This window comes from Flavobacterium frigidimaris (assembly GCF_002217275.1).
Lineage (GTDB): Bacteria > Bacteroidota > Bacteroidia > Flavobacteriales > Flavobacteriaceae > Flavobacterium > Flavobacterium aquidurense.
On record NZ_MUGV01000010.1, the window covers coordinates 1 to 57,671 of the forward strand.

At 35.4% G+C, this 57,671-nt stretch carries 45 protein-coding genes (1 of these 45 running past the window's edge); 17 read left to right on the top strand and 28 right to left on the bottom strand.

Features of this window, described 5'->3' with window-relative positions; genetic code table 11:
- On the top strand, positions 1 to 681 hold a 681-nt coding region (locus B0A65_RS04965), incomplete at its 5' end, for a contractile injection system protein, VgrG/Pvc8 family (RefSeq protein WP_089069609.1).
- 139 nt (positions 682 to 820) lie between these two features.
- Here the strand turns inward: B0A65_RS04965 and B0A65_RS04970 are convergent.
- The 4 genes from B0A65_RS04970 to metN all read right to left on the bottom strand — a co-directional run bounded on the left by B0A65_RS04970 (position 821) and on the right by metN (position 4,462).
- Positions 821 to 1,495 carry a transposase gene (locus B0A65_RS04970; RefSeq protein WP_074658337.1) on the bottom strand — a complete coding sequence of 225 codons (675 nt, stop codon included), beginning with the start codon at positions 1,493 to 1,495 and terminating at the stop codon, positions 821 to 823.
- Positions 1,496 to 1,922: 427 nt separating this feature from the next.
- A complete protein-coding gene (gene metQ / locus B0A65_RS04975; protein WP_074657862.1) occupies positions 1,923 to 2,741 on the bottom strand; it encodes a methionine ABC transporter substrate-binding lipoprotein MetQ in 819 nt (272 codons plus the stop codon).
- Between the two features lie 43 nt (positions 2,742 to 2,784).
- Complete coding sequence (locus B0A65_RS04980; RefSeq protein ID WP_074657861.1) at positions 2,785 to 3,438, bottom strand: methionine ABC transporter permease MetI; 654 nt, start codon at positions 3,436 to 3,438, stop codon at positions 2,785 to 2,787.
- Positions 3,431 to 4,462 carry a methionine ABC transporter ATP-binding protein MetN gene (metN, locus tag B0A65_RS04985; RefSeq protein ID WP_074657859.1) on the bottom strand — a complete coding sequence of 344 codons (1,032 nt, stop codon included), beginning with the start codon at positions 4,460 to 4,462 and terminating at the stop codon, positions 3,431 to 3,433. Before metN ends, B0A65_RS04980 begins: the two co-directional genes overlap by 8 nt.
- Before the next feature lie 742 nt (positions 4,463 to 5,204).
- Between metN and B0A65_RS04995 the strand changes: the two genes are divergently transcribed.
- Both B0A65_RS04995 and B0A65_RS05000 read left to right on the top strand, forming a co-directional pair.
- Positions 5,205 to 5,621 carry an OsmC family protein gene (locus B0A65_RS04995; RefSeq protein WP_026985352.1) on the top strand — a complete coding sequence of 139 codons (417 nt, stop codon included), beginning with the start codon at positions 5,205 to 5,207 and terminating at the stop codon, positions 5,619 to 5,621.
- A gap of 82 nt (positions 5,622 to 5,703) precedes the next feature.
- On the top strand, positions 5,704 to 6,480 hold the full coding sequence (locus B0A65_RS05000; protein WP_074657857.1) for an alpha/beta hydrolase: 777 nt from the start codon (positions 5,704 to 5,706) through the stop codon (positions 6,478 to 6,480).
- A gap of 161 nt (positions 6,481 to 6,641) precedes the next feature.
- On the opposite strand, the gene B0A65_RS05005 is transcribed toward B0A65_RS05000, so the two are convergent.
- From B0A65_RS05005 to B0A65_RS05045, 8 genes are all read right to left on the bottom strand, one after another.
- Positions 6,642 to 7,613: a hydrogen peroxide-inducible genes activator gene (locus B0A65_RS05005; RefSeq protein WP_074657855.1), complete on the bottom strand. Its 972-nt coding sequence runs from the start codon at positions 7,611 to 7,613 to the stop codon at positions 6,642 to 6,644.
- A gap of 789 nt (positions 7,614 to 8,402) precedes the next feature.
- Positions 8,403 to 10,040 carry a GH35 family beta-galactosidase gene (locus B0A65_RS05015; protein WP_449403982.1) on the bottom strand — a complete coding sequence of 546 codons (1,638 nt, stop codon included), beginning with the start codon at positions 10,038 to 10,040 and terminating at the stop codon, positions 8,403 to 8,405.
- 185 nt (positions 10,041 to 10,225) lie between these two features.
- Positions 10,226 to 12,433, bottom strand: coding sequence for an endo-1,4-beta-xylanase (locus B0A65_RS05020; RefSeq protein WP_074657849.1), 2,208 nt, complete (start codon positions 12,431 to 12,433; stop codon positions 10,226 to 10,228).
- A 62-nt stretch (positions 12,434 to 12,495) separates the two neighbouring features.
- On the bottom strand, positions 12,496 to 13,866 hold the full coding sequence (locus B0A65_RS05025) for a glycan-binding surface protein (RefSeq protein ID WP_074658334.1): 1,371 nt from the start codon (positions 13,864 to 13,866) through the stop codon (positions 12,496 to 12,498).
- Between the two features lie 37 nt (positions 13,867 to 13,903).
- On the bottom strand, positions 13,904 to 15,535 hold the full coding sequence (locus tag B0A65_RS05030) for a RagB/SusD family nutrient uptake outer membrane protein (protein WP_074658332.1): 1,632 nt from the start codon (positions 15,533 to 15,535) through the stop codon (positions 13,904 to 13,906).
- A gap of 13 nt (positions 15,536 to 15,548) precedes the next feature.
- Positions 15,549 to 18,713, bottom strand: coding sequence for a SusC/RagA family TonB-linked outer membrane protein (locus B0A65_RS05035; RefSeq protein ID WP_089069610.1), 3,165 nt, complete (start codon positions 18,711 to 18,713; stop codon positions 15,549 to 15,551).
- A gap of 623 nt (positions 18,714 to 19,336) precedes the next feature.
- The gene (locus B0A65_RS05040) at positions 19,337 to 20,374 is read right to left on the bottom strand and encodes a LacI family DNA-binding transcriptional regulator (RefSeq protein ID WP_074657847.1); all 1,038 of its coding nucleotides are present in this window, start codon (positions 20,372 to 20,374) and stop codon (positions 19,337 to 19,339) included.
- Between the two features lie 190 nt (positions 20,375 to 20,564).
- Positions 20,565 to 22,166 carry a Na+/H+ antiporter gene (locus B0A65_RS05045; protein ID WP_074657845.1) on the bottom strand — a complete coding sequence of 534 codons (1,602 nt, stop codon included), beginning with the start codon at positions 22,164 to 22,166 and terminating at the stop codon, positions 20,565 to 20,567.
- A gap of 193 nt (positions 22,167 to 22,359) precedes the next feature.
- Here B0A65_RS05045 and B0A65_RS05050 point away from each other — a divergent pair, with 193 nt between their 5' ends.
- Positions 22,360 to 24,708: a mechanosensitive ion channel family protein gene (locus B0A65_RS05050; protein ID WP_074657843.1), complete on the top strand. Its 2,349-nt coding sequence runs from the start codon at positions 22,360 to 22,362 to the stop codon at positions 24,706 to 24,708.
- Positions 24,709 to 24,780: 72 nt separating this feature from the next.
- Here the strand turns inward: B0A65_RS05050 and B0A65_RS05055 are convergent, their stop codons facing one another.
- From B0A65_RS05055 to B0A65_RS05080, 6 genes are all read right to left on the bottom strand, one after another.
- Positions 24,781 to 25,668, bottom strand: coding sequence for an SDR family oxidoreductase (locus B0A65_RS05055; RefSeq protein WP_074657841.1), 888 nt, complete (start codon positions 25,666 to 25,668; stop codon positions 24,781 to 24,783).
- A gap of 100 nt (positions 25,669 to 25,768) precedes the next feature.
- Positions 25,769 to 26,350 carry a Crp/Fnr family transcriptional regulator gene (locus B0A65_RS05060; RefSeq protein WP_074657839.1) on the bottom strand — a complete coding sequence of 194 codons (582 nt, stop codon included), beginning with the start codon at positions 26,348 to 26,350 and terminating at the stop codon, positions 25,769 to 25,771.
- A 138-nt stretch (positions 26,351 to 26,488) separates the two neighbouring features.
- Positions 26,489 to 26,962, bottom strand: coding sequence for a hypothetical protein (locus B0A65_RS05065; protein WP_083370375.1), 474 nt, complete (start codon positions 26,960 to 26,962; stop codon positions 26,489 to 26,491).
- A gap of 331 nt (positions 26,963 to 27,293) precedes the next feature.
- Entirely contained in the window at positions 27,294 to 28,700 is a 1,407-nt protein-coding gene (locus B0A65_RS05070; protein ID WP_074657835.1) for an efflux transporter outer membrane subunit, read from the bottom strand.
- A 19-nt stretch (positions 28,701 to 28,719) separates the two neighbouring features.
- The gene (locus tag B0A65_RS05075) at positions 28,720 to 31,887 is read right to left on the bottom strand and encodes an efflux RND transporter permease subunit (RefSeq protein WP_074657833.1); all 3,168 of its coding nucleotides are present in this window, start codon (positions 31,885 to 31,887) and stop codon (positions 28,720 to 28,722) included.
- 6 nt (positions 31,888 to 31,893) lie between these two features.
- Positions 31,894 to 33,060: an efflux RND transporter periplasmic adaptor subunit gene (locus B0A65_RS05080; RefSeq protein WP_074657831.1), complete on the bottom strand. Its 1,167-nt coding sequence runs from the start codon at positions 33,058 to 33,060 to the stop codon at positions 31,894 to 31,896.
- Between the two features lie 267 nt (positions 33,061 to 33,327).
- On the opposite strand from B0A65_RS05080, the gene B0A65_RS05085 reads away from it, so the two are divergent.
- The 3 genes from B0A65_RS05085 (at position 33,328) to B0A65_RS05095 (ending at position 35,651) form a co-directional block, all read left to right on the top strand.
- Positions 33,328 to 34,371, top strand: a complete 1,044-nt coding sequence (locus tag B0A65_RS05085; RefSeq protein WP_074658328.1) for a sensor histidine kinase — start codon at positions 33,328 to 33,330, stop codon at positions 34,369 to 34,371.
- Positions 34,371 to 35,102, top strand: a complete 732-nt coding sequence (locus tag B0A65_RS05090; protein ID WP_074657829.1) for a LytR/AlgR family response regulator transcription factor — start codon at positions 34,371 to 34,373, stop codon at positions 35,100 to 35,102. The genes B0A65_RS05085 and B0A65_RS05090 overlap by 1 nt, the downstream gene beginning before the upstream one ends.
- Before the next feature lie 255 nt (positions 35,103 to 35,357).
- On the top strand, positions 35,358 to 35,651 hold the full coding sequence (locus B0A65_RS05095) for a DUF3861 domain-containing protein (RefSeq protein WP_074657827.1): 294 nt from the start codon (positions 35,358 to 35,360) through the stop codon (positions 35,649 to 35,651).
- A gap of 91 nt (positions 35,652 to 35,742) precedes the next feature.
- On the opposite strand, the gene B0A65_RS05100 is transcribed toward B0A65_RS05095, so the two are convergent.
- Together B0A65_RS05100 and B0A65_RS05105 are read right to left on the bottom strand one after the other, a co-directional pair.
- Positions 35,743 to 36,354, bottom strand: a complete 612-nt coding sequence (locus B0A65_RS05100; RefSeq protein WP_074657825.1) for a thioredoxin family protein — start codon at positions 36,352 to 36,354, stop codon at positions 35,743 to 35,745.
- An 11-nt stretch (positions 36,355 to 36,365) separates the two neighbouring features.
- Positions 36,366 to 36,848, bottom strand: a complete 483-nt coding sequence (locus B0A65_RS05105) for a TlpA disulfide reductase family protein (RefSeq protein WP_242670236.1) — start codon at positions 36,846 to 36,848, stop codon at positions 36,366 to 36,368.
- Positions 36,849 to 37,061: 213 nt separating this feature from the next.
- Between B0A65_RS05105 and B0A65_RS05110 the strand changes: the two genes are divergently transcribed.
- The 3 genes from B0A65_RS05110 (at position 37,062) to B0A65_RS05120 (ending at position 39,551) form a co-directional block, all read left to right on the top strand.
- Positions 37,062 to 37,898, top strand: coding sequence for a sulfite exporter TauE/SafE family protein (locus B0A65_RS05110; RefSeq protein ID WP_074657823.1), 837 nt, complete (start codon positions 37,062 to 37,064; stop codon positions 37,896 to 37,898).
- On the top strand, positions 37,885 to 38,292 hold the full coding sequence (locus B0A65_RS05115; protein WP_083370374.1) for a DUF1634 domain-containing protein: 408 nt from the start codon (positions 37,885 to 37,887) through the stop codon (positions 38,290 to 38,292). Before B0A65_RS05110 ends, B0A65_RS05115 begins: the two co-directional genes overlap by 14 nt.
- A 236-nt stretch (positions 38,293 to 38,528) precedes the next feature.
- Positions 38,529 to 39,551, top strand: coding sequence for an LLM class flavin-dependent oxidoreductase (locus B0A65_RS05120; protein ID WP_074657821.1), 1,023 nt, complete (start codon positions 38,529 to 38,531; stop codon positions 39,549 to 39,551).
- Between the two features lie 134 nt (positions 39,552 to 39,685).
- On the opposite strand, the gene B0A65_RS05125 is transcribed toward B0A65_RS05120, so the two are convergent.
- Complete coding sequence (locus B0A65_RS05125) at positions 39,686 to 42,133, bottom strand: TonB-dependent receptor (protein ID WP_074657819.1); 2,448 nt, start codon at positions 42,131 to 42,133, stop codon at positions 39,686 to 39,688.
- A gap of 180 nt (positions 42,134 to 42,313) precedes the next feature.
- Between B0A65_RS05125 and B0A65_RS05135 the strand changes: the two genes are divergently transcribed.
- Complete coding sequence (locus B0A65_RS05135) at positions 42,314 to 43,594, top strand: acetyl-CoA C-acetyltransferase (RefSeq protein WP_074657815.1); 1,281 nt, start codon at positions 42,314 to 42,316, stop codon at positions 43,592 to 43,594.
- A gap of 55 nt (positions 43,595 to 43,649) precedes the next feature.
- On the opposite strand, the gene B0A65_RS05140 is transcribed toward B0A65_RS05135, so the two are convergent.
- Entirely contained in the window at positions 43,650 to 44,261 is a 612-nt protein-coding gene (locus tag B0A65_RS05140) for an FMN-dependent NADH-azoreductase (protein ID WP_074657813.1), read from the bottom strand.
- 108 nt (positions 44,262 to 44,369) lie between these two features.
- On the opposite strand from B0A65_RS05140, the gene B0A65_RS05145 reads away from it, so the two are divergent.
- From B0A65_RS05145 to B0A65_RS05155, 3 genes are all read left to right on the top strand, one after another.
- Positions 44,370 to 44,744 carry a winged helix-turn-helix transcriptional regulator gene (locus B0A65_RS05145; RefSeq protein WP_083370373.1) on the top strand — a complete coding sequence of 125 codons (375 nt, stop codon included), beginning with the start codon at positions 44,370 to 44,372 and terminating at the stop codon, positions 44,742 to 44,744.
- A gap of 175 nt (positions 44,745 to 44,919) precedes the next feature.
- On the top strand, positions 44,920 to 46,830 hold the full coding sequence (locus B0A65_RS05150) for a fumarate reductase/succinate dehydrogenase flavoprotein subunit (protein ID WP_074657811.1): 1,911 nt from the start codon (positions 44,920 to 44,922) through the stop codon (positions 46,828 to 46,830).
- Between the two features lie 96 nt (positions 46,831 to 46,926).
- Positions 46,927 to 47,673, top strand: a complete 747-nt coding sequence (locus tag B0A65_RS05155) for a succinate dehydrogenase/fumarate reductase iron-sulfur subunit (protein WP_074657809.1) — start codon at positions 46,927 to 46,929, stop codon at positions 47,671 to 47,673.
- Positions 47,674 to 47,719: 46 nt separating this feature from the next.
- Here B0A65_RS05155 and B0A65_RS05160 read toward each other — a convergent pair whose 3' ends face one another.
- The 3 genes from B0A65_RS05160 to B0A65_RS05170 all read right to left on the bottom strand — a co-directional run bounded on the left by B0A65_RS05160 (position 47,720) and on the right by B0A65_RS05170 (position 50,599).
- Complete coding sequence (locus B0A65_RS05160; RefSeq protein ID WP_074657807.1) at positions 47,720 to 49,048, bottom strand: S41 family peptidase; 1,329 nt, start codon at positions 49,046 to 49,048, stop codon at positions 47,720 to 47,722.
- A gap of 5 nt (positions 49,049 to 49,053) precedes the next feature.
- Positions 49,054 to 49,491 (bottom strand): MarR family winged helix-turn-helix transcriptional regulator, encoded by a 438-nt coding sequence (locus B0A65_RS05165; RefSeq protein ID WP_083370372.1) that lies wholly within the window; start codon positions 49,489 to 49,491, stop codon positions 49,054 to 49,056.
- Positions 49,492 to 49,849: 358 nt separating this feature from the next.
- Positions 49,850 to 50,599, bottom strand: a complete 750-nt coding sequence (locus tag B0A65_RS05170; RefSeq protein WP_074657805.1) for a 4-hydroxy-tetrahydrodipicolinate reductase — start codon at positions 50,597 to 50,599, stop codon at positions 49,850 to 49,852.
- 410 nt (positions 50,600 to 51,009) lie between these two features.
- Between B0A65_RS05170 and B0A65_RS05175 the strand changes: the two genes are divergently transcribed.
- Complete coding sequence (locus B0A65_RS05175; RefSeq protein WP_074657803.1) at positions 51,010 to 51,444, top strand: DUF1810 domain-containing protein; 435 nt, start codon at positions 51,010 to 51,012, stop codon at positions 51,442 to 51,444.
- Between the two features lie 22 nt (positions 51,445 to 51,466).
- Here B0A65_RS05175 and B0A65_RS05180 read toward each other — a convergent pair whose 3' ends face one another.
- A complete protein-coding gene (locus B0A65_RS05180; protein WP_083370371.1) occupies positions 51,467 to 52,906 on the bottom strand; it encodes a serine hydrolase domain-containing protein in 1,440 nt (479 codons plus the stop codon).
- Between the two features lie 277 nt (positions 52,907 to 53,183).
- Here B0A65_RS05180 and B0A65_RS05185 point away from each other — a divergent pair, with 277 nt between their 5' ends.
- Entirely contained in the window at positions 53,184 to 53,834 is a 651-nt protein-coding gene (locus B0A65_RS05185; protein ID WP_074657799.1) for a VOC family protein, read from the top strand.
- Positions 53,835 to 53,899: 65 nt separating this feature from the next.
- Positions 53,900 to 54,298, top strand: a complete 399-nt coding sequence (locus B0A65_RS05190) for a tautomerase family protein (RefSeq protein WP_074657797.1) — start codon at positions 53,900 to 53,902, stop codon at positions 54,296 to 54,298.
- Positions 54,299 to 54,368: 70 nt separating this feature from the next.
- On the opposite strand, the gene B0A65_RS05195 is transcribed toward B0A65_RS05190, so the two are convergent.
- Both B0A65_RS05195 and B0A65_RS05200 read right to left on the bottom strand, forming a co-directional pair.
- Entirely contained in the window at positions 54,369 to 56,363 is a 1,995-nt protein-coding gene (locus B0A65_RS05195) for a heavy metal translocating P-type ATPase (protein WP_074657795.1), read from the bottom strand.
- 223 nt (positions 56,364 to 56,586) lie between these two features.
- Positions 56,587 to 57,671, bottom strand: the 3' portion of a protein-coding gene (locus tag B0A65_RS05200) for an efflux RND transporter periplasmic adaptor subunit (RefSeq protein WP_083370370.1). Its footprint extends 163 nt past the window's final position; the window shows 1,085 of its 1,248 coding nt (coding positions 164-1,248); the start codon falls outside the window, past its right edge; the stop codon is at positions 56,587 to 56,589.

Below are 57,671 nucleotides of genomic sequence, written 5' to 3' on the forward strand. Positions count from 1 at the left end.
ATGGCTGAGCATCATTATTTTTCTTTTATGTGGCAGTATACCGCCAAAGCCGTAATCGAGCCCGCTGATCAGGCGGCTGCATTAAGCAAGCACATAGGCGCAGAAGTTATTTTCACGTTTAAAGTCAACGGCATTCAATTAATGTCTAAAGGTATCATAAACGGCGTTGAATCGGTTGACCGCCACGGAAGTCCGGCCGGAATATTGGTTTCCGGCATCAGCCACACCATTGTCATTGACGACATGAAAAAATCCAGAATCTTTCTCGAAAAGAACCTGCAGAATATTGCACTGGAAATCTTTTCAGAAGAAAGTTCCGGAGAATTTTATCAGCGCGAAGCCATTTTGCCCACTTTCACAAAACCCTTCAAATACAAACCGCAGTACAACGAAACCAGTTTTGAATTCCTGAAACGATTAGCAACACGTTACGGACAATGGTTTTATTTCGACGGCATGCGCATGCAATTTGGGCAAACCAAAACCAGCAAAATAAAACTCATTAACGGTTCTTCACTTCATCAATTTAAGATTCAGGCGCATTTGGTTTCGCATAAAACTTCTTTCGGCGGATACGATCCCAACAACGCAGTAAACATCAAAAACGCCTCCGAAAAAAGCACCAGCGGAAGTCAGGATCGTTTTGCAAAATCGGTTGGTTTCAATCAGGGATTGATATAGAAACTCAAAAAGAATATGTGTATCTAAAAATACATGTAGCTCAAGAAGAGCAATAAGATTTCACAAACAATTTCTTTAAATAAAATAATTGCCTCATTATTTTTTTTATAAGGCAGGTTCGCATTGATGGCTTTTTTTTTTATTTATAAAATTTATCTTCTCCCCATTTGGAAGGATTATTTTCTATATAAGTCTGAATAGTATCAAATGATTTAGAATTTCTGATAATATGATCATGAAATCTGGAATGCCACTTAAAATCAGCATGAATTTTACGCATTTCAAAACTACACCTTCCTTTATACCATCGAATAATACGTGATATATTTTCATTTAGCATCGGATTTTTATCCCCTGCAATCCCGCCACTGCATATGCGTATTTCATAATCAATTAATCGCGGATCTAGTACAGACGCGATTAATCGCGTCTCTGCGGTTTCATTATCAATTATTTGCGGATCTACATCACTATCATTTAATGGCTGATTTGGATCTGCATTTTCAGGAGGAGACGCGATGAATCGCGTCTCTACGGATACGGATTTATTTATTATTAATATTCCATGCATGTGATTGGGCATGATTACAAAATTTCCTAATTCGACGTATGGAAATTGGTTGGTAATCTCCCGCCATAAATCGTGAGCTAATTTTCCCAATTCATTTAATTGCATTTCGCGTTTATAAACCTCCCCAAAATAATGCTGCATTTTATCCGTACATATTGTGATAAAATAGGCGCCATTTGCACCATAATCCCAATTTTCTAATCTGGCAGATGGAATGCGATATTTATTCTGAAATTTTATCATTTTTTTTATTTTCATTTTCTAAAACAGAAGCAATCGATCATCTCTATATAATCATGATAATCTGCAAAGTACAGACGCGATTTATCGCGTCTCACGTAACGCCAATCAATCTAAATTATATAGATGCCAATTTATCACGTATCCGGAATGTGAATCGATTCAATACTATTAAATTCTTTAAACTAATATAGTATATAATCTTAACGCAATCGAAAAATTTGAAGGAAAATATTTATATTTTTATTCATGCATTTAGAAAAGAAATAAGATAAAAAATAAAGCGCTAACCAATAATTGTAAATTATAAAACAAGGTATTAGAAAGACTAAACATTAGATTTTCTTAGCAATACTAATATCAAAAAAACCGGCATAAAATCCCTTTAGATTTTATGCCGGTTTTTCTGATTCTCATATTTTACCATCAATTACCAGCCCTTCACAGCCCCTCCTTTAAATTCACGAATAGCTGCCTGCTCTACTTCTGCAGATTGGAATGCCTGAAGAAACTGTTTTACTTTTTCTTCATTTTTATTGTCTTCGCGGCTAACCACCAGATTTACGTATGGAGAATCTTTATCTTCTACAAACAAGGCATCACGCGCCGGAACCAAACCTGCCTGAGAAGCAAAAGTGTTATTGATAATAGCAATCGAAACATTTTGATCGTCTAAGGCACGAGGCAATTGAGGCGCTTCTAATTCTAATATTTTAAGATTTTTAGGATTACTTACAATGTCGGTTACTTTTGGTAGTAAACCCACTCCGGCACGCAATTTCAATAAACCGTTTTTTTCTAAAAGCAATAACGAACGACCTCCGTTTGTTGGATCATTTGGAATAATGATAGTGCTTTCGTTTTTCAATTCGGAAAGGCTTTTTATCTTTTTAGAATAAGCCGCAATCGGATACACAAATGTTTTTCCGATAATGGCTAATTTATAACCACGTTGTTTAGACTGCTCATCCAAATAAGGTTTGTGCTGAAAAGCATTGGCATCAATATCGCCCTGACTCAACGCTTCGTTTGGAATTACATAATCATTAAACGAAACCAGTTCCACCTCAAGTCCGTATTTTTCTTTGGCTACTTTTTTAGCCGCCTCTGCCACTTTTAATTCTGGTCCGGAAGCAACGCCCACTTTAATATGGTGCGGATCGTTCTTTTTGTTTTCGCCACAATTGGATAAAACAAGTGATAAGGCTATAATTCCGGCTGTTTTAAAGAAATTTAATTTAGTATTCATCTTTATATTTTTTAATTTTTAATTCTAAATTTTTAATTGACCATTATCTGTGGTCAAATCGTTTTGATAAAGTATCACCGGCAAACTGGATAAGGAACACCAGAATCACCAATAAAGCCAATACCGAATTCATCGTTACCGCATCATAACCAATATAGCCATACTGATAGCCCACCTGTCCTAAACCACCTGCTCCTACTGCTCCACCCATTGCAGAATATCCCACAAGCGTGATTAAAGTAATGGATGCTGCATTGATCAAAGAAGGCAACGCTTCCGGCAATAATACTTTATATACTATTTGAAAAGGGGTTGCACCTAAAGCTCTTGCGGCTTCAATTAATCCAGATGGCAAACCTAAAAGACTATTTTCTACCAATCGTGCAATAAAGGGTGCTGCACCAATACTTAACGGAACCAATGCCGCACTAACACCAATAGAGGTTCCGACAATGGCACGAGTAAACGGAATCATCCAGACAATTAAGATAATAAAGGGAATCGAACGGAAAATATTCACTAAAACAGATAAAACTCTATTTAAAGCGGGTTGTTCTAATATTTGATTTTTTCGGGTAAGGAAAAGCAAGATACCTGTTGGAAGGCCTAGCAGGAAGCCAAAAAAGCCAGACAAAAATGTCATGATGATTGTTTCCCAGGTTCCTTTTAATAATAATTCAATAATGGATTCAGACATAACCTATGATTTCTGTTTTAATATGTTTTGATATAAAATATTCGATTGCAGCTTTGTAGTTTTCGCGTTTACCGGATAACTCGATCAGCATAATTCCAAAATTAACTTCACCAGCCTGATCCATTTGGGCGCTAATAATTTTAAAATTAGTATCAAATAATCGTGAAACTTCTGAAATTACAGGCTCATTTACTGACTTTCCTGTCATTTCAAGTCTTAGTAGCGGATTTAAATTTTCGCCATCTTCCTTCTGTAATCTTTCCAGATAAACGGGAGGAATATCCAAATGCAAAGAAGAAGCTATAAATTCCCTTGTCAGTTCGTGTTTTGGGTCTGCAAAAATTTCACCCACACTTCCCTGCTCTATCAGTTTTCCGTGACTAATTACGGCTACTTCATCACAAATTGATTTTACCACTTCCATCTGGTGTGTAATCAGTAAAATCGTGATGTTAAGTCGGCGATTAATATCTTTCAGTAAGTTCAGAATAGATCTTGTAGTTGCGGGATCCAATGCACTTGTTGCTTCGTCACACAATAAAACTTTTGGATTATTGGCCAATGTTCTGGCAATCGCAACTCTTTGTTTTTGTCCACCCGAAAGACTTGCCGGATAATCATTTGCTTTTTCGGATAAACCAACCAATTGAAGCAATTCTAAAACTCTTTCGTTAATTGTTGCTTTTGGAGTTCCGGCTAATTCCAGTGGAAAAGCAACATTTTCAAAGACTGTTCTCGAAGAAAGTAAATTAAAATGCTGAAAAATCATTCCGATTTGCCTTCTTTCAATAGCAAGCTGAGCGTTTGATAATTGTATCAGGGATTTTCCATCCACAATAATTTCTCCCGAAGTAGGTCTTTCCAGTAAATTAACACATCTGATTAAAGTACTTTTCCCCGCTCCCGAAGTTCCGATTACACCAAAAATTTTCCCTGGCGGAACCTTTAACGAGACATCCGATAGCGCCGAAACAATTCGGTCCTTCTGATGAAAAGTTTTACTAACGTTTTTTAATTCAATCATTCTTTAATTTTAGTTTAAAAACAAAAAAGCCTTTCAAATTACTCATGAAAGGCTTTTCGAAAAAATAGTATTATTTTATATAGAAGCCCATACAATCATTACAGTATCCCAGCACATCATTTTGTTGCTGTTATAATAATTCTTCATATTGTGACTGTTATTTCTCATTGCGGTTGCAAATTTAAAGAGTATTTTTCGATTTAACCCCATAAATCATCAAAACTTTTATTAACCTATCAACATAGTAGATTAATTAAGTTTATTTGTTTATTTGTTTAATCGTTGATTCCTTATTCATTATTCGTTATTCTTTATTCGTTACTTGTTATTGGTTATTCGTTATACGTTACTATAACTTCTTTTTTCTTTATTCTATACTCTATACTCGACATTTTACATTTTACATTCTACATTTTACATTCTACATTTTACATTCTATATTCTACATTCTATATTCTATACTCTATACTCTATACTCTATACTCTATACTCTATACTCTATACTCTATACTCTATACTCTATATTCTATATTCTATATTCTATATTCTAACCCTTTCAGTCCTAAAAATTTTATAAAGCTTCTTTCCTTCTCTAAGAACTCTAAATTCAATCATTATAAATTATTTTAATAACACTCAAAAATTATTAATTTGATTAATAATCATACCCGCCATACATTTGTCTCATCAAAATCAAACAATTGATTTTAAATAATTAAAACAACTTAAAAAAATAGAAATCATGAAATTTACAAGAAGAGCAAACGCAAACTGGAAAGGTACTGGAATGGAAGGAAAAGGAACCATCAGTACACAAAGCACAACTTTGAACGAAGCACAATTATCTTTCAAAACCCGTTTTGAACAAGGAGTTGGAACCAACCCTGAAGAATTAATCGCAGCAGCACATTCAGGCTGTTTTACCATGCAATTAAGCTTTTTATTATCTGAAGCTGGATTTGTACCAGAAGATTTAGATACAGTAGCAAAAGTTACTTTCGAAGATGGAACCATTACTTTAATTCAATTAGAATTGACTGGAAAAGTACCTGGAATCTCTGCAGAAGATTTTCAACTGGCAGCTCAAAAAGCAAAAGAAATCTGTCCAATCTCAAAACTTCTTAATACAGAAATCACATTATCTGTAAAATTAAACTAAATATCAATATCAAAAATCAATATCAAAAATCAATGGCAATTTCAATGTCAAAATCTAAAATCAACAATCTAAAATTTATATTATGAAAACAATTAATCGCTATTTCGCATTCGCAACTTTAATCTTAAGTTTAGTATTTACAACTGTAAATGTTAACGCACAAACTAAAACTGCTGCTCCACAAATTAAAAACGTTGTATTGGTACACGGTGCCTTTGCAGACGGTTCAGGATGGCAGGGATTATACCAAATTTTGACTAAAAAAGGATATAATGTAACGATCGTTCAAAACCCTTTAAGCTCTTTGGCAGACGATGTTGCAGCAACTAATTTAGCTTTAGACAAACAAGACGGACCAACCATTTTGGTAGGACATTCTTGGGGCGGAACTGTAATTACTGAGGCTGGAAATCACCCAAAAGTAGCAGCATTAGTTTACGTAGCGGCTTTACAGCCTGATAACGGAGAAAACTCTATTCAATGGTTGCAAACTGCACCTCCTGCTCCTGAAAATGGTGTTCTGCCTCCAGATGACAAAGGAATCGCTTATTATGACAAAGCTAAATTTCACGCTGGTTTTGCAGGCGACTTAAGCAAAGAACAAGCTGATTTTATGTTTGCTTCTCAAGGTGCTTTCCACGCACAAGGTTTCGGAACGCCTATTACAAAAGCGGCCTGGAGAGATAAACCTTCTTACGGAATTGTAGCAACTGAAGATAAAAGCATCAACCCTGATATTGAGCGTGCCATGTACAAACGTTCTAACACGAAAATCACAGAAATAAAAGGAAGCCATGTGGTTTTTATTTCACAACCAGCAAAAGTAGCTAATGTGATTATTGAGGCATCGAAAAAATAATAATTGTTTCAGCTTTGAGCTAAGTATTTAAACACATAGAAACATAGATTTTTATACTGCAAAAAGGCGTTTCACTTGTTTCAAGACACATAGCTATGTGTTTTCAAGCAAGTGAAACGCCTTTCTCGACAAAGAAAAAACTATGTTTCTATGTGTTTAAATTACATAAACTTACTAATGGCTTTCACAAAATAAGGCGAATCGTTCCAGCGGATTTTTCGATAAGCGAAATCTTTTTTGAGGGATTCTGGAAGGGAATTCCAGATCGCTTCGTTCATTTTTTCCAGGATTAATTTCTTCGAAAAAGAATCGGAAACCACCAGACTGATTTCTCTTACGGGAATAGGTTCTGTGAAAGGTTTAAAAAGTCCGGATGGCGCATCATTTAAAATAGAAAGCTGCGGAATAATAGCAAATCCCAAATGTGCGCGGACCAGGTTTTTTAAAGTTTCTATAGAACTGATATCGTAAGTAAACTGCTCTTTTATTTTATCTGAAGATTTTAAACCGCAGATATCCAATAGTTGTGCATTGTAACAAAACTCATGATGCAGCAATAATAATTCGGTTTTATCTCCGGGCTGCAGTTCATAAAAGTCTTTGTTCGCCATGGGATGGGACTCATTCAAATAGGCCACAAAAGGTTCCTTAAAAACGGGATGTTCAATTAAATTGGGATTTCCTGTTGGAGTAGCCATAATTACCACATCAAGCGCTCCTGTTTCTAAATCCTTCATTAATTGACCGGTATTGGCTTCCCGGATAATGAAATGTACTTTTGGAGTCGCCTCTTTCATCGCCTTAATAAACAACGGAATAAGATACGGTGATAAAGTCGAAATAATTCCGAGCTTGATCTCTCCTTCCAAAAGATTTTTTTCATTGACTACAAAATCCCGAATCTCATCTGCTTCACGAAGAATTTTTTTTGCACGATTGATAATCTCTGTTCCTAATATAGTGGGCGTTAGTGGCACTTTATTTCGATCAAAAATCTTTATTCCGATTTCTTCTTCCAGATTCTTTAACTGAATCGTTAGTCCGGGTTGTGTGACCATACAAACTTCGGCCGCTCTTGCAAAATGGCGTTCTTCGTCTAAGGCTACAATATATTTTAATTGCTGGATCGTCATTGATTATAATTTTATTTTATAAAGATAAGAAAATATCAATTTTAATTATAAAACTGAAAAATTTAACCGCAAAGTCCGCAAAGTTTTTTTAAGTGACGTACGCTATAAAAAAGAAAGTTCGCAAAGCTTTCTGATTATAGCTTTGCGAACTTTGCGTAATGCCTGGCGTACTTTGCGGTTAAACCTCAAAGTTGTTGCATCAAATAAAAAAAATTATAAAAAAAACTTCTTTTTATAAAAAACGCATAATCAATTACTTAAAATATAAATATGGAAATTTTATAACATTTTTTAAAAATTCTGTAAATTTTAACAAAACCAAAATTTCAAATTGTACGTAAGTGTCAATATAGCGGTACTCTGGAATGGCTTAAATTCAAATGAAAAAGTTTTTGGAGCATATTGAGTTTAATGGCCTTCCGGGTTATCGTTTGTTTCGTTAAATTTTATAAAGAGTATTAAGATTGGAAAAATTGGAACTTCAGAGATTAAAAAAAAGTGTACAATATTTGGAAAGCAAACAGCGCGAATTAAAAAAACAACAGGATAATGATACACGCAGTATTGAATCTATTATAAAATATCTAAAAAAAGACATGATCCAGCAGTTTAAACTAATGGACTATGATTCCTTAATCAAACAACAGATTAAAGACACAGACGTTTTTATTATTCATGTAAAATATATCATAGTAAGTAATTTCTCAAATTCAATTTGAGCATAAAATTACTTAATCTAAAAAAGTATTTAAAACTTTAAGCACTTTTAACTATTATTACAATATAGTTTCATTCATAAGTATACAATTGAACTTTTTGAATTTCATAGTCTCCAACGGCAATTCTCACATGTCTTCCCTGATGGGTCTGGTCGCCATTGAAATGACGGAATGTTTTCCATACCTTATTCTCGAAAGTTCCCTGATCGACTTTTAAAATTCCGGCGTTACGTGTTGTATCTTTTACTGGTTTAAAAGTGACCACAATTCCCGAACCGGCAATATAGAATTCATTTGGTGTAAGTTCAATTATAATTGCACTTGTCATAGGCCAGGTTGCTTCTTTGGCATCATCAGACCAATTTAAGGTGTAGTCGTGTTTAAAAGTAAATTCATAATCACCTAACTGAACAATTTGTGACTGGTTTTCTTTATCTAATAAAACACCATCTATTTTGTGTAATCCTTTATTCGCTTCGATAACTGGTGTTAATTGTTGTGCTAAATCATATATTTTTCCGAGAGGCTCTTTTTTGGCATCCTCAACCGATTCAATAGAAAAAGGCGAAAAACCAATAGCTTCGTAATGACCAATCGCATAAAGTCCTTTGAATGGTGCAGTTTTATCGAATTTATGTTCCGGAATAAATAACGGATCGCCCTGACGCGTAAATAAGTCGTTCCAATATTTAAACAACGGATTGTAGAAATCAGGCGATAGAAAGTCAACCGAGTTTCCTGCGGCTTTCCAAGTGTCCATAAGATGTGGCAAAGGGCCAGCGCTTGGATATTCTCCAGGTTTTTTCCCGGCTGCGTTCAAAGCTGCATTTACAAACATCGGAATCGCATAACTATCTTTTCCGGCTTTGGCAACAGCATTGGTAAATTTAGAAAAATACCAGGCCATAAAAATCTCATCGGTTTGAAGACTTTTTCCAAAAACCTGTTCCCAATTTCCTTTTGTTTTAAAACCATTTACTTTCCAGATTTCTAAAAATTCGGGAGCTAATCTTTCTTTATTCTTTTGAAGATAATGTACTAATTCTGCTGGCACTTCATTATTGAAAGCTTCATTTGCCTGTGGACAATAATCTCTTGCGGTTGGCAGCATTCCAATTTCATTTTCAACCTGAATCATGATTACGGTTTGTTCTTTCTGATCAAAATCACGAAGGTGTGCCATTAATTTCTGAAAAGCATTTATATCAGCTTTCAAATTGTTTTCACTAAAAGGCGTCAGTATTTCATGACTTTTATTCTTATCGTTTTTTATTCTCGGATATTTCTTCTGATTTAATTTCACCCAGGCCGGCGCATGACTTGACATACTATTTTTCCAGGATCCAAACCAAAGGAAAACCAATTTTAAATCTTCTTTTCGGGCTCTTAGTATTAAATCATCTACTAATGAAAAATCAAATTTACCTTCTTCCTTTTCAATCAATTCCCAATAAACGGGTGTTAAGACCGTGTTGAGTTTCATGTCTTTTAGTTTGGGCCAAATATTCTCCATACTTTCCATGCTAGTAGCCGAAGAATTGCCTAATTCTCCACCTAAAACCAGAAACGGTTTTTCGTTAACCATCAATTGTGTTTTATTTCCCTTTTTTTGAAGATGAGGTATTTTATTCTGGCTAAAGCCGAATTGAACTATTAATAAAGTCAGCAAAAAAAATCTAATATTTAAGAAATCGAACATATAACTCATTTTAATATTAAAACGTAAACTCTATATTTTTTAACCACAAATTGCACACATTTTCACAAATTACTTTTAGTAGTTCTTGTACTTGTTCAGCTTTAGGAACCGCTCAGATTGTAGCTCAAAAAAAAAAAATCCATACTATGAAACTGGGGGGAGTTTCATAATATGGATTAAGGTAATATGGAAAATTATTTTTTTACTAATTCACCTGAAAAATCTTTACTAACATCTTTTCCGGCAAGACCATCAGCGGTTCCTTTGTAAGCATGTTTACGAACATAATTCGCATCCCAAAGGTTTGGAGATTCATTTGGAAGCCAGTTTTCATGTTCTTTCACACTATCAGAAAGTCCCCAGATCGTTACACCGTATTGTTGTGCCGCAGGAATGTATTTTTTGTACATATCGATTACATACTGGTACATTTCGGCCTGAGAGGCTTGTTGGGCAACAGTTGGTGCATTTGTTCCTAACCTGATATCCAATTCAGAAATTTTAATCAATTTTCCGCTGGCAGCTAATTTTTGGAACATCTGAACGATTTTGTCTTTGTCCGTTGTTAACGAAATGTGCATTTGGGTTCCGATACCATCGACAGTTGCGCCTTTGCTTTCTATGTATTTCACATACTCAATTAAACCATCACATTTGCTTAAACTAGACTCCAGATTATAATCATTGATAAAAAGTTTATCTGTTGAATTTCCGTACTGACGAGCCAGTTTAAACGCGGTTACAGCATAATCTTTTCCAAGATATTGTACCCATGAAAAATAATCCGTTGCAGTATCTCCCTCTGTTCCGTTTCTCATCGTCCCATCTTCTCTCATTGGTTCATTAACCACATCCCATGAAAACACGCTGGTTTTGTAATGTGTCATCATTTTAGAAATCCAATCCTGCATGGCATTACCAATAATAATTGTTTTTTCAGCAGCTGTTTTATCAATAGTTACCGGTGCCGTAGCGCCTCCTCCTGACGCTGAACCATCTGTTACTGTAACATTATCTATATAATATGTTCCGGCTAATAATCCTAAATCTAAGCTTAGCCCCGTTTCTCCTCCTTTGGCTGTAATTTTCCATTCAATTAATTTCCAGGTAGCAGAAGTGGTTTGGTCACCCTGATAATTTGCTAAACTTCCGGGTGTTGTTGAGCATCGCATAGAACCCGGTGCTTCTGAACGAATCATAAATGATGTCGTATAATTTTTACCCGCCGTTAAAGGAGTAGTAAATACTGTTTGTATTTGAGTTTTATATTGAAGGCCCGGATTATCTGTTGCATTAATAACTTTCATAGCTCCACTTCCTTCATAAGCATTTGTTGCAGGTGCAAGACTCAATGCGTTATCCGCTCCATTTGCTTTACTCCAGCCTGTAATCCCTGAATTAAATGTTCCGTTAGCAACTAAATTTACAACTCCCGAAGGAGCATCCAAATCGACAACTGCAATAGTATTAACATCAATTAAATAAGTAACATTTGGTAAATAACCTAAATCCAGATTAAATTGAAAATTGGTACTTCCGGCTTTAAAATCCCCGGGAGCCAGTTTAATTTTAACCTGTTGCCATTGCGATGTTGTTGCAAAAGCCTCCACCCATGATCCACCGGTATTATACCAGTCTTTGTACGGATATTGGTTCGTTAATGTTGATCCAAAAGAAAGACGTCCTTTACCTGCTACATCCGATTTGATATAAAATGAAATTTCATAATTATGCCCTGCAACAATTGCAGTATTTGGAGAAGTCAATTGTAAACTATAAGGCTGTACCGATGTAGCACTTGAGGCCAATTGAATAGCTTGTGAAGTACTGGTTAAACCTGCATTTGCAACAATTGTAATTCCTTTTCCAGGATTATTTCTGGCCCAATTTGCAAATGTTCCGGCTTTTAAACCCGCAACGTCAAGTGTATTGGTTCCGCTTGAACCCGGAATTACAGTTGGCGCAATAATACTGTTTAAGTAACTCGCATTTTGGTTGGAATGCCAAACCAAAGTATGACCGAAAACTTTTAAACCTCCTGCTTTGGTAGCGGTAATAAAATCATCAATTGTTTTAAAATTAATTTCTCCTTTTGAGTTTACCATCGCGCCATGTTTCATCGCATAACCTGGTGTTACTTCATCAAAGTTTTCATTTACTAATTTGCGGTAGGCAGCATCGCTGATGTATAAATCAGCTCCAATTCCGTTTCCTAAAACAAAATTTGTGTAGGTTTTTAAGGGTTCATAACGGCTGATTTTTTCAACCAATTCTAAAGGCAATTCTGCTCCGGTTACAGCGCCGTGCTCCGGATCTTTTTCCCACTCCATTAAATTATCATCGCAGGATGATAAAATCATTAATGAGGAAGCAATTATTGGAATTATATATTTGTATTTCATTTTGTTCTATTTTTTAAATTATATGATTTTTCACTTTTAAATTCCTCTTTTAGAGATTCATATTAATTAGGGAAATCATTATAAGTTGGTGTGTTTAATGAAACGATTCTCCAGTTGTCTGTATACACTTTTACAGAAGTTGCTTTTGAAGGAAACTCTACAGTACTATCAGTTCCGGTAACATCTTTCAATTTAATGTCTGAATTTTCGAAGTAAATACCAAAATTCTGATAGGTTGCAGCTTCGCGAAACGCCAAAACAGTTTCGAATGTATAAGCTTCTTTAGACCAGGCATAGAATTTATTTAAAGGAATGGTAACCGTAACCCAGCCATCTGTTCTTACTGCAGTTGATTTTCCGTCTAAAATCCATGGTACAAAGTTGTAACAAGCTCCTGTCCATTCTCCACCATTAAAATTATTAATCATACACAATTTTAAAAAACCAGAGTCTTGCCAAACTTCCGGAACATACATATCAAACTGAAATGCTACTTTATCTAATGCTGTATTTGCCGGAATGTAAGGTGTTAATTGCGCTCTCCAGTTATCAACGCCATTTCCTGCTGTCCAAACTTCAGTGCAACGGTTTTTTGCCGCATCAAAAGAAGCAATACGGGCCGGACGATGCGGAACATATTTTCCTTGCGAGATAGTACCTGTTCCAATTGCTGTTGATTGTAAATCTTCTGGCTGAATCATACTCGTTGAAGTTCCCCAATAACCGTGAGATCCGCTTCCGTCAAAATTCAATAAAAGACCTTTTTTGAAGTTAAAGTAAGCAGGAGAATAAGCACCTCCGTTTGAACCTTCAACGAATAGTGAACCTCCAATATCTGAAACACCGTTTGGCATTATAACCGTAAAAAACTCTCCCTCAGGATCTGATGTAATTCCCGTTGTTACTGTAACATTTCCAGGAAAAACTACTTTATTTATTTCAGTTAATCCAGAACCGGCAACCGTGATTTTTTCGCCCGGATTTGGCATTGTATTCGAAATACTGCTGATAGTTGGTCTTGATGCACGAATCTGGAATGGAAATACGGTTTCAGTATTGTCATTTACAAAACGGATTGTATTTCTTTCACCCGGATCTGCTTCTATAGTTGGCGTGTCAGCAGATACAGAAAGAATTATTGAATTATCAGAAACAAAAACAACATTAAAATAGGTTGAATAACCGTTGATGTAAACTTTTTTAAGTCCGGTAAATCCGGAACCTTCAATTCTGATGGTTTGTCCCAGTCTTACAAAACTTACTTCTCTGTCCGGTACAGACGAATTAACATCTTCCAGAAATACCTTGCTGACTGCTATTGATTTACTTGCCGAATCGCTATTATCGCAAGAGGTAAACAGCAACGCACAGCACATCATGCCAAGAAATGCAAGGGGTGCCCAATATTTTTTATTTAATATATATTGCTTCATATTGATCAATCTTTTTAAATTATTATTTTTCATACTACTAGAACAAGTCTTTTATTTTTTCCTCTTTAAACTCATAAGGAACCGGGTTTTCTCTCAACAAAGGATTTTGAACCAATTCAGACTCCGGATAAGGCATAAGAAAAATAGTAGCATCAATTACACCTATAGAACGAGTACTGTTACTTTTTGAAGCGTCAATTGTTACTTTGTTGATTGTATTGTCATACAAAATCGGCACTATAGTTCCTCTATTCTGACTTGTTATGTAATTGATAACTTCTTGTTGTTTGTAATACGATCTGCGTACCAAATCATACCAATATTGTCCTTCCATACACAACTCCACTCTTCTTTCATGAATGATATCGGCATACGTTAATGTTGTTTTAGCACCAAGTCCTGCACGCATACGAAGTGTATTTACTGCTGATATAGCCAGACCATCGGCAGTAGAAGCATTATTTCCTAACGCTGCTTCCGCATAATTTAAACAGACTTCACCCAAACGCAGCATATAAGTATTTAAACCTGAGTTCATACGAGACGTTTTAGCATTGTCTTTTGTCGAACCAACAACTCCTTTTTTAACGGTAAGGAAATCATTGGTATGATCAACCGTATAACCTCCATTTGCTTTATTGATTTCAGGATAAACATCATTATCGGCCATCCAGGTCGCTTTACGACGTTTATCTGCAGGCTCATATTCCTGTAAAACATTATAAGAAGCTCTTGTCCAGTAACCCCAACCTGTATCATCTCCAGTAATATCAGAACCTAATGCAAAATAGGCCTGTTGTGTGTTGGTTACACCGTAATCTCCGTTAGGAACCCATTGTAACGCAAACATCGATTCGAGATTGTTGTTGTTGTCTACCTTAAATAAATCTTCATAATTAGCAGCTAATTTATATGGCCCTGAGACAATTACTTTTTCAGCTGCTTTTTTAGCTAAGTCAAGATATTCCTGTTTTCTTGTACCGCTGTTTGGATTATCACTTAAACCAGAAAATGACAAGTACAAACGAGATAACATTCCGTAAGCACTATATTTTGTCAATCTTCCTGCCTGACCTGCTGTTTCCGGAAGATATTTTGCAGCATATTCTAAATCACGAATAGCAAATTCATAAACATCTTTTACCGGATTTTTATTCACAATTGGGTTTTTAACCAATTCTCTCGGATCCGTCGTAATAATTACATCTCCCCAAAGTGAGGCTAAATACCAATACGCTGTACCTCTCATAAAACGGGCTTCTGCGATATATTTATTTTTCACAGTTGCGCTAACTCCACTATCCGAAATACCAATAATCACGTTATTCGATTGCTGTACCACATTGTACAAAGATCCCCAGGCAGAAACCAAAGGTCCTGTTAACCCGGTTTCAGACAAATCAGTAAACGGATAAATATAATCTGAATAAGGCGCATATAAGTTATTGGCACGTCCGTCTCCTAAACCATAATAGAATTTGTCATTAAAATCAAACCAAACTTTATTGTACAATGGTCCTGTTGCGGCCTGAAAATCAGCTTCCGTTTTATAAAAGTTTTCTTTTGTAATCTGATCATTTGGTTCAACATCTAAATGATCACTACAACTAGTCCAAACAAATGGCAATGCGATCATAAGAACAGAGTAAAATATTTTTTTTGTTTTCATAGTTTGCAAAAATTTAGAAATTAACATTTAATCCAAGAGTAGTGATCATTGGCGATGGATAGCGTCCGTTGTCAATACCAGTTAGCAGCGCATCCTGATTAAGAGATCCAACCTCAGGATCGTAACCTTTGTATTTTGTGAATGTTAATACGTTTTGAGCGTTTGAATATACTTTGATGTTAGAAATACCATATTTAGAATACAATGATTTTGGCAAGTTGTAACCAATTGAAATATTCTTAACTCTTACATACGAAGCATCTTCTATAAATCTGTCGCTGAAACGATAGTTAGAAGCCGATGCTGCTGATGAAGCTGCAATTCTTGGCATATAAGGATCTCCGCCAACAATTTGTACGTTGCGATAATCATTTGGTCCTGACGGATCAATTAAGCCCAATTGCGCATATCCTAAAGCTGATGACAATAAATTCGTGTTTTCACGAGGATTTTCTAACCAGCGTCTTTGGTAATTTGCCACATCATTTCCATAAGAACCCGTTAATAAAATACTTACGTCAAATCCTTTAAAAGAAAATGAATTGTTGATTCCGAAAGTAAAATCAGGATTAGGATTACCAATATAATCACGGTCTTTCTCGTTGATTACACCATCATTATTAACATCTTTAAAAATATAATCTCCAATCCAGACCCCATTTTCGCCTATTGCCATTCCTTCTGGTAAAGCGGTTGGTTTTACTGTTCCGGCTGCATCTTTATAATAAAAATCAGTTGCTTTTTCAAAACGACCAATTACTTTATAGCCATAAAACTGACCAATAGCCTGATCTACTGCTGTACGCGTAACGATGGTTACATCAGAACCTTGTTGAAGTGATTTATTTAAGATTCCGGTTTCTGTATTTAGTGCCAATACTTTACTTCTGTTCATAGAGAAAGTAACATTCGTTCTCCAGGTGAAATCTTTTCTGTCCATATTTAAAGTATTCAATGTGAACTCAAGCCCTTTATTTTCAAGAGAACCAATATTTACCCACGGAGCAGAAGTTGATCCTTGCCCAGTTGTCCCTACGTAAGCCGGAAGTGGTAATTGCAATAACAAATTATCTGTTTTTTTGTAATAAACATCGGCAACCAACTCAATTCTGTTATCTAAGAAACTAATGTCGAGACCTAAATTGCTTGAACTTGTTGTTTCCCATTGCAAATCTTTATTAGCTGTATTTGCTGCCAATAACCCTGTTCCCCAATTGGTTGCAGAAGCATTATAAGTTGAGGTATAAGCATAGTTGGGTACATTTTGGCTACCAACTTCTCCCCATCCCAAACGCAATTTCATATTACTGATTACTTTGCTGTCTTTCAGGAAATTTTCATTGGATACTTTCCAGGCCAAAGCCGCTGATGGAAACCATCCCCATTGATTGTCTTTATAAAATTTTGATGAACCATCTCTTCTTATTGTCCCGGTCACGAAATATTTATCATTGAACGAATATTGCACTCTGCTGAAATAAGAACTTATTGAACTTGTATTACTTCCGTTTGAATTTTTAGCTGTTGTAGCGTCTCCGGCATTTAAATCTGTTGCGCCATTCGTCAAATACCCTGATCGGTATCCATAAAGATTTTCCCAGTTTGATTCCTGCATCTCCTGCCCTAATAAGGCAACAACTTTATGATTACCAAACGTTTTATCATAAGTTAAAACATTATTCCAGCTCCAGAATTCACTATTCGATTTTGTTCTTGAACCTTCTCTTACATCATTTACCAATGCGCCAAAAGTATAGGATGGATTAAAGGTATAATTGTTGGCAAAACCGTAATCTAACGAGTAAGTTGTTTTGAATTTAAGGTCTTTTGTAAAACCAATTTCGGCATACGCATTCGCTCTCATTCCGTAATTGATATTATGATTGTCTTTGATAGAAGCCAGACCGATAGGATTGTTTTGAACAAATTCTTTGGTATCCGGACCATCAAATGTACCATCAGCGTTACGAACTGCGACGTTTGGCGTTTGTTTTAGCGCTGTTAAAATTAAAGCATCATCCTGAACTGTTGTAGTCTGATTGGTTTTGCTTAAAGCAAAATTTACTCCCACTTTTAAAAAACTTTTTACCTGAGAATCTACAACTCCTCTAAGATTGAAACGGTCAAATCCAGATCCGATAGCAATACCTTCCTGATCTAAATAACCAATTCCTAAAGCATAGGTTGTATTGTCTGAACCGCCAGAAGCTGATAAATTGTAGCTTTGCATCAAAGCAGTATCAAATAATTCTTTTTGCCAGTCTGTTCCTTCACCCAACAAGTCTGTTCTGATGAAATAATTATCACGTTGCACGATTCCTAAATCAGAACGTGTATTTTTTAGTGTTCCATATTCTTTAAGATTTAATAAATCTAAATGTTTCGGAATTTCCTGCCAACCTACATAACTGTCAAAATTCAGGACCATATCGCCTTTTTTACCACGTTTTGTAGTAATCATGATTACTCCGTTTGCCGCTCTTGATCCATAAATGGCAGTTGCTGATGCATCTTTTAAAATGTCCATCGAAACAATATCAGCCGGATTGATATTCGCAAGCGGATTTGTATTTACAGAACTTGTAGATCCGTCAATAATAACACCGTCGATTACAAAAATGGGTTCGTTTGATCCGTTTAAGGAACTGATACCACGAATACGAATTGAAGAACTGGAACCCGGGGCGCCACTATTCGACTGAATCTGAACACCCGCTGCGCGACCTTGTAAAACCTGATCAATTGTCGTTGCAACTGATTGTTGTACTGCGGCACTGGTTACAGTAGATACAGCTCCGGTTAAATCTGATCTTTTCATTGTGCCGTATCCTACGACAACAACCTCTTTTAAACTATTTAAATCTTCTTCAAGTGTTACGTTAATCTGACTTTGATTATTTAAGGAAACTTCTTTTGATTTATAGCCTATGAAGCTAAAAACCAAAACGGCATTTGGTGTTGCCTGAATAGAATAAGTACCATCAAAATTTGTAGCTGCAGTTGTTTTTGTTCCTTTTACAATAATATTGACTCCTGGTAACGGTCCACTACTATCTGAAACTGTTCCTGATACAGTTGTCTGAGCATTTACCGAAGCAGAAAATACAAACAACAGGATCATGAAACCCAAATTCTTAAAGTATTTTGATTTGCTTTTAGTAATTAAAAAGTTAGTCATAAATGGTTGGTTTAATTAGTTAATGTAAGGTTTAAGTTAGTTTTTTATAAAGGCTTAAAATTTTTCATTTCGCACTGAAAACGAATCCGTATTTCACCTTTATAAAACAAATATATATAAATTACAACAACACACAACCGGTTGTTTAATTTTTTTATTTTAATTTAATTAAAAATCATGTTTAAAAAAATCATATCAGTATTTTTAATCACAAAATATTAAATAATTCATAAAATAGTAATTATAAACAACGAAAACGTTGTAGATAAAAAGAAAGATTGTCTGTTTATTTAAAAAAAACACAAAAATCATCTTGTAAAATAATTTTTCTGCTTTAGTTTCCCTTCAAAAAAGTAAATTCAAATAATTCATACAAATAAGAGTTAAGAGTGCAATGCCAGTTACGATCCTGTTGATTTGAAGAAAAATGGAGATGTTTGAATCACAAGCTTTAAATAAACATCATGTAAAAACAATCGGTTGCCTGTAAAACAAAAAAAAACTCCCTTCAATCGAATTGAAAGGAGTTTTTATTATTAAAAAATCATTGCTGATATTTTTTATCTTTTAAAATAAAGGGTAAGTATTTAATTTAAAACAAGTTAAATCTAAAAACCAATTGATTAGGATTCTTTTCTTTTAGAAGATTCACGCACAAGTACTTCCGTGTTTAAGAAAGCTATTTCCTGTACATCTTCATTTTTAGCCGATTTCAGATTTTTTATAATAATATCTGCAGCCGCTTTTCCCATTTTTTCAGCAGGGTGCGTTATGGTCGATAAATTAGGATCTATAATTTGAGAGATTGGATCATTATTAAAGCCAATAATAGCAATGTCTTCTGGTACTTTTAAACCTCTTCTTTTGGCGGTTTGTACCGCGCTGACCGCAATAATATCTCCTGACGCAAAAACGCCATCAGGAAGTGGTTTTATATCAAACAATTTATTACTTGCCTTTACCCCTTCTTCATAAGTAACAGCTTTCAGATCAATAATCAATTCGTCATCGACAGGTAAATTATGATCTCTTAAGGCTTCGACATACCCTCTTTTTCTTTCGTTGTAAAGGTTTCCAAATTCCGAACCCGCCGTTAAATGTGCAATTCTAAGACAACCCTGCTCTATAAGATGTTTTGTGGCTTTGTAACCTGCAGAATAATTATCAATTACAACCCTGAAAGTATTATAATCTTTTGGAACCCTGTCGACAAAAACCAACGGAATATTATTGTTTGAAAATTGATGAAAATGCGAAGTATCTCTGGTTTCCATAGCAAGCGAGCAAATAACACCGCTCACACGGTTGCTATATAAGGATTTTGCCATATTCACTTCTTCATGATACGAGTCATGCGATTGCATAATGATAACAGAATAGTCCGATTTTTGAGCTGTAATTTCGATACCACTAATTAAAGAGGATAAAAAGGGTTGTGTAACTGTTGGTATCAGCACACCAATAGTTTTTGTCTTGTTGCCACGCAAACCTGCAGCAAGAGTATTGGGTACAAATCCCATTTCTTTTGCAGCCTTTTTAACTTTTTTGATCGTTTTATCACTTATAGAATGATGATCCTTTAAAGCTCTTGAAATTGTAGAGGTGGCCAGGTTTAGCTTTTCTGCAATATCATAGATCGTTACGTGTTTATTCTCTTCCATTAATTAAATATATAAAATGTAAATATAAGTTATTTTACAACAAGTATATTTTCTTCTAAAGAAGCTTCCTTTTTAGCGTTTATTTAATATCAAAATTCCAAAAATAAAAATTCCAAATTCAAAATTCAAAATTATAAATTCCAACATTCTAATTATCTAATTATCTAATTATCTAATTGTCTAATTAATCTCAATCTTCATACATCTCCATCCACAAACGGGTTTCTTCAAGATCCAGTTCTTTTTCTATTTTTCGAAAAATTTCTTCATTGACGGATCCTTGTTTGTGCATCACTTCTAATTTTGCCCGTTCTACATTCAGCAAATCTATTTGAAGTTTGGTGAACTCATTAAATATTTGCCCTCCCATTATATTACCTTTTCCAAAAAAATTAGCCGGAAGTTCTGTTTTCTGCAAACGATTAAACTTCACTTCATATTTACTTTTAATGTTGTGAAGTAAATCGTCATTGAGAAGCGAAAAGTTATCTTCAATATGGGCAATTGTTTCAGAAACAATAACATTTCTTATTTCATATTCTTCGGCTATAATAGAATAAGGCTGAATTTTTAATTTTTTGATGAGCCATGGCAGTGTTAATCCCTGAACAACCAACGTGGAAAGGATAACGCAAAAAACCAGATAAATAATAAGATTACGCAAAGGAAATGCCTCTTTTTCATTCATCATTAAAGGCAAAGCTAAAGCTGCCGCCATAGAAACAACACCACGCATTCCGGACCAGCCAAAAATGATCATGTTGCGATAATCAAACTCTTCTTTTTGTTTATTCTTACTGCTTAAGTACTTCTGCAATAATGTGGACGGAATTACCCATAGAAAACGGACTAAAAGAACAACTGCACTAATACTCGCTCCCCATATAAACAAAGAGCTGCCAGAATAATTACTGATTCCGATGATAATATGACGAAGCTGTAAACCAATTAATATAAAGATAAGACCGTTTAAAATATTGGTAAGAATACTCCAAATGGTTACCGCCATAATGCGGCTTTCATGCGTAAAAATAGTGCCTGATCGTGCCGAAAGATATAGTCCGGTCGTTACTACAGCAAGCACACCGGAACATTCGAAATGCTCTGCAATTAAATAGGAAGCAAAAGGTGTTAAAAGTGTTAATGTTGCTTCAATAATATCGTCACAAACAAACTTTTTATGCACAAAACTCATAACAAAACCTACTACTAAACCTATCGCGATACCAAGCGTTGACATAATAAAGAAATTCAAACCAGCCTCCCAAAGAACAAAATTTCCAGCTAAAATAGCAGCTAATGCATATTTATACGCTACTAATCCACTGGCATCATTGAGCAGACTTTCCCCCTCAAGGAGTGCAATAAGACGCGGATGAAGACCAAGACCTTTTGTTATTGAAGTGGCCGAAACTGCATCTGGAGGCGAAATAATAGCACCCAATAAAAAAGCTAACGGCCAGGACATATCATCTATCAGCCAATGTGCTGCAAAGGCCACAGCTATAGTTGTAAACAAAACTAAACCAACTGCAGCAAGTGTAATTGGCCTAATTGTTTTTTTAAATTCAAACCAACTCGTATACCAGGCGGCGTGATATAAAAGCGGAGGCAAAAAAATAATAAAAACGACTTCAGGATTCAGGGCAATAACCGGAAGTCCGGGAATTATGCTGATAACTACACCACAAAGTACTAATACAATTGGAATTGGGAAATTATATCTTTTACTTACCAGACTAAGAAAAGCAACTCCAAATAGTAACATGATAATTACGGTGATATTTTCCATTTACTGCTGTTTATAGATTTTTGGGTTCTACTAAAATTAGAAACTAATATAATATTTTATTATAAAAAAACAGGATATAATAAGGCTCAGAATTGAAAATCCTTTGAATTCTTTTACGTCAGAATATTTCAATATTTTCTGCTAAAGTGTCTTAAAAAAAATTAAATTTGGAAACCCTAAATTCATTGCAACTATGTTTCAAAAAAGAAATTCTCTTTGTTTACTAGCCTTACTTTTTGCGCTATTTTTCGCACCACTTTCCTATTCTCAAACGGCTACTCCAAAGAAGGAAAATCGTTCCAAATTATTTGAAGAGGCCACCACCGATAGCGAATACCTAATGGCTATTGAAAAGGCTAATGAAATGATGGAATCAGCTTATAATGATGCTGATTTTGACAGCGCATCTCATCATTTGTTTGGAGAAATTAAAAGAACGCAAAGCAAACTGGACCTGATTTTAGCAAGTTTAAAAGGTGCCAATCCAAATGTGCGTAACCAGCAAATGTATCAAACCGTTCTGGAAGAAATTCAGCAACAATTGGACGAACAGAATGCAGCTATCAATTTGCGAAATGAAAAGCTGGAAAAGATTAAAGGTCGATTTATCGAACTGCGTAAAGACAAAAATCTGATGACGCTTTTAAAAGATACGATCCGTCGTCAACAGTTTAAAAAAGAATTTGCCAACCTTAGAAAAAAATACCTAAGCACAGATAGCCTGATGACAAAAAATCAGGGAATTCTAAACAAGAAAAAAAGAATTACTGTACAACGAAAAATAGCCGTTTCGAATGCCTTATTGGTTGTTGAAGGCAAGCTTGAAAAGTCGGGAATTAGCATGCTGCATAAAGAATATCCATTTTTATGGAGCATTAACGACTCTGTTCCTAAAAAAACCGTGGCGCAAAACATTAGCGCCAAAATAGTGATTGAGGAAAAAGTTGCAGCATATTATTTCAGTTATCGTACGGGCGGACTAATTACTTTGCTACTTTTTATGGGACTTCTGGCCTGGTATGTTTCACGCAATTTAAAATATCTCAAAACGAATGGACATTCAGAAAACCTCTCTCTTTTTAATTTTAAATATTTAAACCGAGGTTTTCTTATTCCCGTTGCTGTAATCGGACTTAATATTGCTGTCGTAAGTAATTTGTTTGCTCCAGCCTTGTTCCTGGAATTGCTTCAACTGCTTTTACTCGGAATTTTGACTATTCTTTTTAAGAATAAATGGTCAAAAGTAGCCATGAAAAACTGGTTGTTTCTCCTGGGATTATTCTTTACGCTTTGTTTTCTGGATCTTTTTATTGAAGTTGGATTCTTTCAACGTTGCGCTTTCATTGCAATAAATGTTTTAGGAATACGCTATGGCTTGGTACAAATTAAAACCCTTAAAGAGCAACTGTACATTCAGGGATTTTTTAAATGGGCCAGTATAATTTTCATCGCTTTTAATAGTTTATCTATACTTTATAACCTCTTCGGAAGAGTTTCGCTTTCGAATATGTTAAGCCTGACTGCTTTTATTTCGCTTACGCAGATAGTTGCGCTAAGTGTACTGTTGAAAATAATCTTAGAAATAATTATTCTGCAGATATATACCACCAGAATCAAACGTGGTATAGAAAAAATTTTTGATCACGAAAGCCTCTCCAATACACTCAAAAAGCCTTTCGTTTTAGTAATTGGTTATATGTGGGTAGTTGTAATTGCTTCGAATTTAAATGTTTGGCAATCCCTTCGAACTTCTTTAGGAGCGCTGTTAAGTCGTCCTAACAATATTGGAAGCATTACTTTTACTTTAGGAAATATTGTCTTGTTCTTTATCATTATCTGGATTGCTCATTTATTGCAAAAATATGTTGCTTATTTCTTTGGTGAAATTGACGATGAAAACGAAGAAAATGTCAACAAAAGACAACATTCTAAATTACTTATCACAAGGTTAATTGTTTTAATTGGCGGTTATCTTTTGGCTGTTGCCGCATCCGGAATGCCTTTAGATAAATTGAGTATTCTTTTAGGAGCTTTAGGTGTCGGTGTTGGACTTGGACTTCAGAATGTGGTTAATAATTTCGTTTCCGGTATTATTTTAATTTTTGACAAGCCGATTCAGATTGGGGATGTGATCGAAATTAGTTCTGAATCTGGGCGTGTAAAATCAATGGGATTGCGTACTACCAAAATCAATGCGCCAAACGGTGCCGAAATCATTATTCCGAATGGAAATTTATTATCCCAAAACATCACCAACTGGACGTATACCGACAATTTTAAATTAGTTGAAGTTTCTATAGACATTACTGGTGATACAACCCCAGACGACATCAATGCAACGATCATGGAGGCATTGGAAAGTTTGTCTTTGGTAAACACAACCAAAACACCACAAATTTTCTACAATGCTATTTCAGAAGGAAAATATAAAGTTCTGGTGAAATTCTGGTGCAGTATTTACCGTACTGAAGAAAGTATTAGTAGTGCACGTCAGGTTTTATTTAGCAGTTTTAAAGCTAAGGGATTGAATTTTTCGAGTTAGAAACTGACACTACAAATCATAAAAAAAGCCTTCAAAAATAATATTTGAAGGCTTTTTTATTGGTGAATGAATCTAATAATTCAACTCTGCTTTATGTTTTTCTATAAAGGCATTCCATTTTGTTGGTTCTTTTCCCGTAATGCTTTTAAAATTATCAAACGTTTCATCGGCTCCCGGAATTGTTCCTGCAGCATACCTTTTCCAGTGGTCATACACACAACCCATATACGCCATTTCTGCCCCAGCTTCGATCATATTTTGAAGAAAAACATCTGGCGAAAGTGCTTCATAACGAAAAGGCTTTCCAATAATGGAACTCATTTTTAAGGCCAATTCATCAAACGAACAAGCATCATATCCTAACCTGTATGTTTTACCTGCATGTGCTTCCGGATATTGCAGCGCGATCGCCGCCACCTGAGCTACATCGGCAACATCAACCCAACTCAAACGGGCTCCTTCAACATATGCGTTTATTACGCCGTTTGTAATTGCTTTTTTACCACCATAACTGAGCAAATTTTGCATAAAAGTCTCAGGACGCAAATGTGTAAACGTAAAACCAGACCATTCAATATAACGTTCTACTAACTGATGCCAGGCCCAGTGTCCAATAGTGGTATCATCAGGACCGCATGCCCCCAAATGTACAACATGCTTTACTCCTGCTTTTCTGGCATTATCCAATAAGACCTTGCTTTGGCGCAGCATATCAACCGTATAACCGGTCACTATCAAAAGTCGGTCAATACCTTCTAGTGCTGCCAGATGTGTGTTTTCATCATCAAAATCAAGTAAAACTGTTTTAATGCCTAATGCAGTAAAAGGTTTTGCTTTTTCTGGCGTTCGTACTGCTGCAATAATTTCAATTTCAGCATTAGATAAAAGAAAATCAATTGTTTTACTGCCGACCTGACCAGTCGCGCCGGTAATTAATATTTTTGGAAGTACTTGTGACATTGCTTTTTGTATTTAAAATTTAAAAACACAAAATTAAGCTGCCCAAAATTACTGCCCGTTGATCTGGATCAAGTAATACATTTAAATTTAGAGGAATTGATTATTTCCCTAAAGCAATATTCTTTTTAATACGACTCAGTGTTTCCGGTGCCAAACCCAGATAAGAGGCAATTAAATTTTGAGGAACGCGCTGTATCATCTGCGGATTGCTTTCAGCCAATTGAATGTATTTTTCTTTGGCAGTATACGAATTCGAACTTACCAGTCTTCGTTCCTTTGTTGCAAGGCTATTTTGGAAAAGGATACGAAAATAACGATCCATCTTAGGGATTTGCAAAGTCATTTCATCTAAATTTTCTCTGGTAATCAGCAACAGTTCAGAATCTTCCAAAGCGTCAATATTAAACTGGGCAGTTTCATTAAAACTAAAACTATAGATATCAGAGGTCCACCAGCCCTCCCAAGCAAACAAATTCATGTGCTCATCGCCTTTTTCATCGATGTGATACGAACGCAGCAAGCCTTTTGAAACAAAGGAGAGGTACTTGCAAACTTCGCCTTCCTGAAGTAAAAATTCTTTCTTTTGAAGATTTTTAGCCACAAAAAAGCTTTTTAGAACGCTTTTTTCTTCCTCTGTAAGGGAAACTTTTTTGAGAACATGAGAAAAAAAGACATCAAACATTGTTTTTGATTTTGAAATGGTAATGCAGCTTATTTGAATAACAAATGTAAGTCTTTTAAAGATATAGCATTTAAGGTGATTGTTTTACAAAAAAACGCCTCAGATACTTGAGGCGTTTTTGATTTATTCTATTTTTAATTAATGATGATCATCATGCTTATGATCTTTACCAGAATTTCCTTTTGAATTTTTCTGATTTTCATTTCCGTGTTTGTGATCAGATTTGTTTTTCTCTGGTTTGTTGCCTCTGTTTTTTTGAGGTTTTCCATGATATCCTTTTGGATAATTTTCTCTGTGTTTCTTGTGATATGTATAGGGAGTATTTCCATTATAATCATTCAAAACTACTTTATAACCTCCATACAAATCATAATTTCTGTACTGTGAAGGAAGTCTTTTATCACGAATCCATTTACCGTTGTTATCATAAATATACTGTCTTTGAGTAATATCATAATAAGTATCAATATCCGGTAAATAATAATATCTGCTGTCATCATTTCCTTCCGGTCCCCAGCTTGGAGGAGTTCCAATATTTACATTAATTGAAACTTGTGCATGAGCAAAAAATACACTCATAAAAAGCACTAAGGCGAATACTAATTTTTTCATTGTCTTTATTTTTAAATATTAATTTCATTTAATACTAATCGAAAGCAGTGCCACTAATTGCTCTTTATCGCATCCAATATACAGAACCACCAAACCAATCGACAGAGAGCACTTTTTAACCGACATAGAGGTAAAAAAAACGCCTCATAAATGGAGGCGTTTTTCATTAGTCATGTTTTTAATAATAGCGATCATTGTGTGGAACTTCAGATCTTTTTCTTTGACTTGTATTTATTATTTTTCAAAAATAATAACAAACTTCAACTTTCAATTATTCTTTATACCGAATTGCTAATTTTATCGACCAATAATGCTTTTCGGCATAAAGAACTTATTTCCAGCCTCCGCCTAAAGCGCGGTACAAATCAACCACCGCTTGTAATTTTTGCAGATTATCGTTCACACCACTCAATTGTGCTGCTAAAAGATTTTGTTGCGATGTCAATACATCTGTATAGTTTGTAGCCGAACTGTATTCCAAAAGCTGTTGTGTATAATCAACCGCTTTTTCTAAAGCTGCAATTTGTTTTTCTCTTGAATCTTCTTTGTCAGCTGCCATTTGATAAGCATATAAGGCATTCGAAACTTCTTGTCCTGCAACCAGAAGACTTTGTTGAAAATTGTTGTACGCCTGCACTTGTTGTGATTGCGCTGTTGTCAATCTCATTTTATTAAGTCCATGATTGAATAACGGCTGCGTCAATCCACCAATTAGAGAATAAAAAACCGAATTGGTAAAAAAGTCCGTCAATTGCAGATTCGAGAATCCACCACTTGCTGTTAATGTTAAACTTGGGTAAAAATAAGTTTTGGCCATATTCGTCATTTCGAAAGCCGTTCTTAAATTAAACTCCGCCTGACGAACATCGGGACGATTTTGTAATAATTGAGACGGTAACCCTATTGCAAGATCTGCAGGTATAACCTGAGTACCTAAAACACCTCTGTCAATTGGTCCGGGAGCTTCTCCTAACAAAATATGAATTGCATTTTCTATCTCTCGAATATTACGTTTTAAATCCGGAATCAAGACTTCAGCTGCATGTTGGTTGGCTTCACTTTGTACAACTGCCGCGCCCGTAACAATAGCGCCTTCTTTTAAATCTTTTATAGTTTGTACATTTTTGATTCGGCTTTCTAAGGTTTCCTCTGTGATAACCAATTGTTTGTCATAGGCTAATAATAAAAAATAATTATTAGCAATATCAGCTATCAGTTGGGTTTGAATCGCTTGTTTGGCAGCATCTGTACCTAAATAAGTCGCCAAAGCTGCTCTTTTAGAACTGCTTAATTTTCCCCAGATATCCGCTTCCCACGACGTACTTAAACCTAATTTATAAGTTGTTGTTAGCGTGTTGATATTGATTCCTGCCGGAAAATTTAATCCTGCTTTTGATTGTTTGGTTCGGGTTACATTAGCATCCAGATTCAAACTTGGATAATAGGCTAATTTACTTTGAACTAAAGAAGCATTAGCCTGTACAATATTTTCAATCGCATTTTTCAGATTTAGATTCTGATCCAATCCTTTTTGAATTAGCGCTTTCAGTTTTTCATCTTTAAAAACGCTTTGCCAAGGCATGTTCGCAATCGTAGTTGAATCGGCGGAAGCCTGATCGCGATACAGCTTGTCTGTCGAAATAGTTTCCGGGCGTTCGTACTTTTTGGTAATCGAGCACGCACTCAAAAGTGCGGCTGTCAATACCAGTACAATATATTTATTTGAACTATGAGTCATTTCTTCTGAATTAAATTATTTACTCTTTATGAGCTTCGATCAATTGTACTTCTTCATCGTCATCTTCGTCATCGTAACCATCTTTGGCAGGACCGCTCACTTTTTCCTGTAAAGTCTGGAAAACGATAAATAATATCGGAATCACAAATACTCCCAAAATAGTTCCGATCAACATACCACCAACTGCTCCGGTTCCGATCGATTTATTTCCGACAGCTCCGGCCCCAGATGCAAACATCAACGGAACAAGTCCAAGAATAAAAGCAAAAGAAGTCATCAAAATTGGTCGTAAACGCGCTACAGCTCCTTCAATTGCCGATTGCACAATTGGCATTCCTTTTCGCCTTCTGTCTAATGCAAACTCAACAATCAAAATACCATTCTTCGCCAGCAATCCAATCAACATGATTAGAGAAATCTGTAAATAAATATTACTGTTCAATTTGAAAATAATCGAGAACAAATAAGCTCCTGCCAATCCAAACGGAATCGAAAATAACACTGCAAATGGCAAAATATAACTCTCGTATTGTGCACTTAATAAGAAGTAAACAAATACCAAACACAATATAAAAATGAAAATAGTTTCACTTCCTGAAGCTAATTCCTCACGTGTTAATCCTGAGAATTCGTAACCATAACCTGCCGGTAAATTTTCAGCAGCCACTTCCTGAATTGCCTTAATCGCATCTCCCGAACTAAAGCCTGGATTTGGGGCTCCCGTAATCGAAATAGAGGTAAACAAGTTAAATCTTGAAATTGATTCAGGACCAAAAACCCTGGTCATTTTTATAAACTCTGTAATAGGTGCCATTGTTCCTGCACTATTACGGACAAATATTTTATTCAGCCCTTGTGTATTAGTACGGAATTCCGGAGAAGCCTGTATCATAACACGGTATTGTTTCCCAAATTTATTGAAATTCGAAGCGTACAAACCACCATAATACCCCTGCATCGTCGACAAAATCGAGTTTACGGGAACTCCGGCATCTTTGGCTTTAGCCAAATTAATTTCCATCATATATTGTGGAAAACCAGGATTAAATGGCGTTGTTGCATATTGTATTTCCGGACGTTTCGATAACTTTTCTAAGAAGTCTGTATTCACTTTATAGAACTCTGCTGTCGAGTGACCTCCTTTGTCCTGCAATTGAAATTCGAATCCACCACTTTGTCCAAATCCCTGAATGGTTGGAGGCGAAATGAAGAAGATATTAGCTTCACGAATACCACTTGTTTTGGCAAAAAGCTGGCCAATTACATCGTCAACACTTAGGTCACGTTGATCCCATGGTACCAATTTTACGATTACCATACTGTAGGCACTTCCCGCTCCGGCTGTAAAGTTTTGCCCCACAATACGAAGCGTGTTTTTAACACCCGGAATTGTTTTGGCAATGCTGTCAACTCGTTTAGCTATTACATCAGAACGTTCCATAGAAGCTGATGGCGGTAAACTAATGTTAGCAAAAACCGTCCCCTGATCTTCCGAAGGAACGAAAGCAGATGGCGTAGTTTTCATCATATAAAATAAACCTGCACTGGCAATCAAAATGGCAGCCAATACAATCCATTTTTTAACCGAAAGGAAGCTAACCGAACGTTTGTATCTGTTCGTTACATTATCAAATGCAACGTTAAACGACGTGTAAAATCTTTGAATAAAACTTTTATGTTTATGATCGTCAGCATGTGGTTTTAAAAGCAAAGCACACAAAGCCGGACTCAAAGTCAAGGCGTTAATTGCCGAAAGAATAATCGCAACCGCTAACGTGATACCAAATTGTTTGTAGAAAACCCCTGTAGATCCGTTAATAAAGGTTACCGGAATAAATACCGCGGCCATTACAAGCGTAATCGAAATGATCGCTCCGGAAATTTCATCCATTGCATCAATCGTTGCTTTTTTAGACGATTTATATCCATGATCCAGTTTGGCGTGGACGGCCTCGACGACAACGATCGCATCATCGACGACAATACCAATCGCCAAAACCATCGCGAATAATGTTAGTAGGTTAATCGTAAATCCGAATAAACTCAGGAAGAAAAACGTTCCTACAATCGCAACCGGAACCGCAATCGCCGGAATTAATGTTGATCTGAAATCCTGAAGAAAGATAAATACAACAATAAAAACCAATATAAAAGCTTCAATCAAAGTGTGAATTACCTTTTCGATAGAAGCATCCAAATTTTCATTGACATCTACAAGGATCGTAAACTTTACTCCTTTTGGGAAGTTTTTTGCCGCTTCTTCAATCAGTTTTTTAGAATTGTTGATTACGTCACGCGCATTTGATCCCGGAGTCTGGCTAATTGCCATTGCCGCAGATTCTACACCGTTTGTTTTAATCGTTGAAGAATAACTTAACGATCCTAATTCTACTTTGGCGACATCTTTTAATCGAAGCATTTGGCCGTTCCCGACAGATTTTACGATGATTTCTCCAAATTCCTTCTGACTCGTTAAACGTCCTTTGTATTTAATTACATACTGAAAAGCCTGATCGCCGTTCTCACCAAATTTACCTGGTGCCGCTTCGATATTTTGTTCTGCCAAAGCAGCCGAAATATCACTCGGAATCAGTTTGTATTGTTGCATAATATCCGGTCTTAACCAGATTCTCATAGAATAATCTTTGGCACCAAAAACCGTTACATCTCCTACTCCAACAACACGTTGAATTTGAGGTACAAGATTGATCTTCGCGTAATTTTGAAGAAAAGTCTGGTCGTATGCTTTATCATCACTATATAAAGAGAAAATCAACAAGTTACTACTCTGACTCTTCGTTACCGTTACACCTGCCTGCGTTACCTCCACCGGTAATAAACTTGTAGCTCTCGAAACCCTGTTTTGAACGTTTACCGCTGCTAAATCAGGATTTGTTCCTACTTTGAAGAAAATTTTGATGGACGCATTTCCGTCGTTTGTGGCAGAAGAGGTCATGTAGGTCATGTTCTCTACACCATTAATTTGCTCTTCTAACGGAATTACGATACTTTTTAGTACTACATCGGCATTGGCACCAGTATAACTTGCTGAAACGTTTACAGTTGGCGGAGCAATATCAGGATATTGAGAAATAGGCAGCTCAACAAGACCTAAAACACCCAGAATTACGATGATGACCGATATTACTGTAGAAAGTACTGGTCTTTGTATGAATATTTTAAACATTTTTTTCTATTTTAAGTCGGCGTATACCGTTTCTGGATTCTGATTTTGAGGCTTAATTTCGCTTCCGTCTTTCAAAGAAGCAACTCCTTCTAATACAATTTGATCTCCTGTTTTTAAACCACTTGTAACCACATAATAATTACCTGCTGTATTTTCTAAAACTGTGATATTTACGTTTTTAGTTTTTCCATCTTTTCCAACTGTAACCGCAAAAATCTTATCCTGAAGTTCGAATGTGGCACTTTGTGGAATAAGTATTTTTTCTACCACTTCATTAGGAATTCTAACCGTAGTACTGCTTCCGCTTCTGATGATGCTTTTTGGATTACTGAAACGTGCTCTAAATGTAACCGAACCCGTTTCTGTGTTGATCAACCCGTTTACCGTTTCAACTCTTCCTTTTTCCGGATAGGTTGTACCATCTGAAAGAAGCAAGGAAACCTCAGGCATGTTTTTTATTTTTTGCGCCAGTGTAGTTCCTGGAGATGCTGTACTTTGAGTGAAGTCCAAAAGTTTTTTTTCATTTAAAGCAAAATAGGCGTAAACATTACCAATGCTTGAAACTGTCGTAAGTGGATCGGCTGTATTTGAACTCACCAAACTTCCTAAACGGAACGGAATTGAACCAACAACGCCATTAACCGGACTTGTTACAGTAGTATATCCTAAATTAGTTTTAGCATTTACCAAAGCGGCATTTGCCTGTGCCAAAGTAGCCATAGCCGATTCATAAGTATATTGTGCCGATTCCAGATCATATTTGCTAATGATTCCTTTTTCGACCAAAGGTTTTACTTTATTCACAGCCAATCTAGCCGCACTTACAGAAGCCTGAGCGCTTTTAATACTTGCCGATGCCGTTCTAACTTCCTGCTCATATTCCGGAGCACTAATTTTAAACAAAGGTTGTCCTGTTTTTACGACTGCACCTTCATCTACAAAAATTTTGTCGATATAACCTTCAACTCTGGGGCGTATTTCTATATTTTGTTGTCCTTGAATCGTTGCTGGAAAATCAGTATATAAAGTCGCTGTTTTAGGCTCTAAAGTCAACGTTTTATATTCCTTAATTTGTGGCGCACCGCCAGCCTGAGCTGATTGATCATTTTTTTTCCCGCAAGAAACGATGATAACTGAAGCAGCAAGAATGCTTAAAAAAGATTGCTTATTCATTTTGATGAAATATGAGATTATCTATTTACTAAGGTACAAAAGAACTAAAACAATTCATGCAAAATCTTTCCACTAGACGTATAGCAAGATATAATCGATAAACATGCATTGAGAATCGATAAAAGTTGTTTCGTCAAAAAACCGTATTTTTGATAAAGGCTCGTCGGCTGTAATATGGTTTTTATGGATTGTGATTCCATTTTGAGCGATTCGTTTTCTGTTATATTGCAATAAAAACTAATATTGTCCTTAAAATCAGAAAGTAAAATGACATTTAATTTTTTCAAACCTTATATGTTCCCGGTAATACATATCTTGACCTGGATATTATTAGGATACATTCAGCTGTTTTACATACCGCTTACCTGGAATATTAATCTTCCGGGCATTTTTTGGTTTTGGCAATCTCTTGTCTTATTTCTGTTAATCGTAGTTTTCTATTACAATGCCTTGATCATCGTTCCAAAAACAATTATAAAAGACAAAGTAACACCGTTTTTACTTTGGGCACTCTGGATCGTTTTTGCCATGCAGCTTGTCTCTTATTTATACAATTACAATACGGATCTTCATAATAAACTGGCAGCTCTTCTCGGCTTTAAAAAATACAGAAATGACTATTTTGACAATTATGTTTTCAGTTTAACGTTATTGGTTTTAGGAATCAGTACCAGTTTTGCCATGTTGCAGCACTGGCAAAAAGCCGCACAACACAAACAAAAATTGGAACAGGATAAAACCATGGCCGAATTAGCAATGTTGAAAGCGCAGATCAATCCGCACTTTTTTTTCAATTCGCTTAATAGTATTTATTCGCTTACCTATACAGACATTGAAGATTCTAGAAATGCACTTCACACTTTAAGCCGAATGATGCGTTATCTGCTGTACAGCACAGAAGAAAGAACCACATTATTAAAAGAAGCTGATTTTATGAAGGATTTTATTGCCCTGATGAAACTTCGTGCTAACAGTAAATTGACCATTACAACAGATATTCCTGAAAAAATACTCGATTATCCAATTGTTCCAATGTTATTACTGCCGTTGGTAGAAAATGCTTTTAAACACGGTGTTCATGCTACTGATAAAAGTGAAATACATATTTCGCTTTCGCAGAATGGAAGTGATCTTACTTTTGAAGTAGAAAATACCTATTTCGAAAAATCCTCTACAACAGCTGAAGGCGGAATTGGACTCACAAACACTAAGCGCAGACTTCATTTAATTTATCCAAACAAACATTCCCTAAAAGCCGGAATTGGTGAAAATGGCAAGTATAACGTAAAACTGCAAATAACTTTACAATAATGACAACATTAAAATGCATAGCAGTTGATGATGAACCTCTCGCATTAAAACTCGTAGAAACCTTTATCGAGCAAACTCCTTTTTTGGAATTAATTTCCAGCTGTGATAATGCCGTTGAAGCCATGGGAATAATTAAGGAAAAACAACCTGATTTGGTTTTCCTGGATATCAATATGCCCAATTTAACCGGAATGGAGTTGGCCCGACTTTTACAGGAACAGCCGGGATCATTGCCTAAAATTGTTTTTACAACAGCTTACAATCATTATGCTATTGAAGGCTACAGAGTGAATGCGGTTGATTATCTTTTAAAACCTTTCAGCTACGAAGAATTTTTACGTGCAGCCAATAAAGTACTACAATTGGCCGAAGAAACTTCAAATGAAAATCCGCAAGCCAGTGCCGAAGATGATTTTATCTTTTTGAAAGTAGAATATCAATGGGTCAAAGTGAATTTGAAAGAGATTTTATATATCGAAAGTTTAAAAGATTATGTAAAAGTGCATCTTGAAAATTCAGATAAAGCCTTGATGTCCTTGATTTCATTGAAAGCTTTGGAAGAAAAATTACCCTCTTCAAAATTCATGCGAATGAACCGTTCGTTTATTGTTTCGCTTGAAAAAATAAGCGCGATCAGTAAGAATTCAATCTTCATCAATAAAACAGAAATTACCGTCGGCGAACAATATAAAGAGACATTCAAGGTCATTGTAGATAAATGGATTAAATAGGAATATCTAAACATTTACGCATCCATAGTCCCAGCGGGACGCCATATTTATAGAATTTTATACGGTTTGAGTGTAGAGCCTCAGCGAGGCGAAATATAACGCAATACATATTGCTCCGCTGGAGCTTTGGAATCGGAATACATTTATTAGCTATAAACATTATGCTCCGATGGAGCTGCTTCAAATATTAAATAAAATATCTATAAAAATATACATGCCCCACCTATTTTAATTACATAATAAATTTAAAATCTCATGGAAAAAAGATCAAACAAATATTACTTAACATTAAGCCTAAAAGAATACGCAAACGGAGAAACAAAACCTGCAAAAGAACTCGGAATAGAATTTGGTAATCACGATGAAATATTTGATATCATCGAAAGAATAAAAGCCAAAAACTTATTTGACAATGAATCTGAAGCTATACAATTTGCATTGGGACTGAAATTATTTGGAGAGATGAAATTGAAGCATCGCAAAAATCCTTTATTTGATGAATTGAATGAGGTGTTTCCTGTTTTTATGAAGAAGTTGAAGAGTTTGTAAACACAATTTTATCATTTCTGACAAAATTGAGACAAAACAAAAAAACGCTCCAGATATCTGGAGCGTTTTTGTATCTAATTGAAAGAGAAAATTAAGCCTTCGCTTTTCTCTTAACCGTACAGCCAATTTCTTTTGTCTGAGTAATAGCTGGTTTTTGATTGCTTTTTAACGATGCAATTACATCTTCAGCATATTTAGTTTTTTGCGCATTGTTTCCTTCCGGATCATTATCAATTGCACCTACATATTCTACTACATTTCCTTTAGCCGTTTTTGAAACTATAAAAAGATGCGGTGTGTGTTTCGCTCCGTATTGATCGGTTATTTTTTGTCCTGCATCAAATAAATAGGGGAAAGGATATTTTTTGCTTTTTGCCAATTCCTGCATTTTCTCATAAGTATCTGCTTTAGAAGCTTCCGGATCATTTGGATTGATAGCGATTACCGGATAACCTTGTGGTCTGAATTTATTATCCAGATCAATTATTCTTTGCTCATAACCCACTGCGTATGGACAGGTATTGCAGGTAAAAATTACAATATAACCTTTCGCTTTTGGAAAACTGGCAAATGAAATGTCTTTGCCATCAACATTTTTTAATTTAAAATCCGGTGCAGTATCGCCAGCTTTAAGGGTTGCATTTTGCGCCTGTGCTAGAAAGGCAGAAAATGCCAGCATAACTAAAAGAATTATTTTTTTCATGGTTAAATAGTTTACAGTTTTTTATATTCAGTTAATAATTGTTCATAGGTAAATTCGCTTTCGACAAATTTTCGTTTATCTCCTTTGATAAATAATGTTGCCGGAATACTGCCCGACCACGAAGGGTCAATGCGATCAATATATTCCTGTGGACTACTTTCATTCAGCAAAAACACTTCATTCTTCAGATTTTTTCTTTTGACAAAGGGTACAACAGCCGAAGTTAATTTTGATTTAAAGTCAACACTTACAAGTAAAACTTTTACTTTCTCTGATTTATATTCAGCCTGAAGTTTTTCAAAATGAGGTAATTCCTTAATACATGGTGCACACCAGGTTGCCCAAAAGTTGACTACATAAGTGCTGTCTCTTCCATTTTTTATTCTTTCATTAAGCTGGTCAATATTTAGCAGCTTTACATTTTGGCTATAAGCCGAAAATGAAAAAGCCAGGAATAAAAAGGCGAAGACTGCATTTTTTTGAATTTTCATCATACCATTAAAAAAATTTGTTTGCGAATTGAGCCTTACAAATATAAACGATAAGTTTTTTCGCAGTTGTTAATAAAAGTTTAATGAAGAAATTTTAATTTATTTGAAATTTAGAGAAAATAAATCGTTTTCGCTTTTTTAAGGACTTTTTAAGTACATAAAAATTCTCTCACCAAATTTCAATTCGTAAATTAGCGAAAACAAAAATTGATTCGAATGACAGTACTTACGTTTACCCTGATTATGATTCTTGGCGCTTTTTTAGCAGGTTTTATTGGTTCATTATCAGGATTAGGAGGTGGTATTATTATCATTCCGCTTTTAACTGTCGTTTTAGGAGTTGATATTCATTATGCGATTGGTGCCGCTTTGGTTTCTGTCATCGCCACTTCATCTGGTTCTGCTGCTGCTTATGTAAAGGAAGGAATTACCAATATGCGTCTGGGAATTTTTCTCGAAATTGCCACTACAATTGGTGCTGTTTGTGGTGCCTTGCTTTCTACAATCGCTCCTACTTCTTTTATTGCTGTTTTATTCGGAATGACTTTGATTTTCTCCGCTGTTAATTCCCTTCGAAAAAAAGAAGAACATATTGTACTAGAGTCCAGTCCTCTGGCTAAAAAACTACGTCTGCAAGGAACTTATCCTTCTCATGACGGAGAAGTAATTAGCTACGGAACCAAAAATGTAATTGGCGGTTTCAGCATGATGGGTATTGCGGGAATGATGTCAGGATTACTCGGAATTGGCTCCGGAGCCTTTAAAGTAATTGCGATGGACAATATTATGCGTATTCCATTTAAGGTTTCAACTACCACCAGTAATTTCATGATGGGTGTTACAGCAATGGCCAGTTCAGTAATTTATATTCAAAAAGGTTATATCGAACCCGGAATTTGTATGCCTGTTGTGATTGGCGTTTTGTTTGGCGCTATGGCCGGAGCCAAAGTATTAGTAAAAACAAACCCTAAAAAACTCAGAATATTTTTTGCCTGTCTGATTTTTGTTTTGGCAGTAAATATGATTTATAACGGACTAAATGGAAAAATCTAACAATATGCAGCACGAAAAATTTGGAGAAAAAGATTTTCAAACCATTATCGGGAATTTATTGCGCTATGGCGTCTGGACATCATTATCAGTAGCCTTTATTGGTGGAATTGTTTATTTGATGGGACATAGCAGCGATATCGAAAATTACTCGGTATTTCATGAAAATGACCGAAACATATTTGAAGTAATTTCTACTATTTATCAGGGCGTTATTCAGGGGAAAGGTGAATCGCTGATCTTCTTCGGGATCATTTTACTTTTTCTGACGCCTGTTTTTCGCGTTTTACTTTCTTTATTTTCTTTCCTTCTGGAGAAAGATTATCTTTATGTTGTGATTACGCTAATTGTGATCCTGATTATTTTAGTCAGTGTTTCATTGGGCTTCTCTCATTAATATAGGCTGTAGGCTATAAGCTTTAGGCTATAGGCTTTTTTCAGCTATAGGCTGTAGGCTTTAGGCTTTCCAAAAAAGCTTAATACATATTGTCTGAAGCTAAAAAATTAACACTAAAAATGCTTAAGCATATTGCCTAAAGCATAAAGCAAAAAATAATAATTGCTATAAGCGTTAAGCTGTAGGTTCTCTAAAAAAGCCTATAGCCTACAGCTTAAAGCCTAAAGCCTAAAAAAATGGAAATAGGAATTGACAGTTTTGCTTCGGCAATGTACGGCGACAACAACACTTTAAGCAGTGTTGATGCAATGGAACAATTACTCCAAAGAATTGAATTGGCCGATCAGGTTGGTCTGGATGTTTTTGGAATTGGGGAACACCATAAAAAAGAGTTTTTAGATTCGGCTACTGTTGTCATATTAAGTGCTGCTGCTGCGAGAACTAAAAATATACGACTGGCAAGTGCTGTTTCTGTTTTAAGTGCAGCCGATCCTGTTAGGGTGTATCAAAGTTTTGCTACTTTGGATTTGATTTCTAAAGGTCGGGCAGAAATCGTTGTGGGTCGAGGATCTTCAATTGAAGCCTATCCCCTTTTCGGATTTAATCTGAATGATTATGATGCGCTTTTCAAAGAAAAATTAGAATTATTTCTACAAATTCGGGACAATGAATTTGTAACCTGGTCAGGAAAATTTCGTCCTGCTATAAATAACCTTCCAATATATCCGAGGACATTACAGGAAAAATTACCTGTTTGGTTGGGTGTTGGAGGAACTCCTGAATCTTTTGTCAGGGCTGGAACTTTAGGTTTACCTTTAATGGTGGCCATAATTGGAGGTCAGACACATCGTTTTCGTCCTTTAATCGATTTATACCGCGAGGCTGGAAAAGCTGCAGGTTTTAAACCCGAAGAATTGAAAGTTGGAATACATTCGCCAGGTTTTGTTGGAAGCACAACGGAGAAAGCCATAGATGAATATTATCCGGGTTATGCTGAACTATGGACAAAACTAGGTTTAGAACGTGGTTGGCCGCCCGTTACAAAAGCCAAATTTGACGGACTTATTGATGATGAAGGTGTTTTAATTGTGGGAAGTCCGGAACGTGTAGTAGAAAAATTATTAAGACACAGCGAATCCCTTGGAGGCTTTGACCGATTTACTTTCCAGATGGACAATGCGGGACTAACACACAAACAATTGATGAATGCTATAGAATTGATTGGGACAAAAGTGATTCCTTTAATTAAAAAAGGATAATTTTTTTGCTATAGATTGCACAGATTGAAAAGATTTTTTTTCAACTAAGAAACTAAACTTTGAACCTTTGCCACTCTGCCGCTTTGAACTAATTAAATAAAAAAAGATCTTTTTTTATTTAATTCTTCTAAAAATTAGAATTTATAAGTTACACCAACTCTAAAGTTTCTTGGTGCTTCTGTTTGCCAGTAATAAGCACTAAGATAAGAATAATAAGAACCGCTGTAAAGATATTTATCTAAGATATTAAATACATTCGCAGTAACTTTTACTTTTCCGGTTTCATAAGATAAACCTCCGTCTAATTTAAAGTAAGAAGGCAATTTTTGAAGACCTACGCTCCAGGTATCTGTTTGACGGCCATCAAGGAAAGTTCCTCCTAAAGAAACTCCAAACCCTTTAATTTTTCCGCTTTGAACGGTATAATTTAACCATGCATTTGCTACATGTTTAGAATAACCTGGCACAATATCTCCAACCATAATTCCTGTCGCTGCAGAAACTGCTGGATCAACCTTATTTACAATAGACTCTGTAAAAGCATAGTTAGCGATTAAATTAAGTCCGTCGAATATTTTTCCTCTTAAATCAAACTCAATTCCCTGCGCTCTTTTCTCTCCTAATACCACGCTATATTGTTCACCCGGTGTATTAGCAGGATCAGATGTAAGTTCATTTTTCTTTAAAATGCTATAAGCTGCTAAAGTAGTACTCCAGGAACCGTCAAACCAGTCTTTTTTTACACCAAATTCAACATTATTACCTGTTAATGGTTTTACGCTTTCGCCGCTTTTAATAATTCCTGACTGTGGTGTAAAAGCCTGATCATATAATCCGTATAGAGCAAGACTTTCTGTTACCGAATAACTAATTCCAACACGTGGGGTAATATGATTATCTGCAATCGGTGCGCCACCCCAGCTTGCCTGGCTAATCCATGTATATCTTGCAGCAAGCGTTAATCTCAATTTATTTTGGAAAAAACCAAGTTCATCCTGAACATATCCGGCAGCATATTCTGAACTCATTAAACCACCTGCATTTTTAGCTCTTATAGAAAGTGGTGTTGTGTGATCAAAGGCAGGAAAACCGTTAGATGGTGGCCCATAATTTGGGCTGTTTACATTGAATGGCTGATCTACTGTATCCAGATCATGAGATTGTCCCCAATCTGCCGCATAATCTTTACTACCTAAATCTACTCCACCTAATATTTTGTGGCTAACAGATCCTGTATTAAATTTTCCGTTTACAAATATTTGCCCTAAATACATATTACTTTCCGCATCCCAAATACCTACGTTACGAATAATTTCTCCAGCTGCAAGACTACCTTCTGGTACACCATCAAAATTTCTGTCAACAGGACCCGGTCCTACAACACCTGGCCATGAACTATATCCTTGTTGAATGTATTTAAAATAAGAAGTTTGTGCGGTCAATTTCCAGTTATCATCAAATTTATGTTCGAACATTAAATAACCGCTATGATCTTGTATGTTAGTATCTGGCAAACCTGGTTGCGTCATTGTAAATCCTACTGGCAATGTTCCGTAACCGCCTGATTCAGGTCCGAATACATAATAAGAACCTACCTCTGTCATGTTCGCATACTGAAAATTATATTCAGCTGTAATTTTTGTTTTATCGTCAAACTGGTATGAAATTACCGGAGCAATTACATAACGGTTATTATGTTCATAATCACGGTGCGAACCTTTGTTTTGCGCTGCTCCGTTAAATCGGTATAATAACTTTCCTTTTTTATCCAGTTTACCGTCAAGATCAATACTAACTCTGTAAAAATCATAGCTGCCACCAAGTACAGAAACTTCTCCTTTTGTAACTCCTGTTGGTTTTTTAGTTACCACATTATAAAGTCCGCTTGGATCTCCGCTTGAAAGCATGAATCCTGCTGGTCCTTTTACGAATTCGATATGATCTACAAAACTCATATCTTCCGTTAAGGGTCCCCAAAAAGAAGAAACTACATTAAATCCGTTACGAAAAGCCTGAATTTGAGAACCACGCATAGTAATATTTGTGTACAAATCTCCCCAGTGCTCCAAGCGTACTGCACCACTCACATTACGAATTACACCATCACTCATACTTGTAATTTGCTGGTCTTTTAAAGTCTGACCACTCACAATTTGTATGTTTTGTGGAATCTCTAAAACCGGTGTTTGAAGACGCAGTGACAAAGAAGGTTTGTCTTGTTTATATTTGTTTTTTGTAATCACAACTTCGTCAAGATCTTCCTGACTTTCAGAAAGAGCGAAGCTTTTGGTTGTAGTTTGTTTTGATTTTACAACAATATTATCTTCAACTGGTTGAATTCCGATAGCATGAATGCTAATTACATAATTGCCCGGTTTTACATTTTTAATTTCATATTGTCCGGTTGAATTGGTAAGAGTACTATACTTTGTTCCTTTAAGTGAAACTGCAATGTTTTCTGCTGGTATATTTCCGCTCAAAGAAATCTTTCCAGTTACTTTTCCTAATTCCTGACTCACCATATTTAGTGAGGTCAAAAACAATACATAAAAGAAAACTTTTTTTATGGTTTGAATATTCATTTTGGGTAGGGTTAAAATTTTATGCCGCAAAAGTAAGTTCTAAAAACTTGTTTTCCAAATTATTTTTAATCATTCTAAATAAAAACAGTGATTTATATTTTCAGAATTTATTTACCAAACAAAACTTAAAACCGATATTCTGCTTATCTTTAATCTTCAAAAACAAATCTAGTTCTAAAGATGAATAACAGCAATACAATCAGAAAAGTCGCCATTGTGGGTTATAACCGAATTCCGTTTGCGCGAGCCAATACTGCTTATGCCAATGTTGGTAATCAGGAAATGATGACCGCAGCCTTAAACGGGCTTATCGATAAATACAATTTAAAAGGACAACTGTTAGGCGAAGTTGTCGGAGGTGCGGTAATCAAACATGTTTACGACAGTAATCTGATTCGCGAATGTGTGATGAAAACGGCTCTTGATCCTGCAACTCCTGCCTGCGATTTACAACAGGCTTGTGATACCGGAATCGAAAGCGCTATTTACATCGCCAATAAAATTGCTTTGGGCCAAATTGAATCTGGAATTGCCGGCGGTGTTGATTCCATCAGTGATATGCCAATTGCGGTAAGTGAAAAACTTCGGAAAATTTTATTGAACGTCCGACAAGCAAAATCATTGGGAGAAAAAATAAAAACGTTTTTGAAACTTCGACCGGCAGATTTAACGCCATTGGTTCCCAGAAATGAGGAATCACAAACCGGACTTTCGATGGGTGGGCACACTGAGATTACTGCCAAATTTTATAAAATAGCCCGGGAAGATCAGGATAATTTGGCACTTAAAAGTCATTTGAATATGGCAAAAGCTTATGAAGAAGGCTTTTTTGATGATATGATTACACCTTTCAACGGATTGGATAAAGACAATAATTTGAGGAAAGACAGCTCAATTGAAAAATTAGCGTCTTTAAAACCTGCTTTTGATAAAGCAAACGGAACATTAACAGCCGGAAATTCAACTCCGCTTACAGATGGTGCTTCGTGCATACTTTTAGCCAGCGAAGAATGGGCAAAAGAAAGAGGACTCCCAATATTGGCTTACATTACTTTTGCTGAAGTTGCCGCGATTGAATATGTGAAAAACCAACAAAACCTATTATTAGCGCCTTTATTTGCTGCAAGCAGAATGTTGGAAAAAGCGGGATTGACTTTACAGGATTTCGATTATTACGAAATTCACGAAGCATTTGCTGCACAGGTCTTAGCAACATTAAAAATTTGGGAAAGTCCGGAATTGAGTGCGCAAATAGGTTTAAAGAAACCACTTGGCGCTATCGACAGAGAAAAACTGAATGTGAAAGGAAGCAGTCTGGCAGCCGCACATCCATTCGCTGCAACTGGCGGAAGAATAATTGGTGTTATGGCTAAATTATTAAATGAAAAAGGTTCCGGAAGAGGATTTATCTCTATTTGCGCCGCTGGAGGACAAGGAATTACAATGATTATTGAGAAATAATAACTGATAGTCAATCCTAACAGGTTTTAAAAACCTGTTAGGATTCATTCTAAATTTAAAAAGCAAATTCTTCAACACTTGCCAAAGCCTTCGGCAAAGCGTTCTCAGCAAAATCAGGAATTGCGGTTCCTTCTACACGGAAAGTCGTAACATCCGTTATTCCTAAAAAGCCTAATACCGTACGCAAATACGATTCTGAAAAGTCATAGCTTTTATAAGGCCCTTCAGAAAATATCGCTCCGGAAGCAATAGATAAAAACACTTTTTTATCTGTTAATAGTCCTTTTGGTCCGTTCTCATCATAACTAAAAGTCTTTCCTGCCCTTGCCACCTGATCAATCCAGCCTTTTAATACTGCCGGAATTCCAAAATTATAAAGTGGTACACCAATTACAATAATATCAGCATCAAAAAGCTCTTCTACAGCATTATCAGAGTATTTAAGCGTTTCCTTTTGTGCTTCCGTCTGAAGTTCAACAGGAGTATAAAAAGCGCTAATATCCAATTCACTCAAATAAGGCAAAGGCGTTTTAGAAAGATCAAGTGTTTGTACCTGAATTTCATTGTGTTCCGCCTCCAGCTTTTCCAGAATGGCATTGGATAATTTGTTACTAAACGATGCATCTCCTTTGATGCTCGTAACTATATTCAGAATTCTTTTGCTCATGATTACATTTGTTTTGTTTAACAATACAAACTTATCTACATTTGCTATCTCTTTTATAGTACTATCCTCAAGGATAGCGCTATCTTTGAGGATAGTAACATGATAAATATGAAAACAAAGAGCGAAATGACAAAAGAAAAATGCGTCGGAGAACCAGAAGAGTGTCTGGCAGCATTGCTACCTGTAAGAGATGCATTGGAAGTTTTAAGCGGCAGATGGAAGCTACCCATTTTAATCGCATTATCAAACAGGCCTAAACGATTTAAAGAGATTTCTAAAGATGTAAACGGAATTACAGACAAAATGCTTTCGAAAGAACTCAAAGATCTGGAAATAAACAAACTCGTTACCAGAACAGTTTACGATACTTTTCCGCCTACTGTCGAATATGCACGAACAGCACATAGCCATACTTTATACAATGTAATTGGAGCATTGAATGAATGGGGCATTTTACATCGTAAAGAAATTATTGGAAAATAATTCTTTTAAAATAAAATTAGTTAACACGCTTCTTTAATAAAAAATTCAAAAACCGATTCATAAAGAATCGGTTTTTATTTACATGTAAATCAATATTTTATACTAAATTAGTGTACCCTAAAACTGACATAGTTTTTTAGAACTTTTGTATGAATTCATTTTAAATCCAATAAAAATGATTGACTCAAAAATACCCGAAGGTCCACTAGCTGAGAAATGGAGCCATTATAAGGCAAAAGCAAAACTTGTAAATCCGGCCAACAGAAAAAAACTAAATATTATAGTGGTCGGAACCGGACTTGCCGGAGCTTCCTGTGCGGCATCTTTGGCTGAACAAGGTTACAATATCAAATCATTTTGTTTTCAGGATTCTGCCAGAAGAGCCCATTCTGTAGCAGCGCAAGGCGGCGTTAATGCGGCTAAAAACTATAAAAATGACGGTGACAGTACCTTCCGAATGTTTTATGACACCATTAAAGGCGGCGATTTCAGATCGAGAGAAGCTAATGTTTACCGTTTGGCAGAATGCTCCGCACAACTTATCGATCATGCCGTAGCACAAGGCGTTCCTTTTGCCAGAGAATATGCCGGATATTTGAATAACAGATCTTTTGGAGGTGTTCAGGTATCCAGAACTTTTTATGCCCGCGGACAAACGGGGCAACAACTTTTACTCGGTGCTTATCAGGCTTTATTGCGTCAGGTTTCATTGGGAAAAGTAGATTTGAATACCCGGCACGAAATGCTTGAATTAGTGGTTATTGATGGAAAAGCCAAAGGAATAATTGCCAGAAATATGGAAACCGGAGCGATTGAACGTCATGCGGCAGATGCCGTTGTCTTGGCTTCCGGAGGTTACGGAAAAGTATATTATCTTTCAACATTGGCAATGGGCTGCAACAGTTCGGCTATTTGGAGAGCACATAAAAAAGGCGCTTTTATGGCGGGTGTCAGCTGGATTCAGTTCCATCCTACTTCACTTCCTCAACACGGAGAAAACCAGTCGAAACTGACCTTAATGTCAGAATCTTTGCGAAATGACGGCCGAATCTGGGTTCCCAAAACAGCAGGTGACGATCGCAATCCGAATACAATTCCGGAAGAAGAACGCGATTATTATCTCGAACGCAAATATCCTTCTTTTGGAAATTTGGCTCCAAGAGATATTTCATCCAGAGCTGCAAAAGAGCAAATCGATGCCGGACATGGTGTCGGACCAATGAAAAATGCCATTTATCTTGATTTTTCGGATGCAATCAGAGCGCAGGGAAAAGATAAAATTGAAGCCAAATACAGTAATCTTTTTGCGATGTATGAAAAGATTACCGGAATTAACGCATACAAAGAGCCCATGCTAATTTCACCATCGGCACATTTTACGATGGGCGGACTTTGGGTTGATTATGAATTGATGACTACTATTCCCGGATTATTTGCCTTGGGAGAAGCTAATTTTGCGGATCACGGTGCTAATCGCCTCGGGGCAAATTCACTTCTTCAGGCTTGTGTTGACGGCTATTTTATCGCACCGTACACCATTCCAAATTATTTATCAGGAGAACTAAATACTCCGAAAATTGATACGTCCCATCCCGCTTTTGATGAAGCTGAAAAAACAGTACAATCGCAATTAAATCGGTTTTTGAGCAGTAAAGGAACACTTTCAACCGATTATTTTCATAAAAAAATTGGACGTTTATTATATGAAAAATGCGGACTCTCAAGAAGTAAACAAAAACTGGAAAAAGCACTTGAAGAAATTAAAACCCTAAAAGCTTCTTTTGAAAAAGACTTATTAATTACTGGCGATGACAAACTCAACAGCGAATTAGAAAAAGCCGGAAGAATCGCCGATTATATAGAGTTAGCCGAATTAATGTGTCATGACGCTTTACAGCGCGAGGAATCCTGCGGGGCACATTTTAGGGAAGAATATCAAACGGCTGATGGTGAAGCCGTTCGAAATGATACCGATTTCTGTTATGTTTCGGCTTGGGAATGGAAAGGAAAAGAACAGCTACCAGAACTTCATAAAGAACCTCTTGTATTTGAATCCGTTGAACTTGCAGTACGAAGCTATAAATAATTGTGAATTGTTAATTGTAAATTATTAATTAACAATCCATAAAACTCAATTTTACAAGTTAAAAGCAAATTCATAATTAACAATTAATAATTAGCTATGAAATTATACCTTAAAATATGGCGTCAATTTGATACTTCTTCCAAAGGAGAAATGACAGATTATGAAATAGACAACGTTTCAGAGCATATGTCTTTCCTCGAAATGCTGGATCTTTTGAACGAATCATTGATTCATAAAAAAGAGCGTGTCATCGAATTTGATCATGACTGCAGGGAAGGAATTTGCGGCCAATGCGGTGTTATGATTGATGGACGAGCACACGGACCTTTAAAAAATACAACAACCTGCCAGCTTCATATGAGAAGTTTTAAAGACGGAGACACCATCTATATTGAACCCTTTCGTGCGAAAGCTTTTCCTGTTTTAAGAGATTTGAAAATTGATAGAAGTGCTTTTGATAAAATTATCACTGCTGGCGGATTTATAGGCGCTGCAACCGGTCAGGCGCCGGAAGCCAACAGTATCCCAATATCCTATGAAACCGCTGAAGCCTCTTTTGATGCCGCCGCCTGCATTGGCTGTGGCGCTTGTGTAGCGACGTGTAAAAATGCCAGTGCAGCTTTGTTTACAGGTGCCAAAATCACTCATTTAGCTTTGCTTCCACAGGGAAAAATTGAAGCTTCAAAAAGGGTTTTAACCATGGTTCAGCAAATGGATGCCGAGGGTTTTGGTAATTGTTCCGATACCAGGGCCTGTGAAATCGAATGTCCGCAGAGTATTTCTATACTTTCCATTGCAAAAATGAATTACGAATATAGTAAAGCTATTCTTTTAAGGAAATAAAAGACTTAAAAGAATAGCTTGAACTTTAAGATTTTACAATTAAATTTTAATCTTTTTTATATGTCTTTTCTTGTCCATTCTCATAAATTCTTTTAATTCCGGTTATTCCATTTTTTTCGGAAATAATTTTGATACGAAAACTGTCTATAACCTCAATGCTAAATAATTCCTGTTCCAAAGGAGCCAATAGAAAAGTTGCCATATTATTCCACTTATAGTATAAATTATCACCTTCATAAATCAACTCCGATTTTCCAAATTTGCCTTGGTATGACTTTAAAGTTGTACCATCGACAACGAACGGTTTTTGTCTGTTTTTAACAATGGGAATATACCAACTCAAATTATTTAATGAATCTTTATTTTTTGAGGATAGCTTTTCTAAAGCCAATAAATGAGACGTGTTTACAGCTTCTTCACTTTTGCACAAAACATCCGGCATAACGCCTTTTCCTTCAAAATCCTGATTTGTAATTGGATCTTTGACTTCTCCAAAAGGTATATTTACCGAAAATCCGTTTGACAATACTTTTCGATCAATTGGATGTGCACCGCCAGCTGTTTTTTCACCAACGATAGTTACGCGTTTTAAATTTTGGAGCGAATAACTCATCCATTCAGCAGCAGAAAAAGTAATGGCACTCGTTAAAATATAGATATCGATATCAGCAAGACGTTTACCCGGAACAGAGGGTAAAAGCCACATTTCCCGTTCTATTTTCTTTCTGTTTTTCTCATAAGTGTAATATTTATAAAGAGGCAATTCTGCACCAGAATAAAAATAGCTGCTAATAAATTGCCCCATTTCCATAGCACCTCCATTATTTTTGCGCAGATCTATAATCAAAGCATCAGTATTGTTTAAAAATTGCATTGTAGCGGCAGCAGTTTCACTTCCGATAGCAGGATCTTCAAAATAATCAAACTGTAAATAGCCAATATTCCCTTCCAAAATCTGTACTTTCTGAAAACCGAAATTTTTCTTTTTTGCTTCCGCTAATTCCAGCGCCTTAATTTTTTGCTGTACAGCTTTATCGCTTTTATTTTTCTGATTTTCTGTCCATTCCGGATCATAAACCACTCTAAAATGAAGGTCTTTACTAAAATCTATTAGGTCGGTTGAAAGTTTGCTTGCAAAATCATTTGAATTTGAGATATCCTTATAAGTTCCTTTCTTATAATTCTCATTCAACTTTTCCTTTATATCGGCAACAGCGTTTGGTCTTATATAGAATTCTTCAAGTTTCTGGGTTAGCGAATCAATAACTGTTTTTTTACTTAATTCAGTAAGCTTAAATTCTTCTTTTACAGCCTCTTTTTGCGAATAAGCGCCAATTGAGAATACTACTAAAATTAAAGTGAGAAGGTGTTTCATTTTTATTATATTTTACAGTTTGAAATTATTTTATTCAGCAATTTGTCAAGCAATTCGATTTCATCCATAGATAACCCATCCAGAGCAGTTTTCCGATTGAGTTTAAAAATAGGAGACAATAAGACAATCGTTTTTTCACCTTTTTCAGTCACGATAAGTTTCGATTTTCTTTTATCAAATTCATCTGGCTCTCTAATTAAATAGTTTTTTTTAACCATCAATTCAATTATTCTTGTAATTGAAGCATTGTCCTTAAACATTAATTTGGCCATCTCTATTTGAGCAATTTTTGGTTTTTCATTTAGAATAATTAATACTAGACACTGATCAACTGTAATGTCACTTACAATCTTTTGTATGTTTTTTTGGCAAATTTTCCTGTATTCTTTTATGGTCTGCTCTATCGTATAAAGTACGGTTCCGGTTGGCGTTTTCATTTGCATAATAAATCGCTTATTTATAAATTGTTTGATATATCAAATATAATTATTTATTTGATATATCAAACAAATTTTTATTCAATACTTATTTTCATCGAATTAGTGCATATAAAAAACCCGACCGGTCTTATAACCGTGTCGGGTTTTAACATTAACGAAATAAAGCTTGTGTATTTACTACTTTGTATAATTGTTTTTTACGTTTTCTTTCTCTCATTCCAGATACTTGCACACAAAGTCCCAAAGGAGCCAAGTATAAAACTTAAAAACTTTGCGACTCCGGGAATGTCGAGATTAAAAACATTTTACAAAGTTCAAAAACTTAAAAAAAAACGTAGTGTCTTAGTGCCTTCGTGGCAAATCAAACAGCAAAATAAGGCGATAAAATATCTTCAAAATTATACAATCCTTTTTGTTTGTCTTTTAGATTTTCGGCAACAAAAACAACGCCGCTTCCAAAGGCTTCTCTTGAAATGGATTCGTGAATCAGTCTAACTGTTTGATAGGGAAATCCGAAGATAACTTCATGTTTACCTACAATCCCTCCTGCCCTAACCGAATTAATATTTTCTTTCTCCACCTCTAAGGCTTCTGCAATTTTAATTGCAGTTCCTGAAGTTCCTTCTTTCTTTTTAAAATGCTCTTCGTTCACTTCAATATCAACCCAAGGCGCAATTTTCTTCAGGAACTTAGCTGCAAAAAGTAAATAATTAACGCCAAGTGTAATATTTGGTGACCAAAAAACAGTGGTTTGATGCGACAGCTTCTTTAATAACTGAAGTTCTTTTTCTTTATAATGCGAAATGGCCGAAATGATTTTGATATTCCTTTTTGCAGCCAATTCTCCGTATTCGTAAATACCTTCATTCGAAGAAAAATCAATAATGACATCAACCGGATGTTTATCTAAAAGCTCTTCTATTGAGGTTTTAGAACTGGAATAGATTAATCCGGGTTCCTCTGACTGAATTCCGAAAAATTCCGGAACTGATCTGTGTTCTAAAACAGTACTTTGTCTTAAAACCCACTCCAGGCAGAATTTTTTATTTTCCAGTAGTATTGATGCTACTGATTTTCCAGTCTTTCCGAATCCGATTAGTCCTATTTTCATAATTTATTTTTTTTGGGGTGAAATATCCGTTAACAGAAATTGACAATTTTTGAAGTTTTTGTCAAGTCTAAAATTTAATTATTATCTAAGCTGATAATTATCCTCTCTCGCTAAAATAGAAATATTATAACGGGAATACTAGGAAAAAATGGTATTTGTAACCATTAAAAGCATCCTTAATCAGAATAATAGTGCTAAATATTATTGTTTCCTGATTTCAGAATTAATTGCTCCTTTACTAATTTCTTGCTTTAAATCAATTATTCGCAATTTATCTCCATGAAAAAGCGCATAATTTTTCATTGTCCTATTTTTGGGAAAAACAACAATAAAAAAAGATTGCAAAAGGTACAACTAAACAAAATTTAAGTAGTTTTATGGTCTGATTGTCCCAAACAAATTCAGTACCTATGACCTACAACAATAACGAATTAATGCGGTTTTTAGACGCGCAGAATAAATTATACCTTTCAGCGCTTTCTGAAATTAAAAATGGTAAAAAAGAATCTCCCTGGATGTGGTTTGTTTTTCCGCAGATAAAAGGGTTTGGTTCTTGCGACACCTCAAAATTTTACGAAATCAAAAGCGCAGATGAAGCAATAGCTTTTCTGGAACATCCCATTTTAGGAAAACATCTAATTGAAATCACGGAAGAATTAATCAAAACCGAAGAAAAAACGGCAACAGAGATATTCGGAAACCCTGATGATGAAAAATTACAATCCTGTCTGACTTTGTTTGCCAGTATTCAAAACTCAGAACCGATATTTCAGGAAGCCTTGCACAAGTATTTTGATGGATCATCTGACTTTCATACGTTGCAGCTGTTGTATAGTAATTTATGATTATGTAATTGGTGTACTTTTCTTATTTAGATATTTCCTTTAATTCCTTTATCTTTTTATTAACCCTTGCAAGATAAGTAGGATCTGTATTTAATTCCATTGATTTTGTATAATTCAATAAAGCGTTTTTTGTATCATTATTAACTTCATAGGCTTCCGCAAGACTATCAAAAGCATTACTGGATTTAGGATATTCCCTGGCATTTATATTGAAAACTGTGAGTGCATCAGCTACATTTTTATCTTGATAGAGCAGTGTATATCCAATTGTATTTAAATGTTCTTCCCATTTGACATTGGAATATTTTTGATCTTTCTTTAAAGAAACAAAAGTATCTCTTAGGTTTGAAATATTTTCTTTGACCGTTTTTTGAAGCGTTTCTAATGCTAAAAAATTATAATCAACAATATCATTATCCACAAAATAAGCTATACGATTTACTATATTTACAATATCTACATTACTACCAATTCCGTTTGCTAAAAATATAATACTTAAATTATCTTTTGGAAAATTTCGATAAGCAGCTCTTCTTCCTCCTGAAAAACCATATGACGTATGTCCATTTACTATATTTTGGTCCCATCCAAAACTAAATTTATAATCTGATTTTGTATAAGGAAAGATTTCCCACATCGTTTTCTTAGATTTCTCATTAATCAGTTTATTCGTATTGAATTTACTATCCCATTGTATAAAAGCCTCCATCGTAATATTAAGACCATTACAGCTACTTAGGTAATTACCGTTATTTGGAAGTTCTATTTGCATTTTACCCGTTGCAAAATTAGAATATTGTGTAACTCTATTTGAAATAATATCTCTCGAATCTGTAGAGAAAAATACTTCCTTATCATCTTTATTGAACTGATTTTCTTTGACAAACGTTTCAATATCCTGTTTGCTTATCATTTCGATAATTTTCTGAAGCAGCCAAAAATTAGTCTGATTATATTCAAATTTAGCTCCTTTTTCAAATTGAATAGCATCTGCAAAGACCTTTTCTCTTGCTTCATTTTCTGGTAATTGCTCGTAATTTACGATATCAGGAAGTCCTGAAGAATGCGTAACCAAATGTTTTACCTGAACGGAATTCCAGGAAACTGGTAAATCATGGAGATATTTCGAAATAGGATCTTCTAACGATAATTTATTTTGTTCGATTAATTGAAATGCTCCCGTTACAATGATTGTTTTTGTTAGAGAATAAATTCTGAAAATTGATTTATTGGATATTGGAATATTGTATTCAATATTTGCCTGTCCATAATTATTTCTATGAATGACTTTGTCATTTTTGATAACTGCTACTGAAATTCCCGGAATATTATATTTACCTACAACCTCCGCTAAATATTGGTCAATTTGAGCACTTGATTGCTGTCTTACCTTTGGTTGCACTTGTGCCATCGAAACGGTAAAGGAGAATAAAGCAGTAAAAGAAATAAGTATTTTTAGCATAATAGATTGGTTTACATTAAGAGACGCTACTTTCTATTCTTTGTTACAGTTTTTCTTTCTATATAATTTTATAGCTAAATTTTATAAATACAAAAGAATTCATTTACCACTATACAAAACTAAAATCAGCAGTTAATTGGTTTTTCACGACCTTTTCATAATTATTTACTATCCTTATATTGATGTTTAAAATAGCTAGCGTACAAAATTTAAATTATCATTTTTTAAATTTGTTTGAAACGAAAAGAAGCCTGCTCTTCTCAAAGATAAGCCCGTTATGAAACTCCAACATATAGCAATTCAAACCAACAATATTCAAAAAACCGAGGCATTTTATAAAGATGTCCTTGAACTTAAAATCCTCGAAAAAAGATCCGATTCCGTTAGTATTCACGTGGGAAGTTCTGTTTTACAATTTATTGAAAACCCTGAATTTGATTCTATTTATCATTTTGCTTTTAATATTCCTGAAAATAAATTGGAAGAAGCGATTCAATGGTGTGAAGAGAAGGTCGATTTGCTAATTATTGAAGACAAACGTATCATTGCCAACTTTGAAACCTGGAATGCCAATGCCGTTTATTTTTACGACAACAATGGCAATTTGCTGGAGTTTATTGCCCGACATGATTTGGATAATTTTCAAATAAAGCAATTCAGTTCCAGATCTGTATTAAACATTAGTGAAATTGGTATTGTGCACGAAAACCCAATGGAATTAGGTACCGAATTAATAGAAAAACATGGATTGGATTTTTTTGCAAAAAATTACAATAGCGAAAATTTTGCTGCGATTGGTGATGATAATGGTTTGCTTATTATAGTAAAACCATATCGAAATTGGTATCCAACTCAAATTCCCTCAAAAAGCAATAAAACCGATATTAGAATTGAAAATAAGGGAGTTCAAACGAAATTAAATTTTTAAGACGTTTTCTTATTTTTAAAAGTTTACTATTCTTTATTTTTACAGAAAACAAAACACACACAAAAATGCCGTTTGTCAGAATCAGTCTTCCAAAGAAACTTTCATTAGAAACAAAAAATACTATTTCAGAAGCAATTCATCAATCTTTGATCGAAGAATTTCATATTCCTGCAGCTGATTATTTTCATGTTATAGAAGAATTAGAAACTCATCAAATAAAATATCCCGAGAGTTACCTCGGCATTTCCCATTCTGAAGAAATAATTTACGTTCAGATTATTGCCGGACAAGGCAGAACTTTGGAACAGAAAAAGAAATTATACCATCAGATTGCGACCAGAATTTCATCTTCTACAGCAATTTTGATCAATAATGTTATTATTGTTGTACTGGAAAATAATGGTTTAGAGAATTGGTCTTTCGGCAACGGAGAAATTCAGGAACCTAAACATTTGAAGAAATAATTTTAACAAAATTAGAAAGCCCAATTCAAATTAATGAGTTGGGCTTCAATTTTTCGTCACTTTGAAATTATTAAAACTTCATTTTCTGAATTCTAACCGCATTTAATATCGCCAACAGCGCCACTCCAACATCAGCAAAAACAGCTTCCCACATGGTTGCAAGTCCGCCTGCACCTAGAATCAATACAAAAGCTTTTACTACAAAAGCCAAGGTAATATTTTGCCAGACAATTTTTTTAGTTTGTTTTCCGATGTTAATTGCCATCGGAATTTTGCTTGGTTTATCATCCTGGATAACGATATCAGCGGTTTCGATCGTGGCATCGCTTCCTAAACCTCCCATCGCAATTCCAACTGTGCTTAAGGCAATAACAGGTGCATCATTTACACCATCGCCAACAAAAGCTACGGTTTGATTTTTGGCTTTAATATCGTTTAGTTTATTGACTTTATCTTCCGGAAGCAAATCCCCAAAAGCATTTGTAATTCCGAGTTTATCTGCCACAAATTGTACCACATTGGTTTTATCGCCGCTCAGCATTGTTACTTTAACTCCTAATGCTTTTAGTTTACTTACCGTTTCCTGAGCATCTTCTTTTATTTCATCTGCGATGGTTAAATAGCCGGCAAACTTCTTATCATAAGCGATAGCAATCGTAGTGTAAATCACCGAATTGGGATCCAAATCATATTTAATATTGAATTTATCCATTAATTTGAAATTCCCCACATGAAGTTCTTTTCCGTTTATTTCCGCTTTTAATCCGTGTCCTGAAATTTCTTCTACATTTTTCAATTCAATCGAAGAATCTATCGCTCCAACATGATTATGAATAGCCGTCGCCACCGGATGTGTACTCTGGCTTTCTAAAGCATTGACTAATTTCAGAATTTCTTCTTTATCTAAATCCTCTGAAATAATAACTTCCTGTACCTTAAAAACACCTTCGGTCATGGTGCCGGTTTTATCCATTACAACATTTTGAATCGTCGAAATACTGTCCAGGAAATTACTTCCTTTAAAGAGAATTCCGTTTTTACTCGCAGCTCCAATTCCACCAAAATACCCAAGCGGAATACTGATAACTAAGGCACAAGGACAAGAAATTACCAGAAAAACCAAAGCCCTGTACAGCCAATCGCTAAAGATATAATGATCCACAAAAAGCATTGGAAGCAAACAAATTGCAATGGCCAAATACACGACAATAGGCGTATAAATTTTGGCAAATTTTCGGATAAACAATTCAGCCGGTGCTTTTTTAGTGGTGGCATTCTGAACCATTTCAAGGATTCTGGACAATTTACTGTCTTTATAATCGGTCGTAACCTTTACCTGTGCTATGGTATTTCCGTTAATCATTCCCGCTAAAACGGTTTCTCCTTTTACTTTTGTTGCAGGTTTACTTTCACCTGTAAGTGCAGCGGTATTAAACGAAGCGGTATCAGATAATAATTCTCCGTCTAAACCTAATTTTTCTCCCGCTTTAAGCTGAATAATCGCTCCTATTTTAACATCAGCCGCTTTGACTTTTGTCGCCACATTATTTTCAATGATATTTACTTCGTCCGGACGTTGATCTAATAAACTCTTAATGTTTGATTTTGCCCTGCTAACTGCCAATCCCTGAAAGTTTTCACCAATAGTGTAAAACAGCATAACCGCAACGCCTTCAGGATATTCTCCAATAGCAAAAGCACCGATCGTGGCAATACACATCAGGAAAAATTCTGAAAAGACATCACCTTTTGTAATGCTTTCATAAGCTTCTTTCAAAACCGGAATTCCAACTGGCAAATAAGCGATAATATACCATCCAATTCTAACATAACCGGAAAACCAGCTTTGTGGAAAATAATTATCAAACCCAATTCCGATGAGCAATAAAATAAAAGAAATTATTGCAGGAAGAAACATTTGAAATACATTTCCATCTGCATTATGTTCGTGATCGTGATCGTGATCGTGCCCGTCATCGTCGGTATGATGGTGTTCTTCGTGTGCTGAACAGCAACCGGATTGATTTGTTTTCTTTTTTATTATTTTTTCTTCTGTATGTTCCATAGGGAAGTTTCAAGTTTATTTTGTTTCAGGTTTCAGGTTTTATGTTGATGCCTGGATTGGATCTAAAATCCGCGTCATCCACGTTCTAAATGAAACACTTTCTAAAGTTACATATTTTACGACAATTGTTTTTATCTAATATTTTTTTATTTAATCGCGCAAAGGCGCTAAGTCGCAAAGTTTCTCAACTTGAAACTTGAAACCTTAAACAAAGAAAACTATTTTAATGCTCATGTTCGCCTCCGCCTTTCATCGCAGATAATAAATAAAAAGCTCCTTCCGTAACAATTTTAGCATTTGGTGCAATTTCATCAACAAACTTCACTTCTGTAAAACCTAAATCTGTCGTTCCGGGAATTACTTCTATGGCTTTAAAATGAATTTCTTTCTCGTGATTTTCTTTATTCTCCGATTTCTCTTTGTGTTCGTCTTCTTCAACAAAAACAAAATACTTATCGGCATTTCGAACCACAGCGTCTTTTGGTAAAGCAGGAACAGTAGCGTTTGTGATATTAATATTCGCCGAAACATACATTCCCGGAATTAATCCTTTCGCATCTGCCGATTCGATTTTAGCGTGAACAGCAACCGTTTTGCTTTCATTTGAAAAGGATTTATTGATTCCGAATATCTTTCCTTTAATTGATTTATTCGATTGATTCGTCAATACAAAATCAATTACCTGACCTAGTGAAATAGATCCTAAATCTTTCTCATAAACATTGAGATCCAAATGCATTTGGCTGTTATCAACCACTTCAAACAACGAAACTCCGGTTTGGGCATAAGCACCTTTTGCAATGCTTATTTTACCAACGTAACCACTTATTGGAGCTACAATGGGTACTAGTGAAGTACTTCCTTTTGTGCTTACATGCAACGCTTCCAGTTTATTTTTCGCTGCCTGTGCTTTTGCTCTTTCTGCTGCCAGTTTTGCTTTTACTTCCTGAAAAGTTTTCCTCGGATTTACATTTTCATCACTCAATGTTTTCTGGCGATTGTATTCCAATTGCAAATATTCGATATTGGCTGTAGCCGAATGGTATTCTTCCTGCATTTCAATCACTTCTAAATTTTGAATCGTAGCCAAAACTTTCCCTTTATTCACAAAAGTGCCTTCCAGAACAAAAATATCTTTCACAGTTCCGCCAATTAAAGTCGAAACTTCAGCAGAATTTTGCGGTGGAACGGTTGTGTACCCGTTTGCTTTAATTACTTTATTGAGATTTCTGTTTTCTACAAAACCCGTTTCAATGCCAATAGTTTTATATTGAGAAGCCGTTAAAGCAACTTCTGTAGATGATTTTT

Bases quoted from the DNA above. Each gene is read 5' to 3' on its own strand.
- B0A65_RS04970 (WP_074658337.1), bottom strand. From the start codon at position 1,495: ATGATAAAATTTCAGAATAAATATCGCATTCCATCTGCCAGATTAGAA.
- metQ (WP_074657862.1), bottom strand. From the start codon at position 2,741: ATGAATACTAAATTAAATTTCTTTAAAACAGCCGGAATTATAGCCTTA.
- B0A65_RS04980 (WP_074657861.1), bottom strand. From the start codon at position 3,438: ATGTCTGAATCCATTATTGAATTATTATTAAAAGGAACCTGGGAAACA.
- metN (WP_074657859.1), bottom strand. From the start codon at position 4,462: ATGATTGAATTAAAAAACGTTAGTAAAACTTTTCATCAGAAGGACCGA.
- B0A65_RS04995 (WP_026985352.1), top strand. From the start codon at position 5,205: ATGAAATTTACAAGAAGAGCAAACGCAAACTGGAAAGGTACTGGAATG.
- B0A65_RS05000 (WP_074657857.1), top strand. From the start codon at position 5,704: ATGAAAACAATTAATCGCTATTTCGCATTCGCAACTTTAATCTTAAGT.
- B0A65_RS05005 (WP_074657855.1), bottom strand. From the start codon at position 7,613: ATGACGATCCAGCAATTAAAATATATTGTAGCCTTAGACGAAGAACGC.
- B0A65_RS05015 (WP_449403982.1), bottom strand. From the start codon at position 10,040: ATGAGTTATATGTTCGATTTCTTAAATATTAGATTTTTTTTGCTGACT.
- B0A65_RS05020 (WP_074657849.1), bottom strand. From the start codon at position 12,433: ATGAAATACAAATATATAATTCCAATAATTGCTTCCTCATTAATGATT.
- B0A65_RS05025 (WP_074658334.1), bottom strand. From the start codon at position 13,866: ATGAAGCAATATATATTAAATAAAAAATATTGGGCACCCCTTGCATTT.
- B0A65_RS05030 (WP_074658332.1), bottom strand. From the start codon at position 15,535: ATGAAAACAAAAAAAATATTTTACTCTGTTCTTATGATCGCATTGCCA.
- B0A65_RS05035 (WP_089069610.1), bottom strand. From the start codon at position 18,713: ATGACTAACTTTTTAATTACTAAAAGCAAATCAAAATACTTTAAGAAT.
- B0A65_RS05040 (WP_074657847.1), bottom strand. From the start codon at position 20,374: ATGGAAGAGAATAAACACGTAACGATCTATGATATTGCAGAAAAGCTA.
- B0A65_RS05045 (WP_074657845.1), bottom strand. From the start codon at position 22,166: ATGGAAAATATCACCGTAATTATCATGTTACTATTTGGAGTTGCTTTT.
- B0A65_RS05050 (WP_074657843.1), top strand. From the start codon at position 22,360: ATGTTTCAAAAAAGAAATTCTCTTTGTTTACTAGCCTTACTTTTTGCG.
- B0A65_RS05055 (WP_074657841.1), bottom strand. From the start codon at position 25,668: ATGTCACAAGTACTTCCAAAAATATTAATTACCGGCGCGACTGGTCAG.
- B0A65_RS05060 (WP_074657839.1), bottom strand. From the start codon at position 26,350: ATGTTTGATGTCTTTTTTTCTCATGTTCTCAAAAAAGTTTCCCTTACA.
- B0A65_RS05065 (WP_083370375.1), bottom strand. From the start codon at position 26,962: ATGAAAAAATTAGTATTCGCCTTAGTGCTTTTTATGAGTGTATTTTTT.
- B0A65_RS05070 (WP_074657835.1), bottom strand. From the start codon at position 28,700: ATGACTCATAGTTCAAATAAATATATTGTACTGGTATTGACAGCCGCA.
- B0A65_RS05075 (WP_074657833.1), bottom strand. From the start codon at position 31,887: ATGTTTAAAATATTCATACAAAGACCAGTACTTTCTACAGTAATATCG.
- B0A65_RS05080 (WP_074657831.1), bottom strand. From the start codon at position 33,060: ATGAATAAGCAATCTTTTTTAAGCATTCTTGCTGCTTCAGTTATCATC.
- B0A65_RS05085 (WP_074658328.1), top strand. From the start codon at position 33,328: ATGACATTTAATTTTTTCAAACCTTATATGTTCCCGGTAATACATATC.
- B0A65_RS05090 (WP_074657829.1), top strand. From the start codon at position 34,371: ATGACAACATTAAAATGCATAGCAGTTGATGATGAACCTCTCGCATTA.
- B0A65_RS05095 (WP_074657827.1), top strand. From the start codon at position 35,358: ATGGAAAAAAGATCAAACAAATATTACTTAACATTAAGCCTAAAAGAA.
- B0A65_RS05100 (WP_074657825.1), bottom strand. From the start codon at position 36,354: ATGAAAAAAATAATTCTTTTAGTTATGCTGGCATTTTCTGCCTTTCTA.
- B0A65_RS05105 (WP_242670236.1), bottom strand. From the start codon at position 36,848: ATGATGAAAATTCAAAAAAATGCAGTCTTCGCCTTTTTATTCCTGGCT.
- B0A65_RS05110 (WP_074657823.1), top strand. From the start codon at position 37,062: ATGACAGTACTTACGTTTACCCTGATTATGATTCTTGGCGCTTTTTTA.
- B0A65_RS05115 (WP_083370374.1), top strand. From the start codon at position 37,885: ATGGAAAAATCTAACAATATGCAGCACGAAAAATTTGGAGAAAAAGAT.
- B0A65_RS05120 (WP_074657821.1), top strand. From the start codon at position 38,529: ATGGAAATAGGAATTGACAGTTTTGCTTCGGCAATGTACGGCGACAAC.
- B0A65_RS05125 (WP_074657819.1), bottom strand. From the start codon at position 42,133: ATGAATATTCAAACCATAAAAAAAGTTTTCTTTTATGTATTGTTTTTG.
- B0A65_RS05135 (WP_074657815.1), top strand. From the start codon at position 42,314: ATGAATAACAGCAATACAATCAGAAAAGTCGCCATTGTGGGTTATAAC.
- B0A65_RS05140 (WP_074657813.1), bottom strand. From the start codon at position 44,261: ATGAGCAAAAGAATTCTGAATATAGTTACGAGCATCAAAGGAGATGCA.
- B0A65_RS05145 (WP_083370373.1), top strand. From the start codon at position 44,370: ATGAAAACAAAGAGCGAAATGACAAAAGAAAAATGCGTCGGAGAACCA.
- B0A65_RS05150 (WP_074657811.1), top strand. From the start codon at position 44,920: ATGATTGACTCAAAAATACCCGAAGGTCCACTAGCTGAGAAATGGAGC.
- B0A65_RS05155 (WP_074657809.1), top strand. From the start codon at position 46,927: ATGAAATTATACCTTAAAATATGGCGTCAATTTGATACTTCTTCCAAA.
- B0A65_RS05160 (WP_074657807.1), bottom strand. From the start codon at position 49,048: ATGAAACACCTTCTCACTTTAATTTTAGTAGTATTCTCAATTGGCGCT.
- B0A65_RS05165 (WP_083370372.1), bottom strand. From the start codon at position 49,491: ATGCAAATGAAAACGCCAACCGGAACCGTACTTTATACGATAGAGCAG.
- B0A65_RS05170 (WP_074657805.1), bottom strand. From the start codon at position 50,599: ATGAAAATAGGACTAATCGGATTCGGAAAGACTGGAAAATCAGTAGCA.
- B0A65_RS05175 (WP_074657803.1), top strand. From the start codon at position 51,010: ATGACCTACAACAATAACGAATTAATGCGGTTTTTAGACGCGCAGAAT.
- B0A65_RS05180 (WP_083370371.1), bottom strand. From the start codon at position 52,906: ATGCTAAAAATACTTATTTCTTTTACTGCTTTATTCTCCTTTACCGTT.
- B0A65_RS05185 (WP_074657799.1), top strand. From the start codon at position 53,184: ATGAAACTCCAACATATAGCAATTCAAACCAACAATATTCAAAAAACC.
- B0A65_RS05190 (WP_074657797.1), top strand. From the start codon at position 53,900: ATGCCGTTTGTCAGAATCAGTCTTCCAAAGAAACTTTCATTAGAAACA.
- B0A65_RS05195 (WP_074657795.1), bottom strand. From the start codon at position 56,363: ATGGAACATACAGAAGAAAAAATAATAAAAAAGAAAACAAATCAATCC.